At 52.6% G+C, this 57,671-nt stretch carries 51 protein-coding genes and 1 pseudogene (1 of these 52 only partly in view); 30 read left to right on the top strand and 22 right to left on the bottom strand.

The features are described from left to right. Nucleotides 1-53: 53 nt before the first annotated feature. Entirely contained in the window at nt 54-2,906 is a 2,853-nt protein-coding gene (gcvP, locus tag AAG834_RS01495; protein ID WP_342031038.1) for an aminomethyl-transferring glycine dehydrogenase, read from the top strand. A 103-nt stretch (nt 2,907-3,009) separates the two neighbouring features. On the opposite strand, the gene AAG834_RS01500 is transcribed toward gcvP, so the two are convergent. Beyond that, nucleotides 3,010-3,168, bottom strand: a complete 159-nt coding sequence (locus tag AAG834_RS01500; RefSeq protein WP_003744611.1) for a DUF1328 domain-containing protein — start codon at nt 3,166-3,168, stop codon at nt 3,010-3,012. A 676-nt stretch (nt 3,169-3,844) separates the two neighbouring features. On the opposite strand from AAG834_RS01500, the gene AAG834_RS01505 reads away from it, so the two are divergent. From AAG834_RS01505 to AAG834_RS01520, 4 genes are all read left to right on the top strand, one after another. Continuing rightward, a complete protein-coding gene (locus AAG834_RS01505; protein ID WP_342031039.1) occupies nt 3,845-4,699 on the top strand; it encodes a carbon-nitrogen hydrolase family protein in 855 nt (284 codons plus the stop codon). A gap of 242 nt (nt 4,700-4,941) precedes the next feature. After that, the gene (rbsK, locus tag AAG834_RS01510) at nt 4,942-5,844 is read left to right on the top strand and encodes a ribokinase (protein ID WP_342031040.1); all 903 of its coding nucleotides are present in this window, start codon (nt 4,942-4,944) and stop codon (nt 5,842-5,844) included. A 224-nt stretch (nt 5,845-6,068) separates the two neighbouring features. Next, nucleotides 6,069-6,629 carry an adenine phosphoribosyltransferase gene (locus AAG834_RS01515; RefSeq protein WP_039855310.1) on the top strand — a complete coding sequence of 187 codons (561 nt, stop codon included), beginning with the start codon at nt 6,069-6,071 and terminating at the stop codon, nt 6,627-6,629. Nucleotides 6,630-6,801: 172 nt separating this feature from the next. Further along, nucleotides 6,802-8,646, top strand: a complete 1,845-nt coding sequence (locus AAG834_RS01520; protein WP_342031041.1) for a lytic transglycosylase domain-containing protein — start codon at nt 6,802-6,804, stop codon at nt 8,644-8,646. 318 nt (nt 8,647-8,964) lie between these two features. On the opposite strand, the gene accD is transcribed toward AAG834_RS01520, so the two are convergent. From accD to pmbA, 7 genes are all read right to left on the bottom strand, one after another. Continuing rightward, nucleotides 8,965-9,840, bottom strand: coding sequence for an acetyl-CoA carboxylase, carboxyltransferase subunit beta (accD, locus tag AAG834_RS01525; protein ID WP_342031042.1), 876 nt, complete (start codon nt 9,838-9,840; stop codon nt 8,965-8,967). 59 nt (nt 9,841-9,899) lie between these two features. Then, nucleotides 9,900-10,685 (bottom strand): tryptophan synthase subunit alpha, encoded by a 786-nt coding sequence (gene trpA / locus AAG834_RS01530; RefSeq protein WP_070440935.1) that lies wholly within the window; start codon nt 10,683-10,685, stop codon nt 9,900-9,902. Between the two features lie 211 nt (nt 10,686-10,896). Then, nucleotides 10,897-11,367 (bottom strand): FxsA family protein, encoded by a 471-nt coding sequence (locus AAG834_RS01535; protein WP_342031043.1) that lies wholly within the window; start codon nt 11,365-11,367, stop codon nt 10,897-10,899. Nucleotides 11,368-11,608: 241 nt separating this feature from the next. Next, entirely contained in the window at nt 11,609-12,142 is a 534-nt protein-coding gene (locus AAG834_RS01540; RefSeq protein ID WP_342031044.1) for a glutathione peroxidase, read from the bottom strand. Nucleotides 12,143-12,216: 74 nt separating this feature from the next. Next, nucleotides 12,217-12,618: an ankyrin repeat domain-containing protein gene (locus AAG834_RS01545; protein WP_342031045.1), complete on the bottom strand. Its 402-nt coding sequence runs from the start codon at nt 12,616-12,618 to the stop codon at nt 12,217-12,219. A 142-nt stretch (nt 12,619-12,760) separates the two neighbouring features. Further along, on the bottom strand, nt 12,761-13,030 hold the full coding sequence (gene rpsO, locus AAG834_RS01550; protein WP_003679932.1) for a 30S ribosomal protein S15: 270 nt from the start codon (nt 13,028-13,030) through the stop codon (nt 12,761-12,763). A gap of 214 nt (nt 13,031-13,244) precedes the next feature. Then, on the bottom strand, nt 13,245-14,576 hold the full coding sequence (gene pmbA / locus AAG834_RS01555; RefSeq protein ID WP_342031046.1) for a metalloprotease PmbA: 1,332 nt from the start codon (nt 14,574-14,576) through the stop codon (nt 13,245-13,247). Between the two features lie 278 nt (nt 14,577-14,854). Here pmbA and yjgA point away from each other — a divergent pair, with 278 nt between their 5' ends. The 4 genes from yjgA (at nt 14,855) to AAG834_RS01580 (ending at nt 19,311) form a co-directional block, all read left to right on the top strand. Continuing rightward, nucleotides 14,855-15,385 carry a ribosome biogenesis factor YjgA gene (gene yjgA / locus AAG834_RS01565; RefSeq protein WP_342031047.1) on the top strand — a complete coding sequence of 177 codons (531 nt, stop codon included), beginning with the start codon at nt 14,855-14,857 and terminating at the stop codon, nt 15,383-15,385. A 161-nt stretch (nt 15,386-15,546) separates the two neighbouring features. Continuing rightward, the gene (locus tag AAG834_RS01570; protein WP_342031048.1) at nt 15,547-16,251 is read left to right on the top strand and encodes a hypothetical protein; all 705 of its coding nucleotides are present in this window, start codon (nt 15,547-15,549) and stop codon (nt 16,249-16,251) included. A 69-nt stretch (nt 16,252-16,320) separates the two neighbouring features. Then, nucleotides 16,321-18,021: a single-stranded-DNA-specific exonuclease RecJ gene (recJ, locus tag AAG834_RS01575; RefSeq protein WP_342031090.1), complete on the top strand. Its 1,701-nt coding sequence runs from the start codon at nt 16,321-16,323 to the stop codon at nt 18,019-18,021. A 408-nt stretch (nt 18,022-18,429) separates the two neighbouring features. Continuing rightward, complete coding sequence (locus AAG834_RS01580) at nt 18,430-19,311, top strand: carbohydrate kinase family protein (RefSeq protein ID WP_342031049.1); 882 nt, start codon at nt 18,430-18,432, stop codon at nt 19,309-19,311. Between the two features lie 132 nt (nt 19,312-19,443). On the opposite strand, the gene AAG834_RS01585 is transcribed toward AAG834_RS01580, so the two are convergent. The 4 genes from AAG834_RS01585 to yajC form a co-directional block, all read right to left on the bottom strand. After that, nucleotides 19,444-20,001: a nitroreductase family protein gene (locus tag AAG834_RS01585; RefSeq protein WP_342031050.1), complete on the bottom strand. Its 558-nt coding sequence runs from the start codon at nt 19,999-20,001 to the stop codon at nt 19,444-19,446. A gap of 432 nt (nt 20,002-20,433) precedes the next feature. Continuing rightward, nucleotides 20,434-21,369 carry a protein translocase subunit SecF gene (gene secF, locus AAG834_RS01590; RefSeq protein WP_342031051.1) on the bottom strand — a complete coding sequence of 312 codons (936 nt, stop codon included), beginning with the start codon at nt 21,367-21,369 and terminating at the stop codon, nt 20,434-20,436. A 3-nt stretch (nt 21,370-21,372) separates the two neighbouring features. Next, nucleotides 21,373-23,226: a protein translocase subunit SecD gene (gene secD, locus AAG834_RS01595; RefSeq protein ID WP_342031052.1), complete on the bottom strand. Its 1,854-nt coding sequence runs from the start codon at nt 23,224-23,226 to the stop codon at nt 21,373-21,375. Between the two features lie 75 nt (nt 23,227-23,301). After that, complete coding sequence (yajC, locus tag AAG834_RS01600; RefSeq protein WP_049228571.1) at nt 23,302-23,568, bottom strand: preprotein translocase subunit YajC; 267 nt, start codon at nt 23,566-23,568, stop codon at nt 23,302-23,304. A gap of 231 nt (nt 23,569-23,799) precedes the next feature. Between yajC and AAG834_RS01605 the strand changes: the two genes are divergently transcribed. Beyond that, the gene (locus AAG834_RS01605) at nt 23,800-24,900 is read left to right on the top strand and encodes a histone deacetylase family protein (protein WP_342031053.1); all 1,101 of its coding nucleotides are present in this window, start codon (nt 23,800-23,802) and stop codon (nt 24,898-24,900) included. A 149-nt stretch (nt 24,901-25,049) separates the two neighbouring features. On the opposite strand, the gene rpmG is transcribed toward AAG834_RS01605, so the two are convergent. The 3 genes from rpmG to AAG834_RS01620 all read right to left on the bottom strand — a co-directional run bounded on the left by rpmG (nt 25,050) and on the right by AAG834_RS01620 (nt 27,121). Continuing rightward, complete coding sequence (rpmG, locus tag AAG834_RS01610; RefSeq protein WP_003684373.1) at nt 25,050-25,205, bottom strand: 50S ribosomal protein L33; 156 nt, start codon at nt 25,203-25,205, stop codon at nt 25,050-25,052. 28 nt (nt 25,206-25,233) lie between these two features. Then, nucleotides 25,234-25,467: a 50S ribosomal protein L28 gene (rpmB, locus tag AAG834_RS01615; protein ID WP_002216391.1), complete on the bottom strand. Its 234-nt coding sequence runs from the start codon at nt 25,465-25,467 to the stop codon at nt 25,234-25,236. Between the two features lie 331 nt (nt 25,468-25,798). Continuing rightward, entirely contained in the window at nt 25,799-27,121 is a 1,323-nt protein-coding gene (locus AAG834_RS01620; RefSeq protein WP_342031054.1) for a M23 family metallopeptidase, read from the bottom strand. Nucleotides 27,122-27,475: 354 nt separating this feature from the next. On the opposite strand from AAG834_RS01620, the gene AAG834_RS01625 reads away from it, so the two are divergent. Both AAG834_RS01625 and ribF read left to right on the top strand, forming a co-directional pair. Beyond that, entirely contained in the window at nt 27,476-28,456 is a 981-nt protein-coding gene (locus AAG834_RS01625; protein WP_342031055.1) for a hypothetical protein, read from the top strand. A 91-nt stretch (nt 28,457-28,547) separates the two neighbouring features. Continuing rightward, a complete protein-coding gene (gene ribF / locus AAG834_RS01630) occupies nt 28,548-29,480 on the top strand; it encodes a bifunctional riboflavin kinase/FAD synthetase (protein ID WP_049230202.1) in 933 nt (310 codons plus the stop codon). 190 nt (nt 29,481-29,670) lie between these two features. On the opposite strand, the gene AAG834_RS01635 is transcribed toward ribF, so the two are convergent. Continuing rightward, nucleotides 29,671-29,955 carry a late embryogeneis abundant protein gene (locus AAG834_RS01635; protein ID WP_246830436.1) on the bottom strand — a complete coding sequence of 95 codons (285 nt, stop codon included), beginning with the start codon at nt 29,953-29,955 and terminating at the stop codon, nt 29,671-29,673. A 255-nt stretch (nt 29,956-30,210) separates the two neighbouring features. Between AAG834_RS01635 and AAG834_RS01640 the strand changes: the two genes are divergently transcribed. From AAG834_RS01640 to AAG834_RS01675, 8 genes and pseudogenes are all read left to right on the top strand, one after another. Continuing rightward, nucleotides 30,211-31,269, top strand: a complete 1,059-nt coding sequence (locus AAG834_RS01640; RefSeq protein ID WP_049230204.1) for an AI-2E family transporter — start codon at nt 30,211-30,213, stop codon at nt 31,267-31,269. 470 nt (nt 31,270-31,739) lie between these two features. Then, complete coding sequence (locus AAG834_RS01645) at nt 31,740-32,981, top strand: aromatic amino acid transporter (RefSeq protein WP_342031056.1); 1,242 nt, start codon at nt 31,740-31,742, stop codon at nt 32,979-32,981. Nucleotides 32,982-33,085: 104 nt separating this feature from the next. After that, the gene (locus tag AAG834_RS01650; protein WP_342031057.1) at nt 33,086-33,550 is read left to right on the top strand and encodes a DUF7832 domain-containing protein; all 465 of its coding nucleotides are present in this window, start codon (nt 33,086-33,088) and stop codon (nt 33,548-33,550) included. After that, entirely contained in the window at nt 33,547-34,125 is a 579-nt protein-coding gene (gene gmhB, locus AAG834_RS01655; RefSeq protein ID WP_107842800.1) for a D-glycero-beta-D-manno-heptose 1,7-bisphosphate 7-phosphatase, read from the top strand. Before AAG834_RS01650 ends, gmhB begins: the two co-directional genes overlap by 4 nt. 83 nt (nt 34,126-34,208) lie before the next feature. Continuing rightward, nucleotides 34,209-34,943, top strand: coding sequence for a lysophospholipid acyltransferase family protein (locus AAG834_RS01660; RefSeq protein WP_342031058.1), 735 nt, complete (start codon nt 34,209-34,211; stop codon nt 34,941-34,943). A gap of 33 nt (nt 34,944-34,976) precedes the next feature. Continuing rightward, the gene (locus AAG834_RS01665; protein WP_342031059.1) at nt 34,977-35,672 is read left to right on the top strand and encodes a M48 family metallopeptidase; all 696 of its coding nucleotides are present in this window, start codon (nt 34,977-34,979) and stop codon (nt 35,670-35,672) included. Between the two features lie 117 nt (nt 35,673-35,789). Next, nucleotides 35,790-35,903 (top strand): annotated as a pseudogene (locus AAG834_RS01670) (IS5/IS1182 family transposase); the annotation flags it as partial. A 285-nt stretch (nt 35,904-36,188) separates the two neighbouring features. After that, complete coding sequence (locus AAG834_RS01675; RefSeq protein ID WP_342031060.1) at nt 36,189-37,589, top strand: L-serine ammonia-lyase; 1,401 nt, start codon at nt 36,189-36,191, stop codon at nt 37,587-37,589. Between the two features lie 333 nt (nt 37,590-37,922). On the opposite strand, the gene AAG834_RS01680 is transcribed toward AAG834_RS01675, so the two are convergent. Next, the gene (locus AAG834_RS01680; RefSeq protein WP_003776540.1) at nt 37,923-38,354 is read right to left on the bottom strand and encodes an EamA family transporter; all 432 of its coding nucleotides are present in this window, start codon (nt 38,352-38,354) and stop codon (nt 37,923-37,925) included. A 195-nt stretch (nt 38,355-38,549) separates the two neighbouring features. Here AAG834_RS01680 and AAG834_RS01685 point away from each other — a divergent pair, with 195 nt between their 5' ends. From AAG834_RS01685 to AAG834_RS01700, 3 genes are all read left to right on the top strand, one after another. Beyond that, entirely contained in the window at nt 38,550-40,226 is a 1,677-nt protein-coding gene (locus AAG834_RS01685; RefSeq protein WP_342031061.1) for a formate--tetrahydrofolate ligase, read from the top strand. Between the two features lie 523 nt (nt 40,227-40,749). After that, nucleotides 40,750-41,307, top strand: coding sequence for an oligoribonuclease (gene orn / locus AAG834_RS01695; RefSeq protein ID WP_342031062.1), 558 nt, complete (start codon nt 40,750-40,752; stop codon nt 41,305-41,307). Between the two features lie 42 nt (nt 41,308-41,349). Then, nucleotides 41,350-42,450 (top strand): metallophosphoesterase, encoded by a 1,101-nt coding sequence (locus AAG834_RS01700; protein ID WP_342031063.1) that lies wholly within the window; start codon nt 41,350-41,352, stop codon nt 42,448-42,450. A 110-nt stretch (nt 42,451-42,560) separates the two neighbouring features. Here AAG834_RS01700 and AAG834_RS01705 read toward each other — a convergent pair whose 3' ends face one another. Both AAG834_RS01705 and aroG read right to left on the bottom strand, forming a co-directional pair. Then, nucleotides 42,561-42,776, bottom strand: a complete 216-nt coding sequence (locus tag AAG834_RS01705; RefSeq protein WP_003761681.1) for a glycine zipper 2TM domain-containing protein — start codon at nt 42,774-42,776, stop codon at nt 42,561-42,563. A gap of 233 nt (nt 42,777-43,009) precedes the next feature. Beyond that, the gene (aroG, locus tag AAG834_RS01710) at nt 43,010-44,059 is read right to left on the bottom strand and encodes a 3-deoxy-7-phosphoheptulonate synthase AroG (protein ID WP_342031064.1); all 1,050 of its coding nucleotides are present in this window, start codon (nt 44,057-44,059) and stop codon (nt 43,010-43,012) included. Nucleotides 44,060-44,597: 538 nt separating this feature from the next. On the opposite strand from aroG, the gene AAG834_RS01715 reads away from it, so the two are divergent. From AAG834_RS01715 to asd, 6 genes are all read left to right on the top strand, one after another. Beyond that, a complete protein-coding gene (locus AAG834_RS01715) occupies nt 44,598-45,662 on the top strand; it encodes a 2,3-butanediol dehydrogenase (protein ID WP_146736444.1) in 1,065 nt (354 codons plus the stop codon). A 491-nt stretch (nt 45,663-46,153) separates the two neighbouring features. Next, nucleotides 46,154-46,789 carry a spore coat protein U domain-containing protein gene (locus AAG834_RS01720; protein WP_049229376.1) on the top strand — a complete coding sequence of 212 codons (636 nt, stop codon included), beginning with the start codon at nt 46,154-46,156 and terminating at the stop codon, nt 46,787-46,789. Between the two features lie 41 nt (nt 46,790-46,830). Next, complete coding sequence (locus AAG834_RS01725) at nt 46,831-47,556, top strand: fimbrial biogenesis chaperone (RefSeq protein WP_342031065.1); 726 nt, start codon at nt 46,831-46,833, stop codon at nt 47,554-47,556. A gap of 37 nt (nt 47,557-47,593) precedes the next feature. After that, nucleotides 47,594-50,011, top strand: a complete 2,418-nt coding sequence (locus AAG834_RS01730) for a fimbria/pilus outer membrane usher protein (RefSeq protein ID WP_342031091.1) — start codon at nt 47,594-47,596, stop codon at nt 50,009-50,011. Further along, nucleotides 50,002-51,117 (top strand): Csu type fimbrial protein, encoded by a 1,116-nt coding sequence (locus tag AAG834_RS01735; protein ID WP_070602445.1) that lies wholly within the window; start codon nt 50,002-50,004, stop codon nt 51,115-51,117. The genes AAG834_RS01730 and AAG834_RS01735 overlap by 10 nt, the downstream gene beginning before the upstream one ends. 301 nt (nt 51,118-51,418) lie before the next feature. Continuing rightward, nucleotides 51,419-52,534, top strand: a complete 1,116-nt coding sequence (asd, locus tag AAG834_RS01740; protein WP_342031066.1) for an aspartate-semialdehyde dehydrogenase — start codon at nt 51,419-51,421, stop codon at nt 52,532-52,534. Nucleotides 52,535-52,767: 233 nt separating this feature from the next. Here the strand turns inward: asd and dapD are convergent, their stop codons facing one another. The 3 genes from dapD to AAG834_RS01760 form a co-directional block, all read right to left on the bottom strand. Further along, a complete protein-coding gene (gene dapD, locus AAG834_RS01745) occupies nt 52,768-53,589 on the bottom strand; it encodes a 2,3,4,5-tetrahydropyridine-2,6-dicarboxylate N-succinyltransferase (protein ID WP_342031092.1) in 822 nt (273 codons plus the stop codon). 345 nt (nt 53,590-53,934) lie between these two features. Next, the gene (locus tag AAG834_RS01755) at nt 53,935-55,266 is read right to left on the bottom strand and encodes an MFS transporter (protein WP_009311053.1); all 1,332 of its coding nucleotides are present in this window, start codon (nt 55,264-55,266) and stop codon (nt 53,935-53,937) included. Nucleotides 55,267-55,485: 219 nt separating this feature from the next. Next, on the bottom strand, nt 55,486-56,523 hold the full coding sequence (locus AAG834_RS01760; protein ID WP_342031067.1) for a LacI family DNA-binding transcriptional regulator: 1,038 nt from the start codon (nt 56,521-56,523) through the stop codon (nt 55,486-55,488). Between the two features lie 291 nt (nt 56,524-56,814). On the opposite strand from AAG834_RS01760, the gene pgi reads away from it, so the two are divergent. After that, nucleotides 56,815-57,671: the 5' portion of a glucose-6-phosphate isomerase gene (gene pgi / locus AAG834_RS01765; protein WP_342031068.1), read on the top strand. It continues 772 nt past the right edge of the window; the window shows 857 of its 1,629 coding nt (coding positions 1-857); it begins with the start codon at nt 56,815-56,817; its stop codon lies beyond the right edge, outside the window.

Consider the following 57,671-nt stretch of genomic DNA (forward strand, 5'->3'; position numbering starts at 1 on the left):
AACACAAAACACCTGCCTTCGCGGCAGATTCCTACAACAAAAAAGGAGTAGAAATGAAACTATCCGAACTGTTCAACCCCAACGAATTTGCCGCGCGTCATTTGAGTTTCGGCGACGAGGCCGCGCTTTTGGAAGCGCTCGGCGAGAAAAGCATGGACGAATTTGTCGGCAACACCGTGCCGCAAAGCATCCGTATGCCGTCCGAACTTGACCTGCCCGAAGCCCTGACCGAGGCGGATGCTTTGGCGAAGCTGAAAGCCATTGCGGCGAAAAACGTGATCAACAAATCCTATATCGGTTTGGGCTATTACCCGACCCGCGTGCCGAACGTGATTTTGCGCAACGTATTGGAAAATCCGGGCTGGTACACCGCCTACACGCCGTATCAGGCGGAAATCGCGCAGGGGCGTTTGGAAGCGTTGTTGAACTTCCAGCAGGTGTGCATCGATTTGACCGGCTTCCCTGTGGCAGGCGCGTCTTTGTTGGACGAGGCAACTGCCGCCGCTGAAGCGATGGCAATGGCGCACCGCGTGGGCAAGGTGAAATCCGAGCGTTTCTTTGTGGACGAGCGCGTTTATCCACAGACTTTGGACGTGATGAAAACCCGCGCCAAATATTTCGGCTTCGAGCTGGTGGTTGGCGATTTTGCCAAAGCGGATGAGGGCGAATACTTCGGCGCGCTGTTCCAATACGTCGGCAAAGACGGCGATGTGCAAGACTTGCAGGATGTTATAGGTCGTCTGAAAACCAAAGGCACGGTTGTTGCCGTTGCCGCCGACATTATGAGCTTGGTCTTGCTGAAATCGCCTGCCGAGTTGGGCGCGGACATCGCGTTGGGCAACACGCAACGCTTCGGTGTACCGATGGGCTTCGGCGGGCCACACGCCGCTTATTTCGCGTTTAAAGACGAGTTCAAACGCTCCGCCCCGGGCCGCATCATCGGCGTATCCAAAGACGCATCGGGCAAACCCGCGCTGCGCATGGCGTTGTCCACCCGCGAGCAACACATCCGCCGCGAAAAAGCCACGTCCAACATCTGCACCGCGCAAGCATTGCTGGCGAACTTGGCGGGCATGTACGCCGTTTATCACGGCCCCGAAGGCGTGAAACGCATCGCCAACCGCATTCACGCGCTGGCTTCCGCCTTTGCCGACGCGTTGGTTTCAGACGGCCTGAATGTGGTTCACAAAGTCTTCTTCGATACCGTTACCGTTGATTTCGGCAGCAAAGACAAAGCGGACAAAACGTTCCAAACCGCTTTGGAACTGGGCTACAACCTGCGCCGCGTCAGCGACACCCAAATCGCCGCCGCCTTCCACGAAACATCCGTGCGCGAAGACCTTGCCGTGTTGTACTACGCCTTCACCGGCAACAACACCTTCACGCTTTCAGACGACGTCAAAGGTCGTCTGAAAACCGAATTCCTGCGTCAAGACAATATCTTGCAGCATCCCGTGTTCAACCGTTACCACACCGAACACGAAATGCTGCGCTACCTGAAAAAACTCGAAGACCGCGATTTGGCGATGAACCGCAGCATGATTTCGCTGGGCAGTTGCACCATGAAGCTCAACGCCACCGCCGAAATGCTGCCGATTACTTGGGCGGAGTTCACCAACATCCACCCCTACGCCCCCGAAACCCAAACCGCAGGCTACCGCGAGCTCCTGACCGACATGGAAAACAGCCTGAAAGCCATCACCGGCTTTGACGCGATTTCCTTCCAGCCCAACTCCGGCGCGCAGGGCGAATACAGCGGTATGCTCGCCATCCGCCGCTATCAGGAAGCCCAAGGCGAAGCGCACCGCAACATCTGCCTGATTCCCAAATCCGCCCACGGCACCAACCCCGCCACCGCCGCCATGCTCGGTTTGAAAGTCGTCGTCGTCGATACCGACGAACACGGCAACGTCAACATCGACGATTTGAAAGCCAAAGCCGAGCAACACCGCGACACCTTGTCCGCCATCATGATTACCTATCCGTCCACCCACGGCGTGTACGAAGAAGGCATCCGCGACATCTGCCGCATCATCCATGAAAACGGCGGACAGGTTTACATGGACGGCGCCAACCTCAACGCCCAAATCGGCATCATGCAGCCCGCCGAAGTCGGCGCGGACGTGTTGCACATGAACCTGCACAAAACCTTCTGTATTCCTCACGGAGGCGGCGGTCCGGGCATGGGCCCCATCGGTCTGAAAGCCCACCTCGCCCCGTTTGCCCCAGGTCATGTGCTGACCGACACGCACAGCGCCAGTGCCGAGCAAACCGCCGTTGCCGCCGCAGCCTTCGGTTCCGCGTCCATCCTGCCGATTACTTGGATGTACCTGACCATGATGGGCAAACAAGGCATGGAGCAGGCAACGCGCTGGGCATTGCTCAACGCCAACTACGTCGCCAAACGCCTGAGCGAAGACTATCCCGTCCTTTACACAGGCAAAAACGGCCGCGTCGCGCACGAATGTATCGTCGATTTGCGTCCGCTCAAAGCCGAAAGCGGCATCACCGAAACCGACATCGCCAAACGCCTGATGGACTACGGCTTCCACGCCCCAACCGTCTCCTTCCCCGTTGCCGGCACGCTGATGATCGAACCGACCGAAAGCGAGAGCAAAGCCGAACTCGACCGCTTCATCGCCGCCCTGAAACAAATCAAACAGGAAGTGTTGAAAGTCGAACGCGGCGAATGGCCGAAAGACGACAACCCGCTGGTCAACGCCCCGCACACCGCCGCCGACGTAACCGGCGAATGGGCGCATCCGTACTCCCGCGAAGAAGCCGTTTTCCCGCTGCCTTTCGTGCGCGAAAACAAATTCTGGCCGAGCGTCAACCGCGTGGACGACGTGTACGGCGACCGGAATTTGGTCTGCACCTGCCCGCCGATGGAAGCGTATGAAGATTAGGGTTTGACATGAAGAAAGGTCGTCTGAAAATTTCAGACGACCTTTGTTTTAAAAAACGTTCATTCAGAAGGTAGCGTGGTTACGCCTTATCTGTTTGTCAGTTTTATTTTTTCTTGCCAAAAATCAGGGACAACACTGACAAAATCAGGAAACCGACAAACAGGATTTTAGCGATACCTGCCGCGCTGCCTGCAATACCACCAAAGCCCAGTACGGCTGCAATAATGGCGATGACAAAGAAAACAACTGCATAATGAAGCATGGTTTTTTCCTTTCTGTTTAGTGTGCAAACGGTTTGATGTGCAAACGGTTGAGGATAACCTGTCCGTTTTTTGTGGGATTTAACAGTTTTAATTACTTAATCAACTATCTTATTGATTAATTTCATACTCACGGATGTAACCGCTTGTAGTACAACCTTATCTGATAACTTCTTACTTAGCAAACCGTAGCAATACAAATTTTCAAGAAATCAGCCCAATTATGAAATAACCAAACAAAGAATCAACAGCTTATATACAGACGTTAAGTTTTGAAAACATTTATATTTTATCGATTTATTAGCATTTAAAAAATTCTTTTTTAAAATCAACAAAAAATAAAAAATAATATATTTATATAAAGTAATGCCAAACCTGCCGTTCAAATCATCACAAAAACGGCTCAGAAAATTAAAAGGTCGTCTGAAACACTGCTTTCCTTATTGATTGTTTTTTTGAAACGATTTCGTTATATAGTGGATTAACTTTAAACCAGTACGGCGTTACCTCGCCTTAGCTCAAAGAGAACGATTCTCTAAGGTGCTGAAGCACCAAGTGAATCGGTTCCGTACTATCTGTACTGTCTGCGGCTTCGTCGCCTTGTCCTGATTTAAATTTAATCCACTATAAAACCAACCATCTCTTACCCTTTTCAGACGACCCGACAGGAAACCCGCCATGCAAAACATCCGCGCCGCCGCCGTGCAAATGATTTCTTCCACCAATCCCGATGTCAACATCGAAACCATGAAACGCCTTGTGCACCAAGCAGCCGAGCAAGGGGCGGACTGGGTGTTGCTGCCCGAATACTGGCCGCTGATGGGGCGCAAGGATACCGACAAACTGGCTTTTGCCGAGCCTTTAGTCGGCGGTAATTTTAGCGAAACCCGCTGCGCTCGTTTTGGCGAAACTCGCTACGCTCGTTTTCAGACGACCTTGAGCGAAACGGCGGCGGAATGCGGCGTGGTGCTGTTTGGCGGCACGATTCCGCTGCAAAGCCCAGACGAAGGCAAGGTTATGAACACGATGTTGGTGTACGACCGCGACGGCACGCAAATCGGGCTGTACCACAAAATGCACCTGTTCGGTTTCTCAGGCCTGGGCGAACGCTATGCCGAAGCGGACACCATCAGCGCGGGCGGCGATGTGCCGAAATTGGCTGCCGACGGCGTGCCGCTTGCCGCAGGCGTGTGCTACGACTTGCGCTTTCCCGAGTTTTTCCGCGCCCAGCAGCCGTTTGACGTTTTGCTGCTGCCCGCAGCCTTCACTTACACGACAGGCAAAGCGCATTGGGAATTGCTGCTGCGCGCCCGCGCAGTGGAAAACCAATGCTACGTCATCGCTTCGGCGCAAGGCGGCGAGCACGAAAGCGGCAGGCGCACATTCGGCCATAGTATGATTATCGACCCGTGGGGCGAAATCTTGGGTGTATTGCCCGAAGGCGAAGGTATTGTCATTGCCGATTTGGACGGCACAAGGCTGCAAAGCGTGCGCACTAGACTGCCAGCGTTGCAACACAGATTATTAAAATAAAAACAATTCCTCCCCAAGCACCGTCATTTCCGCCTTAAATCCTATGATATGTTGATTTTATCGCAACAAAATTAATCCAAAGTAATATGAAATTGACAATTAATTTTGCATTTATAATATTAGCAGGTACAATTTCAGACTATCTTGTCCATTATTTCAAACTATGATTGATATTTGGGGACAGCAGACAAAATAAGACCGTTTCAAACGGTCTATTGCATTTCATAAAAGGGATATCAAGGATGCTCCAAGCTAAAATTGTCGTTATCGGCAGTATTAATATGGATTTAGTTACCCGCGCTTCAAAATTTCCCAGAGCGGGTGAAACATTACTGGGAAGCTCGTTTCACCGCTTCATGGGCGGCAAGGGCGCAAACCAAGCGATTGCAGCGGCACGTTTGGGGGCAGACGTCTGTATAGTCGGCGCGGTCGGCGATGACGATTTCGGCTATGAAATGACCACCAACCTCTGCCGCGAAGGCATCTTTACCGAACACATCCAAACCCTCACCGGCCTACCCAGCGGCATGGCAAACATTACCGTTGCCGACGATGAAAACGCCATCATCGTTATCGCTGGAGCCAATATGGGACTGACGGTTGCCGACATCGAAAACGCCGAGCAGCAAATCGCCTCCGCCGATGTGGTTTTGAGCCAGCTCGAAATTCCGATGGACTGCGTCATCGCCGCCGCAAAATTGGCGAAGAAATACGGCAAGCCCTTTATCCTCAACCCGGCTCCCGCCCAATTCCTGCCTTCGGAATTATGGGAATTGGTCACCCTTCTGACCCCCAACCGCTACGAACTTGCCGACTGCCTCGGTCTGTCTCAAGACTTGAATCCCGAAGAGCTGATTCTAAAAGCCCCCTGCCCCGTCCTGATGACCATGGGCGACAAAGGCGCAGTTTATAAAGACGGTAAAGACAGTTTGCGTTATGTTTCCAGCTTTAAAGTGGACGCCGCCGACACTACCGGCGCCAGCGACGCATTCAACGGCGCGTTGTCCGTCTTCTGGAATCAAGGCATCGAAACCGCCGTCCGCAAGGCATGTGCTGCCGCCGCGCTTTCCATTACCCAAGACGGCGCGCAAAACGGGATGCCTTTCAAAGAAGAATTGGAACAATTCCTCGCTGCGCACCAATAAATCCATATTCACGTTATCAAACAGTCAAAAGGTCGTCTGAAACCCATCTTCCGGCATTTCAGACGACCTTTATTAATCTTAAAGATGATTGAGCCGCATTACCGTGTCGCACGCCATGTCATGAACGCTTCGGGGAATGGTTAAACCACCCCGATGGATTTGGCAACCGGCCGTCTGACGGCTACAATATCGTGTTAAAAACTTTTCATTTGGGAACACGCAAAATGTTGGTTCATCCTGAGGCGATGGGCGTCGCCGAATTGGCGGACAAAATCCGCAAAATCGAAAACTGGCCGCAAAAAGGCATTTTATTTCACGACATTACACCGGTGCTTCAAAGCGCGGAATATTTCCGCCTTTTGGTGGACTTGCTGGTCTATCGCTATATGGGTCAGAAAATCGATGTCGTGGCAGGCTTGGACGCACGCGGCTTCATCATCGGCGCGGCGTTGGCGTATCAGTTGAACGTCGGCTTCGTCCCCATCCGCAAAAAAGGCAAGCTGCCTTTTGATACGATTTCGCAAAGCTACGCGCTGGAGTACGGCGAAGCAACGGTCGAAATCCACAAAGATGCGGTCAAACCCGGTGCGCGGGTGCTGCTGGTCGATGACTTGGTCGCAACCGGCGGCACCATGCTGGCTGGCGTGGAACTAATCCGCAAACTTGGCGGCGAAGTCGTTGAAGCAGCGGCGATTTTGGAATTTACGGACTTAATCGGCGGCAGCAAAATCCGCGAAAACGGCGTTCCCCTGTTTACCCTACTGCAAAACGAAGGCTGCATGTAAACTTTGTCCCATGCGCCAAAGGTCGTCTGAAACAGCCATCCTGCTTTTTCAGACGACCTTTTTGTTGTCCTTGATTACGCGGTTAATGTAAATATCGGTTTCAGATTCGGATAATGCCGCCAAATCGTTTAAAATGCGGTTCTAATTGATTCTAATAAAGATACGGCAAGTAATGAACGCACAACGCATATTTTCCCTCTCGCTCAGCCTGATTGCCGCAGCCGTCTTGTCGGCGTGCGTCTCTGAAAACGACACCTCATCCAAAGAGCCTGCCTCTTCCCTGACCGAACCCGCCTCCATCCCCGCCCGTCGCGCGGAAGGCGAATCCAAAGTATTGTCCGATTACGGTCAATATCAAGGCGCGCTGGACGCTGCCAAACGCGGCGACGATATGTGGGTGCAACAATTCTTGGCGCAGGCGGGCGACAGCGCGATGGCTGAAAACGTCCGCAACGAATGGCTCAAAAGCCTCGGCGCGCGCGGACAATGGGATACGTTCCGCCAAGAAAACAAAAAGCTGAATGCAGCGGGTCGGGTGCAGGAAGTGCAATGTTATGCCGAGCTGAGCAGCGGCAGCTACAACATGGCGGCAGAGCTTGTGCGCGTTACCAATAAACTGCCCGCGGGCTGTACCCGCTTGGTTGAAAGTGCGGCATCGGCAGGTCGTCTGAACAGCAACGACGCATGGCGCCGCGTACGCGGATTGTTGAGCAACAGCCAAACCAGCGACGCACGCAGCTTGGCAGCCGCATTGGGCAGCCCGTTTGAAGGCGGTACGCAAGGTTCGCGCGAATACAGCCTTTTGAACATCATCGGCAAAGACGCGCGCAAATCTTCTTCCGCAGCCTCCACGCTGTCCGGCATGGAATCCGGCTTAAGCCGCGAACAAAGCAGCTTCGCATGGGGCGTATTGGGACTCCACCAAGCGCAAAATCAAAACATGCAGACCGCGTTGAGCTACTACGGCCGCGTTTCCGACCGCAAACAACTGACCGACGAACAATTCGAATGGTACGCCCGCGCCTCCCTGCGTCTGCAACGCTGGAACGAATTGTCCGGCATCATCCAACAAATGCCCGACAACCTGCAAAAAGACCCGACTTGGCAATACTGGCTGGGTCGCAGCTACGCCGCACAAGGCAACCAAAGCCGCGCTAAAGACATGTACGAAAAAGCCGCCGCAAGCGGACGCAATTTCTACGCCGTCTTAGCAGGCGAAGAACTCGGCCGCCGCGTCAACACCAAAAACAACGTCTCCGATGCCGATAAAAAAGACGTCCGCCGCATGGCAGACGACGGCGCCATCAAACGCGCGCTGGTTCTGTTTAAAAACAGCCAAAGCAGCAACGATGCCAAAATGCGCCGTCAAGCGCAGGCTGAATGGCGTTTTGCCACCCGCGATTTCAACGAGGACAACCTCCTGACCGCCGCGCAAGTCGCCTTTGAGAACCAGTTCTACGACATGGCGATCAACAGCGCCGACCGTACAGAGCGCAAACTCAACTACAACCTGCGCTACCTCTCTCCGTTTAAAGAGACCACCGTCCGCTACGCCTCACAAGCAGGCATTGATCCCGCTTGGGTTTACGGCCTGATCCGCCAAGAAAGCCGCTTCGTCATGGGCGCACAATCCAGCGTCGGCGCGCAAGGCCTGATGCAGGTTATGCCCGCCACCGCCCGCGAAATCGCCGGCAAAATCGGTATGAGCAGCAGCGAACTCTACACCATGGACGGAAACATCCGTATGGGTACATGGTACATGGCAGATGCCAAACGCCGCCTGCAAAACAACGAAGTGATGGCAACCGCAGGCTACAACGCCGGCCCCGGCCGTGCCCGCAACTGGCAGGCTTCTACGCCTCTGGAAGGCGCGATTTACGCCGAAACCATCCCCTTCACCGAAACCCGCGACTACGTCAAAAAAGTCATGACCAACGCGACCTACTACGCATCCCTGTTCAACGAACCGCAAACTTCGTTAAAACAGCGTATGGGAACCGTTCCGGGTCGTTATTGATTGGCGCGGCTGTATCTGACCAGATTGTTTGATAGATACGGAAGCCAAACTTGAAAAAGGTCGTCTGAAAATGTGTTTTCAGACGACCTTTTTAGTATGGATGCTGGTGAAAACTGCAAATCGAAAGCTTAAATCTTCATCGCCCGCTCGCATTCTTGGCAATGGGTTGGTTGCATTGCCCTGCCCCAATCCTTCACTGTTACTTGCTGCCGTGTATCAAGCACTCAGCCACTTAGCGGGAACACATCACAAAAAGGTCGTCTGAAAACCGAAAAATCAATTTTCAGACGACCTTTTGTTATTTCAAACCTTCTCGGTTTAAGCAGCGTTGACTTTATCTTGGCGGCGCAGCAGGGTAATCAGGTCGCTGATGCGCTGTTTCATGTTGCGGCGGTCGACGATTTGGTCGATAGCGCCTTTTTCCAGCAGGAATTCTGCGCGTTGGAAGCCTTCGGGTAAGGTTTCGCGGACGGTTTGTTCAATAACGCGAGGGCCGGCAAAGCCGATAAGGGCGTTGGGTTCGGCAAGCACGACATCGCCGAGGAAGGCGAAACTGGCGGATACGCCGCCCATGGTCGGGTCGGTCAGGACGGAGATGAACGGCAGGTGTTTTTCAGTCAGAAGATGCAATGCCGCACTGGTTTTGGTCATTTGCATCAATGAGTTGACTCCTTCCTGCATACGCGCACCGCCCGATGCGGCAACGCAGATGAAAGAGCAGTTATCGGCTACGGCGCGGCGCACGCCTTGGACGAAACGTTCGCCAACGACAGAACCCATAGAGCCGCCGATAAAGCGGAATTCGAAGGCGGCAATCACGACGGGCAGGCCATTCATAAAGCCTTTCATCACGACCAACGCATCATCTTCGCCGGTGGCTTTGCGCGCGGCGGCCAAGCGTTCGGGGTATTTTTTGCTGTCTTTGAATTTCAGCGGGTCGGTCGGTTTGATATTGGCGGCGATTTCTTCGCGGCCTTCCTCGTCCAAAAGCAAATTGAGGCGTTCGCGCGCGGAAAGCGGGTTGTGGTGGTTACATTTCGGGCAAACTTGGTCGTTTTGCTGAAGTTCGGTCGAGTAGATGGTTGCCGAGCAGGAAGGGCATTTGTGCCACAGGCCTTCGGGAACGTTGGACGAGCCTTCGCTTTTGCTGCGGTTTTTGATTTTAGGCGGTAGGATTTTGTCTAACCAACTCATGGATGACTCCTTAGAATTCGGGATTCAGACGACCTTTGCGTGTGTTTTCGGAAAAGGCCTTAACGGATTGCGTCTTTTAATTCTTTTACCAACGCGCCGACGGCTTCTGCTTCGCGGCCTGCGTTATTTTCAATTTCTTTGACGATGCGGCTGCCGACGATGACGGCATCGGCAACGGCGCCGATTTTGCGCGCGCTTTCGGCATTGCTGATGCCGAAACCGACGCCGATCGGGATGTCGATATACTTGCGCAAAAGCTCTATTTTACGCGAAACTTCTTCGGTATCCAAACTTGCCGCGCCGGTAACGCCTTTGAGCGAAACGTAATAGACAAAGCCGCCTGCAACGCGGGCGATGGTTTGAATGCGCTCTTCGGTCGTGGTCGGGGCAATCAGGAAAATGCAGTCGATGCCGCGCGCTTTGAGTGCATCGTGCAGCGGGGTGATGGTTTCAACAGGAGAATCGACGGTCAGCACGCCGTCCACGCCGGCTTCAGCCGCTGCTTGGGCAAATGCCTGATAACCTATTTTGTGAATCGGATTCAGATAACCCATCAGGACGACGGGCGTATTGCCGTTTGTTTCGCGGAAGCGGCGCACGATATTCAATACGTCGTTGAGGGAAACTTTGTTTGCCAACGCGCGCTCGGCGGCGCGCTGGATGGTCGGGCCGTCCGCCATCGGGTCGGAAAAAGGAACGCCCAATTCGAGGATGTCGGCGCCGTTTTCAACCAAACTGTGCATCAGCGCAAGCGTGGTGTCGAGATTGGGATCGCCTACGGTGATATAGGGAATCAGGGCTTTTGCGCCGTCAAGCGCGGCAAAGGTTTGCTGGATTCTGCTCATCTTGATTTCTCGTTTCCATAACGGCTGTTTCAAGCCGGTTTTCATCGACAATAAGTTGGCAAGTATAGCATTGACTGTCTGTTTCGGGCGAAACTGCATGACATTTTCAGTCATTTTTTCATATAGATAAAAGGTCGTCTGAAAATCTTTTCAGACGACCTTTCCAAAACCGGGCAGTCAGACTGCTGCCGCCATGCCGATTTTCCACCCTTTAATCGCGTTTGTGTTCGATATATTCTTGGTGTTTGGCTTGAGGATCGGCGCGGGTTACCGTATATTCGCCTTCGATGATATCGCCGTCATCTTCACCACGGTGCGTAAAGGTTTGCTGACGGAATGACTGCGTATTCATTTGGGCCACAGGCCGACCTTTAATCGGCAAAAGCAGCAGCAAGGCGATAATGGTGGACACAAAACCCGGACTGAGCAGTAAAATCCCGGCGACGGTATAACGTATCGGCCACAACATCTGATACATGGAAATATTGTCCCCGCTGCGGATGGCCGCACCCGCCAGCAAAATGCCGGACAGCCCAGTATGGCGCAGCATCATCGTGCCGCCGATAAAGCTGGCAATCATCAGCAGGAAAGTGAATCCGCCACCCAACCAATCTGCCACCCAAACGATGGACATAATTTCCAAAAACAATAATATTAAGAAACCCACACCGAAATACTGCATTTCTGATCCTTTAAATTCCAAACCCGCTTCATGCCGCGCAAGCCGACACGTATTAGTCGCAATTTCAATATATCTTATTGAATCTTATTAGATATAACCAACCGACATTTTGTTCTTGCCAAACAATCGGCTTCCCTTAACATAAAGATAATGCGCCCTACTTTCAAGGCGGGCGAATGTGAAAAACCGTAAGGTTTCGGCACATTTTTTCAGACGAGGTCGTCTGAAACGGCATACACGCTCATAGCAACTTCTTGATATCGTTTTCGATTTCTTCCGGCGTCACGCTGGGCGCAAACCGTGCCGTCACTTCGCCTTGCCGATTAATCAGGAATTTGGTGAAGTTCCAGCGGATATCGCTTGCCTGATGCTTGCTGCCCCATGCCGCCAACCGCAACACCGCTTCTTTCAACATATGCCCGCCCCTATCCTGCGGCTGTTGCGCTTTTAAATACGCATAAAGCGGCGATGCGGATGCGCCGTTTACGTCGATTTTTTCAAAAATTTTGAACGCTGTACCAAATTTTGTCTGACAGACGGAAGCAATTTCCCGACTGCTCTCCGGCGTCTGTCCGCGAAATTGGTTGCAAGGGAAATCCAATATCTCCAAACCTTGCCCGCTGTAACGTTCATAAAGCTGCTGCAATGCCGTATATTGCGGCGTCAATCCGCAGCGCGTCGCGGTGTTAACAATCAGCAGCACCTTTCCTCGGTAAACACTCAGGGAAACCGGATTGCCCTGCGCATCGTTTAATGTGAAGTCGTAAATATTCATGTTATTTGTTCAAAAAAGTTAGAGAAAACAAATCGAGTCGGGCAAACACCGGCTGAAATTTTGATCCGTATGTTTCATTTTGAGTGATGATTTTTATAGTATTTCAACAATGCCATCATTTCTTTTGCTTTCTTTTTTCCATGCCGCTCGTCAGTGACAAAATCTTCTGCTTGATTGCCCAATTCATTTTTGATGTTCGGGTTGGCACCGTTTGCCAAAAGTATTTCAAGTATCGCCACATTGCCGTTGAAACAGGCGTTTTGGATGGGCGTAAAACCCATTTCGCCCTGTTTGTTGACATCCGCGCCATGTTGAATCAGCAATAGAACATCTTCGCGAGCTTGATTGATGACTGCCAAATTCAGCAAGGTTTCATCCATAGTACCCACATCATGCACGGAAGCAATACGGGGATGCGAGGAGAAAGCCAAGTTATTTTGATATTTGGCGAACAGGTTGGTCAGATTTTGATTCATTATTTATCCTGAAACGATGTTGTTTGAGACACGGATATGTTTTCAGACGACCCCGATAAACCTGCGCTATTGTTTTTATAATTTATCGTCAACCCATATGAAAAAACACCGCTTTCGCAAGCGGTGTCCGGTAAAGCAGCAATTATTTGCGCAGACCCAAGCGGGTGATCAGGGTGCGGTATGTATCAGGTTGAGTACGGCGCAAGTAAGACAACAGACGGCGACGTTGGCTGACCATTTTCAACAGGCCGCGACGGCTGTGGTGGTCTTTAGGGTTGGCTTTGAAGTGGGGAGTCAGGTCGTTGATACGGAAAGTCAACAGAGCGACTTGTACTTCAGAAGAACCGGTATCGCCTTCTTTACGTTGGAAATCTTTAACAATTTGTGCTTTTTGTTCTACGGTCAATGCCATGATGGATAACTCCGAAAAATAAAAGAACCGTCATTTGTTAAAACTCGGGTTCGGACAAGTTTGACGAGCAGGAAACCCGTTCAAACTCCTGAAGTCTTTTTGTAAAGACGGGCGGATTATGCCACAATTTGGACGGTTTTGCACGATTAAATCCCGCCTTCAGGCTTTGTTTTATCAAGACTGTGGTTTTCAGACGACCTTGCCGCCCTAGAAACTACTCCCCCGCCACGGTCATACTCTCAATCAGCACCGAACCGATTTTGTTGGAAGAGCGGCGCAGCGCGTCGTTGGCAGTGCCGACGATGCCAAGGTACATATCCTGCAAGCGGCCGGCGATGGTGATTTCTTGGACGGGGTGGCTGATGATGCCGTTTTCCACCCAAAAACCCGCCGCGCCGCGCGAATAGTCGCCCGTGATGGTGTTCACGCCCTGACCCATCAGTTCGGTAACCAACAATCCCGTGCCCATTTCTTTCAGCAGGTCGGACTGCGTTTCGTGCGTATGGTTCAAATAAAGGTTGTGTGCGCCGCCGGCGTTGCCCGTGGTCTGCATACCGAGTTTTCTTGCGCTGTAACTGCTGAGGAAATAACCTTCGACGATGCCGTCGCGGATAACGAAACGCGGCTGCGTGGCGACGCCTTCGGAGTCGAAATAAGTGCTGCCGAAGGCGCGGGGAATGTGCGGTTCTTCGCGCAGGCTGAGGAAGTCGGGCAGGACTTTTCTGCCTATGCTGTCAATCAGGAAACTGCTTTGGCGGTAGAGCGCGCCGCCGCTGAGTGCGCCGACGAGGTGTCCGATAAGGCCGCCTGCGACGGTGGTATCGAAGAGGACGGGATAGCTGCCTGTCGGGATGCTGCGGCTGTTCAGACGACGCAAGGTGCGCTCGGCGGCGGTTTTGCCGATTTGCTCGGGGCTGTCCATGTCTTGATGGCGGCAGGCTGCGTCGTACCAGTAGTCGCGCTGCATACCGTTTTCGTCGGCGGCGACGATGCTGCACGAAATGCTGTGGCGCGTGCCTTGTTGGTGGGCGGTGAAGCCGTGGGTGTTGCCGTAAACGTATTGGTAATGTCCGGTCTGAACGCCTGCGCCTTCGGAATTTTCGATGCGTTCATCCGCGCTCAGGGCGGCTTGTTCGCATTGTTTTGCCAACTCGATGGCGGCTTCCGTGCTTAAATCCCATTCGTGGTAACGGTCGAGTTCGCCGACGTGTTGCGCCATAAGCGAAGCATCTGCCAGACCTGCGCAATCGTCTTCGGCAGTGTAGCGGGCGATGTCGATGGCGGCTTTGACGGTGTCTTGCAGGGCTTTTTCGGAGAAGTCGGCGGTGCTGGCACGTCCTTTGCGTTTGCCGACGTACACGGTAATATCCAACGATTTGTCTTGCTGGAATTCGATTTGTTCGATTTCGCCCAGCCGTACGCTGACGCTTTGTCCGATGGATTCGCTAAAGTCGGCTTCGGCAGCCGCCGCGCCCATGTTTTTTGCCAAATCCAAGGCGTGTCCGCATAAGCCGGTCAGCTCGGAGGCGGTGTGGTTAAACAGCATAAAAGGTTTCCTGACAGAGGTTTGCGGCATTTTAACCGTTTTCAGACGACCTCGGCAAAAATACCGCCACAGAAGATATAGTGGATTAAATTTAAATCAGGACAAGGCGACGAAGCCGCAGACAGTACAAATAGTACGGCAAGGCGAGGCAACGCCGTACTGGTTTAAATTTAATCCACTATAAAAGATCGTCTGAAAACGCCGTTTCAACAGGGCGTTGACGTGAAACCTGCCCGAACGTGCTAAAATACCCGAAACAAAATTAAAGGTTTATCAAAATGTTTGAAAACGAAGACGAATGGGTCAGCAAAACCCAAATGAAAAAGCAAATGAACGATTTGCAGGCTTTGGGCATGGAGTTGACCAAACTCTCAACCGATACGCTGAAAAAAATCGGCTTGGACGAAGATTTGTACGAAGCCGTCGTTACCTACAAAAAAATCACGTCCAACGGCGCGCTCAAACGCCAAAGCCAATTCATCGGCAGGCTGATGCGCGACACCGACCCCGCGCCCATCGAAGCCTTCCTCGCCAAACTGCGCGGCGAAAATACCGCACACAACGCCTTCTTGCAACGCGTCGAACAAGCCCGCACGCGCCTCTTGGCAGACGACAACGCGCTTACCCAGTTTATGGCGGACTTCCCCCATGCCGATGCAGGCAAATTGCGCACCTTAATCCGCAACACGAAAAAAGAGCAGGAACAAAACAAACCGCCGAAAAACTTCCGCGCCCTCTTCCAAGAAATCAAATCCGTCATGGAAGGCGATCAGAGCGATTCGGAAGAAACGCAGGATTGGGCAGAATAAATATCGAGGTCGTCTGAAAACGGGTTGGGGGTTCTGTAAATCCCACCGCCCCGTTTTCAGACGACCTTTTCAAATTTCATATAATCTTATTAAAATATATCGTCATTTTTCAGACATCCCTTTAACAATAAAACAAACCAACCTTTTCAAGGACTACTCTTATGAAACTTCGCCTTACCCTCACTGCCCTCCTTGCCTTATCATTAAACGGCTGTATGACTCAAGAACTGTGGGAAGAGGATAAAAAAGTAGAAAAAATCACTTTTCATCCGATTACTTCCGACCAAGTACACTCTTTCGGCATCGTCAACAAAGACAATGACCAACTTGAAAAAGGCAGCATCATCATGATGGGCGAAAAATACTGGTTCGTCATTAATGCCAAAGATTCAAAAGACCTGACGCCTATCCTTAATGTCAAACTCGACAAAAAATTCCAAATTGCCGATGCCAAAAAATATAAAAAAGACCTCAAAGCCCTGCCTGTTGTGGTCAACAATGAAAAAGAAGCTGATTTCACCACCGATTTCTGCCTACGCTACGACACTCAAAAAGCTGACGAAATCGCCAAACTGAAAAACCTGTCATTTGAAACCGGCAAAGGTAAAAACAACACTGTCTACCACCGCTGTGTTCACGCCAAAGGCAAATACTACGCCACCCCGAAAAACCTGCCCGCCGACTACAAATTTGAACAAAGCATTCCTGTCTCCATCGGCTATACCACTTCTCGCGTATACACCAGTCCGGTGAAAGTAGTAGGTACTCTGTTGCTGACACCGCTGACGCTCACCGTTGACGCCCTTACCCCGGTACTGTTCATTCCTGCCATGATGACAGGTCCCAGCTTTACCCCAAGCTTTTAACAAACCCGTTACGCCCGTTTTCAGACGACCTTTCCGTCCTTGAATACATCAAACATATTTCCACACACCATGCCCGTCAAAATCCAAACCCGACCCGTCAACCAAAACATCCTCGATGACTTGCTCACCGCCGGCGCCGACCCTTTAATCGCCCGGCTGTGCGCCTCGCGCGACGTGCAGAGTCCCGCCGAATTGGACGACAAACTCGCCGGCCTTCTGCCTTATCAATTGCTGACGCATTGCGAAGCCGCCGCCCGCCGTTTGGCGGATACCATCGAGCGCAAGGAAAAAATCCTGATTGTCGCCGACTACGATGCAGACGGCGCGACCGCGTGTTCCGTCGGCATGAGCGGCTTGGCGGCGATGGGCGCGGCGGTGGATTTCCTCGTACCCAACCGCTTCGAACACGGCTACGGCTTGACGCCCGAACTTGCCGAAATCGCCGCCGCGCAAGGCGTGGATTTGCTGGTTACGGTCGATAACGGCATCGCCAGCATCGCGGGCGTGGCGCGGGCGCAGGAATTGGGTTTGGCCGTCATCGTAACCGACCACCACCTACCCGCCGAAACCGTACCCGACTGCATCATCGTCAATCCGAACCAAAAAGGCTGCGGCTTTCCCAGCAAAAGTCTGGCAGGCGTGGGCGTGATTTTTTATGTGTTGATGGCGTTGCGTGCCGAATTGCGCCACCGCGATTATTTTTCAGACGACCTCAGAGAACCGAATCTGGGCGAACTTTTGGATTTGGTCGCACTCGGCACCGTCGCCGACGTCGTTCCCCTCGACCACAACAACCGTATCCTCGTGTCGCAAGGTTTGAAACGGATGCGTTCCGGCAAAATGCGGCCCGGCATCCGCGCCTTGTTTGAAGTGGCGCGGCGCGACTGGCGCAAAGCGCAGCCTTTCGATATGGGTTTCGCACTGGGTCCGCGCATCAACGCCGCCGGACGGCTCGACGATATGTCGGTCGGCATCGCCTGCCTGTTGGCGCGCGACGACGCAGAAGCGCAGACATTGGCGGCGCAGTTGAACGACCTCAATATCGAACGCCGCGAAATTGAGCAATCCATGCTGCAAGACGCGCTGAACGCCTTTCCCGAAACACTCCCTTCAGGTCAGACGACCCTAGTCGCCTACCGCGACGACTTTCATCAAGGCGTGGTCGGCATCGTCGCCAGCCGCCTCAAAGACCGCTTCTACCGCCCGACCATCGTGTTCGCCCCCGCGGACAACGGCGAAGTGCGCGGTTCGGGGCGTTCCATTCCCAATCTGCACCTGCGCGACGCTTTGGATTTGGTGTCCAAACGCCACCCCGATTTGATTTTAAAATTCGGCGGACACGCGATGGCGGCGGGCTTGAGCATACTCGAACACAACATTCCCGCGTTTCAGACGGCCTTTGAAGAAGCCGTGCGCGAAATGGTGTGCGAAGACGATTTGTCGCAAACTTTCATCACCGACGGCAGCCTGAAAGCCTGCGACATCACGCTGGAACAGGCGCAAAACCTCGCCCGCCACGTTTGGGGACAAGGCTTCGCGCCGCCGAGCTTTACCGACGAGTTTCACGTCATCCGCCAGCAGCCTTTGGGCGCGGAGGGTAAACACAAAAAAGTCTGGCTGCAAAAAGATGGCTACGAATTTGAAGCCATGTTCTGGCGGTGCAGCGAAGACATCCCCGAATACATCCGCACGGTTTACCGCCCCGTGGCAAACGAGTGGCGCAATCAGATGGAATTGCAGCTTTACATCGACTATTGGGAAGCCGCTTAAGGTTTATACAAGCAAAGGTCGTCTGAAACCGAAAATCGGGTTTCAGACGACCTTTTATTTAGGGCAGATAATTGTGCATTAATTTGAAATATTATCCGTTTCCGATGATAGCTCACCCGCACAACTTGTATTTAAATTTCAAAAAAGCAGCTTTATCCGCATGATCAAAACCAGCCAACCGAAAGAAAACAAAATCAAAAATCACCCTTCTATTCAAACACTTTAGACGCAATTTGTGATGAATCAAACTTCCTGACAGATAAACCCGCGATTGCTTGTCAGTCGGTAGATTTTAAAACATAATGCTTACGCGCCTAAGTATTGGAGTTTTACTACAAATAAATGATGGGTAAACCGTACGCAGCGCAGCAGTTCCAGCCAATCAACTCAAAGCAAGGAAGGCCTAAAATGAAAGTAACCAGTTTCGGCGAAGTGTTGTGGGACGATTTTCCAAGCGGCAAAGTGTTGGGCGGTGCGCCGCTGAACGTTTTGGTCCGTTTGCAATCCTTCGGAGTCGATACCGCCATCATCAGCCGTCGCGGCGATGATGCCGACGGAGAAGAGCTGCTGCGACAAATCAAAGCGAAAAACGTCAATACCGACCTGCTGCAAGTGTGCAAAGAATGTGATACCAGCCTTGTCAAAGTCATCTTGGACAAATGCGGCAGCGCGTCATACGAAATCGTGTATCCCTGCGCTTGGGACCGCATCATCGTCGAAGATGCCGCCTTGCAGCGTGTCGCCGAATCCGATGCCTTCGTATTCGGCAGCCTTGCCACCCGCGACGAGATTTCCCGTGCGGCATTAGACAAACTGATGGAAAAAGCCAAATTCAAAATCTTCGACGTCAACCTGCGCAAACCCCACTACGATACCGACCGCCTGCTTGCCACCATGAAGCGTGCGGATATGCTCAAACTCAATGACGACGAATTGTACGAACTGTCCGCAGTTTACGGCTCGCCCTACCACAGCATCGAACAAAACATTACTTACCTCACCCAACTAACCGGCGCAAAAATCATCTGCGTGACTTTGGGCGGACACGGCGCGGTTTTATACAAAGATGGCGAACTCTACCGCCACTGCGGCTTCCGCATCAAAGTTGCCGATACAGTCGGCTCCGGCGACAGCTTCTTGGCAGGACTGACTTACAAACTGCTCAACAATGCCGAGCCGCAAGAAGCCATTACCTTCGCCTGCGCACTCGGCGCCCTAGTCGCCTCCAGACACGGCGCAACGCCCGACATTTCCTTACAGGAAATCGAAAGCTTAATGAATCCGGCTTGATGTTTGTCATCAACGGATCATTCACAACAAAAGGTCGTCTGAAAACGGATTTTCTGTTTTCAGACGACCTTTTATATAGCCAATTGACTTTTCAAAACAAATGCTTACGTTTAAGCCTATTTTTCGGACTGTTTACCAAACCGTCACGAACTGCCCCAAATCGGTATTTTTTGCACCACTACCCGCTTCGGTCGGCGAACCGACCATCATCAGCCCGATGATTTTATCTTTGTCTTCACAATCAAACGCTTCGCGCAAAAGCGGGCTGTTGACCCACATTCCGGTAATCCACACATTGTCAAAGCCTTGCGCGGACGCGGCAAGCTGCAACCCGTAAGCGGCGCAGCCCGCACTCAACATTTGCTCCCACTCTGGCTTAGGTTTCGCCACTTCTCGGTTGGGCGCAAAAGTCACGCCGATCACCATAGGCGCCATATTGCCGACTTTCTCGGCTTTTTTCATCGCATCATCGCCAAAGTTCAACTCGGTAACCGTTTGACGCAACAATTCGCGGAAACGTTGCAAGCCTGCCTCGCTTTGAATGACGGTAAAACGAAACGGACGCATATTGCCATGGTCGGGAACCTGCGTAGCCGCTTGCAGCATATATTCGAGCTGTTCCGCATTCGGCGCGGGGGCGGTAAGTTTTTTAGACGAGCGACGTGTGGTCAAAAGTTGTAAAGCATCCATATTTTATCTTTCAATTCATTTGAAACATCGGATTCATCTTGAACAGGATTCCTTATCAAACCATCCAATCGATACTGACTGTATGCGGAAAATACTGCGACAGATGGTGCAAACCGATTTACCAACGCTTAAACGCTTAGCAAGCGATTCTCTTCAGGCTGGCAAGAACAAGGTCTATCCGTTCAAAACGAACCCTCTATAGTGGATTAAATTTAAATCAGGACAAGGCGACGAAGCCGCAGACAGTACAGATAGTACGGCAAGGCAAGGCAAGGCAAGGCAAGGCAAGGCAACGCCGTACTGGTTTAAAGTTAATCCATTATATATAGCACAAAGCCGGTTTGAATGCCATGTTTGATGACGCAACAAAAAGGTCGTCTGAAAACTTTCCCAGTTTTCAGACGACCTCTTCAAATCGCGATCATGAAAAAATCAGACCACGACTTCTTCTTTCTTCTTCACTTCCTTCGCGATATTGTCGCGGCTTAAGCCGAACATCAGCAAGAGCGGACTGGCTACCAATACCGAAGAGTAAATACCGAACACGATGCCGATAGTCAATGCCATTGAGAAACCGTGCAACGCTGCGCCGCCGAACACCAGCATGGAAACGACCATTGCTTCGGTCGAGCCGTGGGTAATGATGGTACGGCTCATGGTGGCGGTAATCGCATTATCGATGACTTGCGGAACGGTGTGTCCGCGCATACTTGGTTTACGGAAGTTCTCACGGATACGGTCGAAGACGACGACGGATTCGTTCACGGAATAACCCAATACGGCAAGGATACCCGCCAGTACGGTCAGTGAAAATTCCCATTGGAAGAAGGCAAAGCAGCCTAAAATAATCACGATGTCGTGCATATTCGCAATGATGGCGGATACGGCAAAACGCCACTCAAAGCGCATCGACAGGTAAACGATGATACCCGCCACGACAAAGCCCAATGCCATCAGACCGTTGGTTACCAACTCTTCACCGACCTGCGGGCCGATAAATTCGACTTGGCGCAGGGTAACGTCAGGCTGCTCTTTTTTCAACAAGTCCATAACCTGATTGGAAAGCTGCGCTGAAGTTACGCCTTCTTTATTGGGCAGGCGAATCATAATGTGTTTGTTCGTACCCAACGCCTGAACTTGAACATCGCCCATTTTCAGGGTATCGAGTTTTTCACGGGTTTTATTGACGTCCACGCCCTGCTGATATTGCACTTCCATCACGGTACCGCCGGTAAATTCGACGGAGAAGTTCAAACCTTTGGTAATGAGGAAGAATACGGCGGCAATGAAGGTTACCAACGAAATAAAGGTCGTCAGTTTGCCGTAGTTCATAAACGGGATGTCGCGTTTGATTTTAAAGAGTTCCATGTCTTACTCCTTGCCTGCCACTGTTTCGGCTTTGGGTTTCCATACTGCGCCGATGGAAATATTCTGCAATTTGCGGCGGCGTCCGTACCATAAGTTAACCAAGGCGCGGAAGACGACGACGGATGAGTACATCGAAGTCAGGATACCCAGACAGTGTACGACGGCAAAACCGCGAACCGGACCGGAGCCGAATACCAACAGGGCGATACCGGCAATCAGCGAGGTCAGGTTGGAGTCGACAATGGTTGCCCATGCGTGTTGGAAACCGAGGTTGATTGCCTGTTGCGGCGGCACGCCTTCGCGCAACTCTTCGCGGATACGTTCGTTAATCAATACGTTGGAGTCAATCGCCATACCCAACGTCAACGCCAATGCGGCAATACCGGGCAGCGTCAACGTTGCCTGCATGGCAGACAATATACCGACTAAGAACAAAATATTGGTACTCAGGGCGATGGTCGAGAAAAAGCCCATCAAGCGGTAGTAAACCACCATAAACAACGCAACGGCAGCAAAGCCCCACAAGGTGGAATTGAAACCTTTTTCAATGTTTTCTTTACCCAAAGACGGGCCGATGGTGCGCTCTTCCACGATTTGCATCGGTGCAGCGAGAGAACCTGCACGCAGCAACAAAGAAGTATCATTGGCTTCCGCCTGCGTCATGCTGCCGGAAATTTCCACGCGTCCGCCGGTAATAGCTGAGCGGATAACCGGTGCGGTAACCACTTCGGATTTGCCTTGATCGATCAACACCATCGCCATGCGTTTGCCGACGTTGGCGGCGGTCAATTCACCAAAAATACTGCCGCCTGCGCTATCCAAGCTCAGACTGACTGCTGGAGCACCCATTTGGTCGAAACTTGGTTGTGCGTCGTTAATATTGTCACCGGTCAGTTCAACTTGTTTGTTGATCAGCAAGGTTTGTGGATGATCACCACTACTGGACAACAGCTCGAAACCGCTCGGAACATTGCCTTCCAAAGCCTCGCGCACTTTGACAGGGTCGTCTTCTACCATACGCACTTCCAAAGTCGCGGTACGGCCGATAATATCTTTTGCTTTAGCAGTATCTTGCACACCCGGCAGCTGCACGACGATGCGGTCGAGGCCGGATTGCTGGATGACAGGTTCAGCCACGCCCAGCTCGTTGACACGGTTATGCAAGGTGGTGATGTTTTGTTTCACCGCATCAGAGCGTACTTTATTAATCGCTTCTTCGGATAATGTCAGCGTGATGTTATTGCCATCAGCGTTCAAATTTGCCTCAGGGAAAAGCTGACGCAGCTTAGGCATGGCTTTTTGTACGTCGGCAGTGTCCTGCATCGGAACAATCAGACCGTTTTCAATCTGACGGACGGTACCGGTACGGATTTTTTCACGACGCATTTCACGGCGGATGTCGCCCGAATAACGTTCAAACGTTTTCTGCATCGCAGCTTTCATGTCCACCTGCATGGTGAAATGTACGCCGCCGCGCAAGTCCAAGCCCAAGAACATCGGGTTGGCGCCGATTTTGGCCATCCATTCGGGACTGTCCGCCAACAGGTTGAGCGCGGTGATATAGCCATCGCCCAAAGTGTTTTCGATAACGTCGCGGGCTTTAAGCTGGGTTTCGGTATCTTTGAAACGCACTTTCAGCGAGTTGTTTGCAACAAACATCCCGTCAGTCTGAATACCTGCCTGTTTCAGCGCGGCATCGACTTTGGACTGGGTCTGTTCGTTGATAACGATGGCTTGTCGGTTGGTTGATACCTGTACTGCGGGCGTCTCACCGAAAAGGTTGGGCAGCGAATACACTACGGCAACCAAAATCGAGCACGCAATCAGCAGGTATTTCCATAAAGGATAACGGTTCATGGTAAACCTTCGATTTATTATGAAGACAAACAGCCGCTCTCAGCTTTCCGAGGCGGCTCTTGGCAAAAATACGGATTACTCGGCTTTGGCGGCAATCGCGTTACGTTCCACTTCGACTTCGATTTTTGCACCTTGACCGATGTCCACAGTGAAAAACTGTTCGCCAACTTTGGTAACACGGCCTTTGAAGCCTGCTGCCAAAACAACCTTATCACCGACTTTCAGATCGGCAAGCATGGCTTGGTGTGCTTTGAATTTCTTTTGTTGGGGACGCATGATCAGGAAGTAGAACACCACCATAATCAGCACTAAAGGGGCAAATTGGGCCACAGTTTGATTCATAATTCGTCCGTTTTCTAAGAGATTAAAATTAAGTAAAACACCGCTTGCGGCAGAAAAAAGCATTGGTACGGCCGCAAAATTAAGCTATTCTAAAGGTCGTCTGAAAAATTTCCAAGCCTTTCCCTATTTATTAACCATATTTATCATGTCAGGTCGTCTGAAAATGAAGTTTCAAGGACATTTAAAACCTGACTTCTTCCCACCAACGACAGGCCCCGCGCCCTTTTCCTCATGAAAAAACTCATTCGACGACTGCGTACGCTCCTACGCCGCCTCTTGGGTAAAAATGCGCGTACGGTCTGGATTTCTCATCCCGTTTTTGCGCAACACCAACCCGGCGCGGGACACCCTGACTCACCCGAACGCACTGCCGTTATCGAGGCAGAACTCAAACGTCAGGATATTTGGCGGCATCTGCAAACTGCCGAAGCCGAAGAAATCAGCGATGCCCGCCTCGCCTTGGTTCATCCGCGCAAATACCTGCGCTCTCTCGAAGCCTGCCTGCCCCAGCCGGACAAAATCTACCGTCTCGACGGCGACACCGTCATGAGTCATGGTTCGCTCAAAGCTGCCCGTCACGCCGCAGGTGCTGTCGTTCAGGCGGTGGATATGGTGATGAATAAGAAAGCATGGCACGCCTTTTGCGCCGTCCGCCCACCCGGACATCACGCGCACAGCGATAAAGCCGGCGGTTTCTGCCTATTAAACAACGTCGCCGCAGGCGTCATGCACGCCATCGCCGAATATCGACTCCAACGCATCGCTATCATCGACTTTGACGTCCATTACGGCGACGGCACAGCGGAAATCTTCAAAGATGACCCGCGCGTCCTGTTTATGAACCTTTTTGAAACCGACCTCTTCCCATTTCCCGAAACCAACCATTCCGCCAACGGCGCCAATATGTTGCACCTGCCTTTCGCTTCCAACACCGGCAGCCGCGTCTTCCGCACTACCGTACGCGAAAAATGGTTGAACAAACTGACCTCATTCAAACCCGAACTGGTCTTCCTGTCCGCAGGTTTCGACGGACACAAACAAGACGAAACAGGTCGTCTGAACCTGCACGAAGCCGATTTCGCTTGGTTGACACACAAAATCATCCAAGCCGCTCCAAGCTGCCCCGGCAGAATCGTCTCCGTACTGGAAGGCGGCTACACGCTCGAACCTTTGGCAAAATCCGCCGCAGCCCATATCGGCGTCTTGGCAGGACTCCCCAAAGCAGGCTATGTCGCCGCTTATCAAAAGCATTTGAAACGCGGTGGACAGAAGAAAGAAAATACCGGCCCTGCAAGCCAAATAGGTCGTCTGAAAACAGAAACTAGATTCTAACTTGGTTTAAGGCATACTTTGGAAACATGAACAAATCGGCCTAAACCATCCGCTGGATCACCGATTTCGGCTTTTACTTGAATCAAATATAAGAAACCAAGAAAAAAACCTCTGTCAGACAGAGGTTTTTTAGTTTTTCAGAAACCGGATTATTTCAATTTGGTTTCTTTGTAGATAACGTGTTTACGGGCAACAGGGTCAAATTTTTTGATTTCCAATTTGCCGGGCATAGTGCGTTTGTTTTTGGTAGTGGTGTAGAAGTGACCAGTACCTGCACTTGACTCCAGTTTGATTTTATCGCGCATTGCAGTAATCCTTAATTAACAGTTTAAATTAAGCTTCGCCGCGAGCACGCAAATCAGCCAATACGACATCAATGCCTACTTTATCAATGGTACGCAATGCAGCGTTAGAAACGCGCAGGCGAACCCAGCGGTTTTCACTTTCTACCCAGAAACGACGTGATTGCAAGTTAGGCAAAAAACGACGTTTGGTTTTGTTGTTGGCGTGTGATACGTTGTTGCCAGACATCGGGCGCTTACCGGTCACTTTGCAAACTCGTGCCATGGTTAGTCTCCAAACTTCTAAAATAGTAAAACGTGATTTATACCATAAAAAGCAGCATTCATTCAAGCTGTTTGATGAAAAAACGATTGTTTTCGAGAATGAGCCTCTCCAATGTTGTTTTCAGGGAACGCTGTTTCTTAAAACGTAATGGGTGCGAATTATAGCGGATTTTTCCATCGAATACATTTATTTATCCACCCCCCAGCAATATCAAGCATGGGGCAAAAGCAAGTTGTAAAAATGTTGATGCAGATAGTCCGTATCAATTCCACCAAACATCAAAAAAGGTCGTCTGAAATTTTTCAGACGACCTTTTTTCAAGCAAATCCCATCAGTCCAACTGTGCAACGGATACCGGCAAACCGCGTATTGCGGCAAGCATGGTATTGGCAGTTTTCTGCTGTTGGCGGAACGCTGCCATATTGGTAGGCGTCAGTTTCGGAGTCGGCAATGCAACTGTCGTCGGATTGACCGGCTGACCGTTCACGCGTGCTTCGTAGTGAAGGTGTGGGCCGGTCGAGCGTCCGCTTGTACCGACGAAGCCGATCACTTCGCCTGCCCGGACATTACCTTCCGCCGGCGTAAATGCACTCATGTGGCCATAAAGTGTCTCGACGCCATTAGAGTGTCTAATCATGACGGTATTACCATAACCGCCTTTCCAGCCTTTGAAGGTAATCACACCGTCGGCAGAGGCTTTAATCGGTGTGCCTGTTGGTGCGGCATAGTCAATACCTGTATGCATACGGACGGTATGCAAAACGGGGTGAACTCGGTAGCCGAACGGCGAGGAAATACGGGTATAGACAACCGGCTCAATGTTGAATCCCTCTTTTTGCTGGAGGGATTTACCGTTTTGATCATAATAGCTGCCGCTCTCTTCGTCGCCTTTGCCTTGGCTGTAATAATAAGCTTGATAAGTTTTTCCGCCTTTGACAATCTCAGCCGCCAGAATATCGCCGGTACCCATTTGCTGGCCGCGGAAATACATATTGTTGTACAGAAGACGCACGACATCGCCTTCCTGCAATTCTTCCAAGCTCAGTACGTCAGAGAAAATTTCGCTGAGTGATTCGCGGATTTCGACAGGTATTTCGGCCTGTGCCATCGCGCCGCGTGCGGAAGTTCGCACAACAATAGAGCGCAAAGTCGGCATGATTTTCATGTCTACTTCAGAAGTAGACAACTGCCATTTGCCTTTGACTTTTTCCAGCGCGACAAGGTTTCGCTCCAACTCTTCATCGGTAAAGAATTGCACATCGGTTACCTGACCTGATGAATCGATACGGATGTTGACGGATTGGTTGGCGCGCAAATGCTGCATATTTTGATCTGCGCTGTTTTTCGCCATGATTTGTTTGATGTCGGTCTGCGCCACGCCCATACGCGCCAAAACGTCCGCAAGGGAGTCGCCCTGTTGGACAACTTCCTGCGCCCAATAGCTAGACTGGAAATTGTTGGTTTCAACATAAACGGCGGGCAATTCCTCAGAAATCCGCTCCAACGCAATGCCTTGAGGATTGGAAACCGGCTCAGTGACCGCATAGGCAGTCATTACTCCTGATACAGGCAGCAGGATGCCCAACAATGACCAACGTACGGGTTTGTTGTGCCAGAAACGGCGCATGAATGAAAATCGAGTTGTTTTAGTCACGCATTATCCTTCAATACGGTAATAATCACTCTACTACCGCATCTATTATGTCATTTGAAATTATTGAGTTTAATTGTTTATCTTATCAACCGCGTTTACGGTCTCTCCCAGACAATATGTATACCAAGTGAATAAAATAAACAATCAAATTTACTCAGAACCGAGCAAGATTATCGGGGCTATTCTTTTGATTTACACCCCTTTTTTCTGAAATTTACGCGGACTTAATTATAACATATGCACACTTCCAACTCAAAAACGCTATCCATCATCCTGCCTGATAATGACATTGGTTATTTTGAGTATGTTGTATTTTCTCGCGTAAAATAAGCTTTTTCCGTTCTGCCGACTGCCATGAATCTGACGCTTGCCCTCCCCTCTCTCAACCGTCAAAAAGATGAGACACTTCCTCCTCTCCCGCTTCCTGCGTTTAACCAAATCTTGCGATATGGGTTATTACATAAACAAGAAATGAAGCCGTCTGATTTTTATCGCCGATATTTATGGAAGGGAAGCTTGTTGGCGCAAGTCAAAGAGCTGATGGGGATTTCACCGCATCAGGCGGCTGCGTTTGCCAGCCCGATATGGCAGCAAATGGGATTGTACCAAGTCAGCGTAGTCAACGGCGAACATCTGCACATCACTCAAGAAGAAGCGGCTCAATTATGTTTGGAGCTGTCTGAGTTTTACAGCAAAGAAGGTTGGTATTTTCTGCCTGTCCGTCCCGATTTGTGGCTGATTACTTTGCCATCGGAAAGCGATTGGGGGATTGCGCCGGTATTGGATATCTACGGGCAAATCGGATCGGCTGACCAAGCGAATGGAAAAGATGCTTTGCAATGGCTGGGAATGCAGACTGAAATTCAAATGTGGCTGCACCAACACCCGCTCAACACAATCCGCACTCAAAACGATATCCCTACCATCAACGGTCTTTGGCTCTGGCAAGATTTGACGGGGCTGCGTTCTGCGGACTTAATCGCTTCCGACAGCATCTGGGCGCAATTTTCAGACGACCTCAGCTTGGATGCGCCTTATGATTTTCAGGCTTGGCTGGATGCGGTTGATGAATCGGGTATTCGCCCTGCCAACCCTGTTATCTTTCTAGACGACTTGGCGATTACGGAACAAACGGGCGATATTCAGACATACCAAGAGATTTTAGAAAGTTGGGAAACCCGCTGGTTTGCCCCGCTTTGGCAGGCAGTCTCTGAAGGTCGTCTGAAAAAACTATCTATCAGTACCGACGGAGAAAACGGTGGCACTTTACACATCACGCCGTTTTCAAAATGGAAATTCTGGCAATCAAAAAAAATATTTGCCGGCAGATGGTGATGCGTCTGCACCACCGTTTAGCCGCCCTGTTTATAGAAACACCAATAACGTTTACAATACGCGACTATTCCACTACTCGCACCAACCGCCCATGAAAATCCGACTCGGTCAGCACAATGCACCTGATTTTCCGCAAGGAGCGGCCGTCACCATCGGTAATTTCGACGGCGTACACCTCGGTCACAAACACATTCTGCAAAAACTCAAAAACGAAGCCGATTCGCGCAACCTTCCCGTTATCGTCGTCATTTTCGAGCCTCAACCCAAAGAATTTTTCTCCCGAAAAGCAGGCTTTACGCCCCCATGCCGCATCGCCCCCTTGCGCACCAAACTCGAGCTGCTGCGCGATACCGGCTGCATCGACGCCGTATGGGTGTTACGTTTCAGTCAAGACTTCGCCAACATGAGCGCACAGGATTTCATCGACAAACTGCTGCGCCAAACACTCAACACACGCTACCTGCTCATAGGCGATGATTTCCGCTTCGGCGCCGGACGCGAAGGCTGTTTCGACTTATTAAAGCAGCAAAGCGATATACAAACCGAGCGTACACCTTCCGTCATCGTCGAAGACATCCGCACCAGCAGCACAGCCGTGCGCAACGCCTTGACAGACGGCAACTTGGCGTACGCAAAAAAGCTTTTGGGTCACGATTATGTTTTGAGCGGCAAAGTCAAACACGGCAAAAAACTCGGCAGAACCATCAACGCTCCTACCGCCAACATCCAACTTCCGCCCCACCGCTATCCCCTGCGCGGCGTATTCGTCGTCGAAGCGGACGGCGCATTCGGCACACGGCGCGGCGTTGCCAGCTTCGGTCTCAACCCGACCGTCAGCAACAACAATTCGCAAAAACTCGAAGTCCATTTATTCGATTTCGACGGCAATCTCTACGGTCAACGTTTGAAAGTGCGCTTCCTACACAAGCTGCGTGACGAACAAAAATTCAGCGATATCAAAACATTAAAACGTCAAATCGAACAAGACATAGAAGACGCAAAGAAATGGCAGCAAACGTATTGAAAATATAGCCACAACCACCAGATACGAATTGAAAAAGGTCGTCTGAAAATCTTTTCAGACGACCTTTTTCCTAAGATGCAGACATCTGCCTGCGAGATTTCTAATGGCCTAAATTCAAAAAGGACGACAACCGTCAAAACGGTGCGCGGGGAACAGAATCCCTCTTTTAATTCAGTCCACTATATCCTACTTATTTAACAGCAGGAGCCTGTTCTTGAGCAGCGGCAGGTGCAGTTTCGGTAGTAGTTTTACCTTGACCGGTCAGCGGGCTGGCAGCTTCGGCTTCCGGTGCAGCAGTTTCAGCAGCTTTGTCGGTTTTCAGGTCGTTGGCTTGTTTTTTAGCTTTGTTGGCTTTTTTGTGAACGTGTTCTGCTTTAGCGGCTTTGCCGGAAGCAGGTTGGGCCATAGCCACAGGAGCAGCGATCAGGCCGGCAGAAACAAGAACGAGGGAGGTCAATTTAGACAATGTTTTCATGTGTAATATCCTTTCGGGAAATTTGTCTGATAAAATCATTCCGTCAAATGCCAAATGGCAATTTGCGTAAAGACAATCGCATAACTGCTTGGTGCGATTGAGTTTTTATTGTAACGGTTTGTTTGTAAACCGAAGTCAGCTCGAGCGAAATTGAAATAAAGTTTCAAAAGGAGGGTTAACCCCCTTGTCCTGCTTTATTAATCGTACCTCATAACTTGATTGTTTAAATTTATATATTTCATGGCATTACATCCGATGATTTTCGAACACTCCCGATTCCGCAATGCATCCTACATCCTGATGGGGCTTGCCCTGTTTGTGGTGCTGTATTTCCACTTTTTGCCCCTTTTACTCGCCGTCATCCTGACCTACGTCTTCATCACCAAGACCAACGGCCTGATTCTTTGGCTGCGCCGCCGTACGCTCGCGCGCAATACGTTTCTGCACAAATCGCTCAACGCGCACAATATCAACCTGATTTCGACCACGCTGACCATAGGCATCGTATTGACGGTTATCCTATTGATGTCGCTAGGGATTTACCACCTGATTCACGGCGGGCATATCACCGTGATGCTGACCAAGCTGGCGGCGATTTTGGAAGACACGAAAAACAGCAGCAGCCTGCCGCAGTCGGTTTTGAATATGCTGCCCAACAATACCGCCGAAATCAAAGCCTATGCGGTCAAATTGATTGAAGAATACAGCGCCGCGCTGACGCGCATCAGCAAAAACAGCTTCACCTCGTTCGTGTACATCCTTATCGGCATCATCATCGGCGCGATGCTCAGTTTCCACCGCCTCAACATGCGCAAAAACCGCCGCAAAATGCCACCCTTCAAGGCAGAACTGGTGCGGCGGATTGTGAACTTCGAAACCAGCTTCGAGCGCGTGTTTCTGGCGCAGGTCAAAATCTCGCTGATCGATACCGCACTGACGGGCGTGTACCTTTATCTAATCCTGCCGCTTTTCGGCGTGGAGTTGCCGTTTAAACTAACCGTGTTAGTCATCGCCTTCATCGTCGGGCTGATTCCCGTCGCGGGCAACCTGATTTCCAACACCATCATTATCATCTTGAGCCTCGGCGCGTCTTTATATGTGGCGGTCGCTTCGCTGGTGTTCCTAGTCGTCATCCACAAGCTCGAATATTTCCTGAACGCGAAAATCATCGGCTCGGAAATCGAATCAAGCGCGTGGGAATTGCTGGTGGCGATGGTCGTGTTCGAACGGATTTTCGGCGTCGGCGGCATCATCGTCGCACCGGTTTATTATGCGTATCTGAAGAATGAGTTGAAACAGCAGAAGCTGATTTAGATAGTGTTTGAAATATAGATGAAAGGTCGTCTGAAAAGCTCGAAATAGGTTTTCAGACGACCTTTTTTTAGTTACAGCAACCTTATTCCTTCCCCCGTCCGACGGGGGAAGGCTAGGATAGGAGTGGCTTGCGGACATACGGCAATAAAGGGCAAAGAGCCACCCTCTCCCCAACCCTCCCGCCAGACGGGAGAGGAGGCAGATTCTCGTAGGCAAAGCCCACGCTACGATTGTTATCCCACAAACCAACACAACAACTCCCGCTAAGGGTTTCCCCAACTTTGCATGCTTTCGACGGCGTAGCGTGGGCTTTGCCCACGAATCCTGTCGTATCGAGGCGATAATGGATTTAGAGTATCGGAATGCAACGAGGTCGCCTGAAAAGCTCGAAACAAAGTTTTCAGACGACCTCCTTACCAATCCTTACACTTTACGGCATAATGGCGGACTGTTTTTCCGAGGAGAATTTCATGTCCGTCAAAACCCCGTCGCTTTTCGGCGGCGCCATGATTATCGCCGGTACGGTTATCGGCGCAGGTATGCTTGCCAACCCGACCGCCACCTCCGGCGTTTGGTTTACAGTCTCGCTGATTGTGTTGCTCTATACTTGGTTTTCCATGCTCTCCAGCGGTCTGATGATCCTTGAAGTCAACACCCACTATCCGCACGGCGCCAGCTTCGACACCATGGTCAAAGACCTGCTCGGCCCGACTTGGAACGCCATCAACGGCATCGCTGTCGCCTTCGTTTTATACCTGCTCACCTACGCCTACATCTTCGTTGGCGGCGACTTGACCGCCAAAGGACTGGGCAGCACGTTCGGTGTAAAAATCCCTCTGACCTTCGGACAACTCGCCTTCTTCCTGATTTTCGCTACCTGCGTATGGGCATCCGCCCGCCTAGTGGACCGTTTCACCTCCATCCTCATCGGCGGCATGGTGCTGACTTTCATCTGGGCGACCGGCGGGCTGATTGCCGATGTCAAACTGCCCATCCTCTTCGACACCCAAGCCCCCGCAGGTACCAGCTACTGGATTTACGCCGCTACCGCCCTGCCCGTCTGCCTCACGTCCTTCGGCTTCCACGGCAACGTCTCCAGCCTGTTCAAATACTTTAAAGGCGATGCGCGCAAAGTCGCCAAATCCATTTGGGCAGGTACGTTGGTCGCGCTAGTGATTTACGTCCTGTGGCAAATCGCCATCCAAGGCAACTTGCCGCGCAGCGAGTTCGCCCCCGTGATTGCCACCGAAGGGAAAGTCTCCGTCCTCATCGAAGCCCTGTCCAAGTTCACCCAAACCGGCAGCATGGACAAAGTGTTGACCTTCTTCTCCTATATGGCGATTGCCACTTCCTTCCTCGGCGTAACGCTCGGCCTCTTTGACTACATCGCCGACATCTTCAAATGGAACGACAGCGTGTCCGGCCGCACCAAAACCGCCGCCCTCACCTTCCTGCCGCCCCTGATTTCCTGCCTGCTGTTCCCCACCGGCTTCGTTACCGCCATCGGCTACGTCGGTCTGGCGGCTACCATTTGGACCGGCATCATCCCCGCCATCCTGCTCTACCGTTCGCGCCAAAAATTCGGCACAGGCAAAAACTACAAGATTTACGGCGGATTCGGGCTGATGGTTTGGGTTTTCCTCTTCGGCGTCATCAACATCGCCGCGCAGGTATTGAGCCAACTCGAACTCGTCCCCGTGTTTAAAGGCTGACAAGCAAATCGACACCCCGAAGGTCGTCTGAAAACAGATTTCAGACGACCTCTCCCGTTTTCCGTTACAATAAACACCCTCCGAATCACAGCACACGACCGTCCATGTACGACAACATCCGCTTCCACCTAGACGAAGAATATCCCGAAGGCCTGCCGTCCGAAAATGCCGCCACGCATATCGGCATGTACTGGATATGGGCAGCACAGGCAGGGCTGGCGAATCCCGTTTGGCAAACCGCCCCCGAAAGTGCGGAAGATTTCGCCAACATGCTCAAAGGCAGAACCAGCGGCCGCCGCTTCCTGCTCAAACACATGGACGGCGCGCTCACGCCCGACGACTTCACCGAACAAGGGCAGAAATTCACCTCCTATTACTACGACAATGAAGAAGACGGCTACGGCGCATTTTTAGAAGACTACGTCCGCACCCTCGATACCCCGTCGCTCGGCGGCTTCTACCACGTCCCCAACACCCCCGAAATCTACAGACGCCTCAAACCCGTCTTCCAAGCAGCGTTTGAGCAATGGAAAAACAATTTGGCATCCCCTGCCGGAGAGCAACCGTGAAACTCATCATCCTCGACCGCGACGGCGTCATCAACCAAGACCGTGACGACTTCGTCAAATCCGTAGACGAATGGATACCCATCGAAGGCAGCATGGACGCCATCGCCTTCCTGACGCAGGCAGGCTACAACATCGCCGTCGCTACCAACCAATCCGGCATCGGACGCAAATATTTTACCGTCCAAGACCTGACCGAAATGCACGCGAAAATGCACCGCCTCGTCCGTCAGGCGGGCGGAGAAATCGACGGTATCTGGTTCTGCCCGCACACCGCCGCCGACAACTGCGACTGCCGCAAACCCAAGCCCGGCATGATTTACGACATCCTCGAACGCTTCAAAGCCAACCCCGCCGAAACCTGGCTGGTCGGCGACAGCCTGCGCGACCTCCAAGCCATGCACGAAGCGGGCGGCAAAACCGCGCTCGTCCTGACCGGAAAAGGCAAGAAAACCCTGTCGCAACAGGAAAAAGAATTGCCCGAAAACACCCAAATCTTCGACAACCTGCTCGCCTTCTCCCAATACATCATGCACGAAACCGCGCAAGACTGTGCAGACGGACAGGCAAACCCATAAATACACAAGGTCGTCTGAAATCATGTTTTGCCCCGTTTCCAGCCCGAACAAGATTTCAGACGACCCATCCGACAGGTAAAAACATGCTCCTCATCCGCAACCTGACCTACTGGTTCATCCTCAGCACCAGCCTGATTTTACTTTTCCCCTTCATGCTCCTCGCCCTGCCCGTCCAAGGCGGCGCGCACAAAATGGCGCAAATCTGGGTACGCATCCTCAATTGGTCGCTCAAACACATCATCGGACTCAAATACCATCTTATCGGTGCCGAAAACATCCCCGACCGCCCCTCCATCATCTGCGCCAAACACCAAAGCGGCTGGGAAACCCTCGCCCTGCAAGAAATCTTTCCGCCGCAGGTTTACGTCGCCAAACGCGAACTGTTCAAAATCCCCTTTTTCGGCTGGGGTCTGAAACTCGTCAAAACCATAGGCATAGACCGCAGCAACAGCCGCGAAGCCAACAGACAGCTGATGGAACAAGGCATGGCGCGCAAAAACGAAGGCTACTGGATCACCATCTTCCCCGAAGGCACACGCCTGCCGCCCGGCGAAAAAGGCCGCTACAAACTCGGTGGCGCGCGCATGGCGAAAATGTTTGAAATGGACATCGTCCCCGTCTCCCTCAACAGCGGCGAATTTTGGCCGAAAAACGCCTTCCTCAAACACCCCGGCACCATCACCGTCGTCATCCACCCCGTTATCCCCCACGGCAGCGGCACCGAAGCCGAATTGATGGCGGAATGCGAAAAACGGATTGAAACGCAACAACCCCTGATTGAAGGAAAAGGACCGTTTGCCGTCGCAAAGGTCGTCTGAAAACGCAGATTTGCCCCAGCATTAACCCAATCCATGCCCCAACACTACGCCCACACCCTTTCAGACGGTCAGTCCATCCGAATCCGGCTCAAACGCAGCGCCAAGAAAAACCTCATCCTGCGCCCCGTATCCCGCGATACCGTCAGCATCAACGTTCCCCCGTTTGTCAGCCATCGCTTTCTCGCCCAATGGCTGACCGACAACGAACCCCTGTTGCGCCGCACCCTCGCCAAAACCCCGACCGCCGCCGCATCCGCCGACATCCTCCCCGAATGGATTTGGTATCAAGGCGTTCAGACGACCCTGTCCGTCCACAGCGGCAGCCACATCCAAATCAGGTCGTCTGAAATCCTACTGCCCGAAAAAGAAACCGCCGCCCAACTGACCCACCTGCGCCGCTTCCTGCACGAACGCGCCGGCGAATACCTGCTGCCGCGCCTCGAACACCACGCCCGCGCCACCGCCCTCATTCCCGCCGCGACCGCCCTCTCCAACGCCAAAACCTTCTGGGGCGTCTGCCGCCACACCACCGGTATCCGCCTCAACTGGCGGCTCATCGGCGCACCCGATTACGTCGCAGACTACATCTGCATCCACGAACTCTGCCATCTGCCCCACCCCGACCACAGCCCGCAGTTTTGGGCAACCGTCAACCGCCTCACCCCGCACACCCAAGCCGCCAAAACATGGCTGAAAGCCCACGGCCGCGAATTGTTTGCATTAGGCTGAACCGTGCAACGCGCCGATACAACAAGGTCGTCTGAAATCCTGTTTTACCCCGTTTCAAGCACAAACAAGGTTTCAGACGACCTCATCAATTCTTTCTACGCTCGGCAAACCGCACAAATCCGTTATAGTGGATTAAATTTAAACTAGGACAAGGCGACGAAGCCGCAGACAGTACAAATAGTACGGCAAGGCGAGGCAACGCCGTACTGGTTTAAATTTAATCCACTATACAAACCACCCACCCCACTATCCGCCCACCCTGTAAAACAGGATAATGCCGTATACTTTTGCGACGGCGAGAGTGCGCGGCATTAGCCGAAGCAGAAACGTTCAGACGACCTTGTACGCAACGGCGGTCTTGTTCATCCGTCCGACAAAAAAGGCTAAAATACGCAAACTTTCAATCTTCTAAAAACACTCGACAAACCAACAACAGCGGACATACAGCCCAACCGGTTTTTGCGCCAATATCCGCATTCCGCCACACAAACAGCCAACATTGAGGGAAAACACATCATGATCAGCATTTTCGACATTTTCAAAATCGGCATCGGCCCCTCCAGCTCCCACACCGTCGGCCCCATGAAAGCCGCCGCCGCCTTTTCAGACGACCTCAAACAATCAGGGCTGGACGCGCAAACCGAGCGCATCGTCATCGACATTTACGGCTCGCTGGCGCTGACAGGACGCGGACACGGCACATTCGACGCCCTCCTGCTCGGCTTGGAAGGCAGCCTGCCGCACGACATCCCCCTTGCCGATATCCCCGACCGCCTCGAACGCATCCGCACGCAACACATCCTCCGCCTCAACGGACACGAAATCAGCTTCACCCCCGACCGCGACCTAAACATACGCGGCGACCAAGTATTGCCCAAACACCCGAACGGGCTGAATTTCACCGCCTACGGCAAAGACAGCGGCAAACTCAAAGAACAAATTTACTACTCCGTCGGCGGCGGCTTTATCGTTACCGATCAAGAGTTTGACCAACAAGCCGAACAAACGCGCCAAGTCCCCTACCCCTACACCAGCTGCGCCGAACTGCTCGCCCAATGCCGCATGAACCAGCTCGACATTTCCGAAGCCGTGTTGGCAAACGAAGCCGCGCTTGCCGGTTGCAGCGAAGCCGAAATCCGCCGCCGCGTTGCCGGCGTTGCCGACGTTATGGAAGGCTGCATCAAACGCGGGCTGGCAGCAGACGGCGAACTGCCCGGCGGCTTGAACGTCCGTCGCCGCGCTCCGCAACTCGCCGCCAAACTCAAAGCCCTGCGCGAAACCGAAATCGTCAACACCCAGCTTTGGCCCATGGTTTACGCCATGGCGGTCAATGAAGAAAACGCCGCCGGTGGACGCGTCGTGACCGCCCCGACCAACGGCGCCGCCGGCATCATCCCCGCCGTCCTGCACTACTTCCGCAAGTTCAACCCGCACGCCACACAAGAACGCGTCGAAAACTTCCTGCTCACCGCAGGCGCCATCGGCATCCTCTACAAAACCAACGCTTCCATTTCCGGCGCGGACGTCGGCTGCCAAGGCGAAGTCGGTGTCGCCTGCTCGATGGCGGCGGGCGCATACGCCGAAGTCATCGGCGGCACGCCCAAACAAGTGGAAAACGCCGCCGAAATGGCGATGGAACACCATTTGGGTCTGACCTGCGACCCCGTCGGCGGACTGGTGCAAATCCCCTGCATCGAACGCAACGGTATCGCCGCCGAAAAAGCCCTCAAACTCGGCACCCTCGCCCTGCTGGAAGACGGCACGGACAAAAAAGTCTCGCTCGACGAAGTCATCCAAACCATGCTGCAAACAGGGCGCGACATGAAGTCCACCTACAAAGAAACCTCGCTTGCCGGACTCGCCATTACCCTACAGAAAAAAGCCGTCCCCGTATCCGTCCGCGTTGTGGAATGTTGAAAACGGAGCGACAAAAAGGTCGTCTGAACATTTTGTTTTTCAGACGACCTTTTGTTTGACTCGATTCATTTTATAGTGGATTAACAAAAATCAGGACAAGGCGACGAAGCCGCAGACACTACAAATAGTACGGAACCGATTCACTTGGTGCTTCAGCACCTTAGAGAATCGTTCTCTTTGAGCTAAGGCTAGGTAACGCCGTACTGGTTTAAATTTAATCCACTATACACAAAACCATCGCTGCAAATGACGGCAAGCCTTCAGCCCTATTTGCAGCACAATATTTTCAGACGACCTCTTGGCGTAGAAGGTCGTCTGAAAAATCATTCAGCCCTACCGTTTCAAAGCCAGCGTCAACACCCCCGCCGTAACCAGTCCCAAGCCTACCCATTCCTGCGTGCTGGGGCGTTCGTCCAAGAAGACCACCGCCATCAGCGCGACCAAAACCAGGCTGAATTTATCGACGGGGGCGACTTGCGAGGCGTTGCCCAGTTGCAGGGCTTTGAAGTAGGCGAGCCAGGATGCGCCGGTGGCGAGTCCGGAGAGAATCAGGAATGTCCAGTTTCTTCCGGTGAACCCGTTCACGCCCTGCCATTTGCCGGTATAGGTCAGGAACAAGACCAGCGCGGCGAGGATGACCAGCGTACGGATGAAGGTGGCGAAATCCGAATCGATGCCCTGCAAACCCATTTTGGCGAAAATCGCCGTCAGCGAGGCGAAGCCTGCGGATGCCAATGCCCAGAAAAGCCATGCGTTGCTGCCCATGTTTGTCCGTTTCTCTTGTGGATTGTCAACAATATGAACCGTATTTTTGTTGAATTATCGAATTTTTCACTGCGATTCATTCTCAGATAACGCTATAATATGCCTAATATTCTTTTGAATCCATCAGCGTTTGTCTTTCCGATGGGCTTTCAGACGACCCTCCTCTTTTTCTTCTCCATTCAGTAAAGGAAAATCATGAGCTTCAAAACCGATGCCGAAATCGCCCAATCTTCCACCATGCGTCCGATTGGCGAAATTGCCGCCAAGCTGGGTTTGAACGTGGACAATATCGAACCCTACGGCCATTACAAAGCCAAAATCAATCCTGCCGAGGCGTTCAAACTGCCGCAAAAACAAGGCCGTCTGATTTTGGTTACCGCCATCAACCCGACTCCGGCGGGCGAAGGCAAAACCACCGTGACCATCGGTTTGGCGGACGCGTTGCGCCACATCGGCAAAGACGCCGTTATCGCCCTGCGCGAACCTTCTTTGGGGCCTGTGTTCGGCGTCAAGGGCGGCGCGGCGGGCGGCGGCTATGCCCAAGTTTTGCCGATGGAAGACATCAACCTGCACTTCACCGGCGACTTCCACGCCATCGGTGCGGCGAACAACCTGCTCGCCGCCATGCTCGACAACCACATCTACCAAGGCAACGAATTGAACATCGACCCCAAACGCGTCCTGTGGCGGCGCGTGGTCGATATGAACGACCGCCAGTTGCGCAACATCATCGACGGTATGGGCAAACCTGTTGACGGCGTGATGCGTCCTGACGGCTTTGACATTACCGTCGCCTCCGAAGTGATGGCGGTATTCTGTCTTGCCAAAGACATCAGCGATTTGAAAGAGCGTTTGGGCAACATCCTCGTCGCCTACGCCAAAGACGGCAGCCCTGTTTACGCCAAAGATTTGAAAGCCCACGGCGCGATGGCGGCATTGCTCAAAGACGCCATCAAGCCCAACTTGGTGCAAACCATCGAAGGCACGCCCGCCTTCGTACACGGCGGCCCCTTCGCCAACATCGCCCACGGCTGCAACTCCGTTACCGCCACCCGACTGGCGAAACACCTTGCCGATTACGCCGTAACCGAAGCAGGCTTCGGCGCGGATTTGGGCGCGGAAAAATTCTGCGACATCAAATGCCGCCTTGCCGGTTTGAAACCCGACGCAGCCGTCGTCGTCGCCACTGTCCGCGCCTTGAAATACAACGGCGGCGTAGAACGCGCCAACCTCGGCGAAGAAAACCTCGAAGCCTTGGCAAAAGGCCTGCCCAACCTGCTGAAACACATTTCCAACTTGAAAAACGTATTCGGCCTGCCCGTCGTCGTCGCCATCAACCGCTTCGTGTCCGACTCCGATGCCGAGTTGGCCATGATTGAAAAAGCCTGCGCCGAACACGGCGTCGAAGTTTCCCTGACCGAGGTGTGGGGCAAAGGCGGCGCGGGCGGCGCGGATTTAGCGCGCAAGGTCGTCAACGCCATCGACAACCAACCCAATAACTTCCGCTTCGCCTACGATGTCGAGTTGAGCATCAAAGACAAAATCCGCACCATCGCCCAAAAAGTGTACGGCGCGGAAGACGTCGATTTCAGCGCGGAAGCATCCGCCGAAATCGCCTCGCTGGAAAAACTGGGCTTGGACAAAATGCCCGTCTGCATGGCGAAAACCCAATATTCCCTGAGCGACAACGCCAAACTTTTGGGCTGCCCCGAAGGCTTCCGCATCACTGTGCGCGGCATCACCGTTTCCGCCGGCGCAGGCTTCATCGTCGCCCTGTGCGGCAACATGATGAAAATGCCCGGTCTGCCCAAAGTCCCCGCCGCCGAGAAAATCGACGTGGACGCAGACGGCGTGATCCACGGCTTGTTCTGATTTGAATCGAAAGTGAAATAAAACGGCAAAGAGGTCGTCTGAAAACGGTTTTCAGACGACCTTTTATTATTTGAAGCGGTTTAAACTTAACCGCGACAACCCGTAGCGTGGGCTTCGCCCGCGAATCTTCCTCTGATAAAAATAGTCGTCTGAAACGATAGAGCAAAACCGCCGCATTGGTTTTCAGACGACCTTATATTATTTGAAACGGTTTAAACTCAACCGCGACAACCCGTAGCGTGGGCTTTGCCCACGAATCCTCCCCTGATGAAAATAGTCGTCTGAAACGATAGAGCAAACCCACCGCATTGGTTTTCAGACGACTATTTATAGTGGATTAACTTTAAACCAGTACGGCGTTGCCTCGCCTTGTCGTACTATCTGTACTGTCTGCGGCTTCGTCGCCTTTTCCTGATTTAAATTTAATCCACTATATTTACGCGCTCGCTTTGCCTTATCCTGATTTAAAGTTAATCCACTATAATACTGCCCATTGTTTTAAACCGACGAAAGGTCGTCTGAAATGACTCAAAACGCAAGCAACCTCTGCTGGCTCGACATGGAAATGACCGGGCTTGACCCCGAACGCGAACGCATCATCGAAGTTGCCATGATTATCACCGACTCCGATTTGAACGTCTTGGCGCAGTCCGAAGTTTATGTCGTCCACCAAAGTGACGAACTGCTCGACGGCATGGACGCATGGAACACCGCCACCCACGGCCGCACGGGGCTGACGCAGCGCGTGCGCGAATCGCAACTCACTGAAGCCGAAGTGGAACAAAAACTGCTCGACTTTATCGCGCAATGGATTCCCGAAAAAGCCACGCCGATGTGCGGCAATTCCATCCATCAAGACCGCCGCTTCATGGTCAAATACATGCCGCGCCTCGAGGCATATTTCCACTACCGCAATCTGGACGTATCCACCCTGAAAGAACTCGCCAAGCGTTGGAATCCGCCCGTTGCCAAAGGCGTGGTGAAACGTGGTTCGCATCAGGCTTTGGACGATATTCTCGAAAGCATCGAGGAAATGCGTTACTACCGCGAAAACTTCTTGAAACTGCCCGAGGTCGTCTGAAAACTTGGGAATCCCAATTTTCAGACGGCCTCTCCGACCATCATGTCCTATCAATACCGCCAATCCCTGCCCGATACGCCGCTGGACATTGTCGGCGACGTTCACGGCGAATTTGCCGCCTTTCAATCGCTGCTGCACCGGCTCGGCTACCGCGACGACGGTTTCCATCCGCACGGGCGGCGGCTGGTGTTCGTCGGCGATTTGTGCGACCGCGGCCCCGACAGCCCCGCGATGCTGGCGTGGTTCAAACAGGCTTACGAACGCGGATGGGCATGGATGGTTTTGGGCAACCACGAATTGAACATCCTTGCCGACGACCCGAAAGACGGCTCCGGCTGGTTTTTCGATGTCCGCGCCGAAAAAGACGCCCATTACGCGCCGTGGCATTGCGTGGAAGAGAAAGAAAAAAACGAATTGCGCGCATGGCTTGCCGAACAGCCGCTGCTGCTGGAGCGCGAAGACCTGCGCATCGTCCACGCCGCCTGGCTGCCGCCGCAAATTGAACGCCTCGAAGAAGCAAAGGGCGAAAGCCTGACCGCGCAATACCGCCGCTTCGATGCCGAGTTGAAACACCGCCTTCAGACGGCCTCTTGGTATCCCGACTACCTCTACGAACAGGCGCATTACGCCCCGCAGGCGGAAAATCCCGACCATGCGCCGCCGCCCATGCCCGCCACGGCGCGATACGAACTCGAACGCAGCCGCCTGCATCCGATACGCGCCCTCACCAGCGGCGTGGAGCGTTTGGCGGACAAGCCGTTTTACGCCGGCGGACGCTGGCGCGGTACGACCCGTTGCGCGTGGTGGGACGACTACCGCGACGATAAGCCCGTCGTTATCGGCCATTATTGGCGCAGTTGGCAGCCGTCTCCCGCCACCGTTGCCGCCGAACGGCTGTTGCTGCCGCCGCAGCCGGATGTCTGGCACGGGGCGCGGCGCAACGTGTTCTGCGTCGATTTCTCGATAGGCGCAAGCTGGCGGGCAAGGAAATTCCCGCAGAAATACCGTCCCGAACAGTTCAGGCTGGCGGCATTGCGCTGGCCGGAGAAGGTGTTGGTGTTTGATAGCGGAGAATGCGCGGAGACGCGTTCGCCTGACAACAAACCGGCATACTCGCCCAACCCACAGAAAAGCAATCCATAATTTTGAACTCTCCCCAACCTTGCGCAAACATTTTTCTGATTCAATCACGCCCAATAAAAAAAGCCGGCCGAACCTATTTAAGGTCCGACCGGCTTTTATCGTTTTAAAAATTAACGATGTCTGTGGACTTGGCTGCCGATGACGCCGCCTAATGCAGCGCCGCCCAAAGTAGAGCCGGTATCGCCACCGATCAAGTTACCCGCTACACCGCCCAATACCGCGCCAGTAGCAGTATTGCGTTGTGTTTGGGTCATACCCGCACATGCACTCAGAGAAGTAGCAATGGCGATCAAGGTCAAAGTTTTAGTCAAGAAAGACTTGCTCATGGTGTGTTCTCCGTTGTGGGTTAACTCAGTGACGAAAGTATGTCACATCAAGTCATTAATATTTATTCCAATAAGTAAAGTCATTTTAAACTAGGATAACTTAACAGGCGGACAGTTAGAAAAAACCATAATCCGATAAATCAGACAAATTAAATAAAAGGTCGTCTGAAACTGTCTGTTTTTACCCACACACAGACTTTTCAGACGACCTCTTTTTCGCCACACAAACCGATTTAAGGCGCGACCCGTTTACGGTTTGCCGCAGCCAAAATCGCGAGCATTTCTTCGGTGGTATCCCAGCCGATGCAGGCATCGGTAATGCTTTGCCCGTAAACCTCGGGCTTGTCCTGTCTTCCTTCGACCAAATGGCTTTCCACCATCACGCCCATAATATTGTCTTCGCCGTTTTCCAGTTGCGCGGCAACATCTTGGGCAACTTCCATCTGCCGTCTGTAATCTTTACGGCTGTTTGCGTGGCTGCAATCGACCATCAGCTTGGGCGACAAACCGGCTTTTATCAATTGTTCCGCCGCCGATTTGACGTGTTCGCTACTGTAATTCGGCTCTTTCCCGCCACGCAGGATAACGTGGCAGTCGGGATTGCCGCCGGTATGCACAATGGCGGAATGCCCCGCTTTGGTTACAGACAGGAAATGATGCGGATGACTTGCCGCGCCAATCGCATCGATGGCGATTTTCAGATTACCGTCCGTACCGTTTTTGAAACCGACCGGACAAGACAGGCCGCTGGCGAGCTCACGGTGTACCTGACTTTCTGTCGTCCGCGCACCAATCGCGCCCCAAGAAATCAAGTCCGCGTAATATTGCGGCGTAATCATATCGAGGAACTCCGTCGAAGCGGGCATGCCCATATTGTTCAGCGTCAGCAGCAAGCTGCGCGCCTGACGCAGGCCATAGTTGATGTCGAACGTACCGTCCAAGTGCGGATCGTTAATCAGACCTTTCCAGCCCACCGTCGTGCGCGGTTTTTCAAAATACACGCGCATCACAATCAACAATTCTTTTTCATATTTCTTGCGCAACACCAGCAAACGTTCGGCGTATTCCAAGGCGGCTTTGGGGTCGTGGATGGAACACGGACCGATAATCACCAGCAGGCGGTTGTCCTTGCCGTGAACCAAATCGGCGATTTCATGACGTGTGCGGTGTACCAGTCCCGCCGCTTCATCAGAAATCGGCAGTTCGTACAAATGGGCAATCGGTGGCAGCAGCTCTTTGACTTCTCTAATCTTAATATCGTCGGTAGGGTATTGTTGGGTCATTGTTATTGCTTTCAAATTCAGATAAATCGAGGCATAGATTACCTTCTTTACCTGTTTTAAACAAGCCTTTCCGCCATCTTTAAGCAATTTTATTTCAAAAAATTAAATTCTGACTGTTTTTATATATTTAAATTTCTAATATTCAAAATTTTTCGCAATAAAATTTTGATTAATTCAATAAGCAATACCTGCGTTGTCAACAATTTCCATTTTCCCCCAATAATCCTCCCGCCTTCCGACAGCATCTTTTTGACGAATACCTCAAGCCCCTTCATCCAAAACTTGACCGCGGACAAGCCCTGCTTTGTTTTTACGCAATCCGACACATCATTCACATCTAAATGTAGTAAAATAACGAAATATCAAAGCCATATCGCGCAGCCTGTGTTGCCTATCCTTCGCAAACACCATCCTGCCGCATCATTTAAATAACAATATCCTCATCACACGCCCCACACATCCTTCCCGCTTTTACTGAAAAGCCGTCCGACCTTTCAGACGACCTTTCCTACCCACCACAAAAACAAGGAGCGTTACAATGAAAGCAGCACGTTTTTACGATAAAGGCGACATCCGCATCGAAGACATCCCAGAACCGACCGTCGCCCCCGGCACCGTCGGCATCAACGTCGCCTGGTGCGGCATCTGCGGCACCGACCTGCACGAATTTATGGAAGGTCCGATTTTCATCCCACCCTGCGGCCATCCGCACCCGATTTCCGGCGAGTCCGCACCCGTAACGATGGGACACGAGTTCTCCGGCGTGGTTTATGCCGTCGGCGAAGGCGTGGACGACATCAAAGTCGGACAACACGTCGTGGTCGAACCCTACATCATCCGCGATGACGTACCGACAGGCGAAGGCAGCAACTACCACCTCTCCAAAGACATGAACTTCATCGGCTTGGGCGGCTGCGGTGGCGGTCTTGCCGAAAAAATCGCCGTCAAACGCCGCTGGGTGCATCCGATTTCCGACAAAATCCCGTTAGACCAAGCCGCTTTGATTGAGCCTCTGTCCGTCGGTCATCACGCTTATGTCCGCAGCGGCGCGAAAGCAGGCGACGTCGCATTGGTCGGTGGCGCAGGTCCGATCGGTTTGCTGCTTGCCGCTGTATTGAAAGCCAAAGGCATCAAAGTCATCATCACCGAATTGAGCAAAGCGCGCAAAGATAAAGCCCGTGAATCCGGCGTTGCCGACTACATCCTCGACCCGTCCGAAGTCGATGTCGTCGAAGAAGTGAAAAAACTGACCAACGGTGAAGGCGTGGACGTCGCATTCGAATGCACCAGCGTCAACAAAGTGTTGGATACCATGGTCGAAGCCTGCCGCCCGACTGCGAAAGTCGTCATCGTATCCATTTGGAGCCACCCCGCCACCATCAACGTCCACAGCGTCGTGATGAAAGAGCTGGACGTGCGCGGCACCATCGCCTACTGCAACGACCACGCCGAAACCATCAAACTGGTGGAAGAAGGCAAAATCAACCTCGAACCTTTCATCACCCAGCGCATCAAGCTGGACGAGCTGATTTCCGAAGGCTTCGAGCGTCTGATTCACAACAACGAATCCGCCGTTAAAATCATCGTCAATCCCAACCTGTAAACGACTGGCGGATTGATAGCAACCAACACAAAGGTCGTCTGAAAACCTCAAATCGAGATTTTCAGACGACCTTTTTATATGCGAAGACAAGACAAGCCCATCATCGACAATACCTGTCAAACCATTTCATTGCCCATCACTAATTCCCAAACACAACTAAACCTACTGCGAAACATCTGCAAAGGTCGTCTGAAAGCCAACTTCAAGAAACCAAAGCTTCTTTTAAACGCTTTCAGACGACCCCTTATCCAAATTAAATACCGAATAAAATAAAATCTTTGCAAAAACACAACAAAATTAAATACAAAAATTTACAAAAAACACAGGAACTTATAAAATACCAAACAATAACAGTTGCAACAATAATTACAAATCATAATAATGTCATATATACCGTTCAGGCATAAAAGCCTACCGTATAACCGGCACACAGAAATATTACGGAGACTGTGTCAATACACATCTAAACTCACATACTAAGGATAAATCCGATGAAAACACGTTTTACTTTAACTTCTCTGGCTCTGGCTTCTCTCATGATGATGGGCAACACTGCAATGGCTGCACCGATCAACAGCGGCACTTCAGATTTCTTCAATGTCAAATTGACATTGACCGGCTCCTGCGAAACCTTCGTCGTGAATCATGGTCAGGCAACTCCAATTGCCTCTTCTGCCGATCCGATTGCAGGAGCGGATATTGATTTTGGGGAACACAAAGCTCAAAAAAACAGCGCTGAATTAACAGGCAACAACTCTGGCGGAACAACACAAGGCATCCAGGTCAATTGCAGTAAAAATACCGTATTCAAGGTGCATTTAGAACCTCAAAATCAACAAAGTGCAGACGGCAGTGGCAAGTTGAAAGGTTTGTTAGGCGCCTCCAATACAGATGAAATCGAGTATCAACTTTATAAACCAGAAATTACCGGAACCGGTCTCGATGAAACGATTGGTGGAATTTCAACTAAGAAATGGGGCAAAGAAGGAGATTCTCTCTCTCTGACTGGTAAAGGCTTGGATACACCCATCATGCTTCCTGTATTTGCGAAAATTCCCCAAGGTAAATTGTCTGACAAAACTCCCGACACCTACCGCGACCAAGTCAAAGTAACCCTGACCTACTAATCCGGTTTACTCCCTCAAAACAAAACAACTAAAAAATACTCATGCAAAAAGCAATCAGCACACTTGTCGGTATGCTGACGGCGGCAGTGGTTTTACAAAGCCATGCCGCCGGCTTGCAAGTCAGTCCGACATCGCTTTCCCTGCCCGCCAAACAGCGGGCGGGTATTTTTACTTTGGGAAATACGGGTAAAGAGCCGTTGACGGCGCAGGTACGTGTATTCCGCTGGACGCAGGACGCAAACGGCGGAGAGATTCTCGAACCCACCGATGCCGTCATTGCCAGCCCGCCTATGGTCAAACTGGAAGCGGGTGCGCAGCAGCAGTTCCGTGTGATGCGTGTCAAACCGTCCGACAAACAGGCTGAAGAAGCCTACCGCCTGATCGTGGACGAACTGCCCTCACCCAATGCGAAACCGCAAAAAGGCATTCAGTTGGTGATGCGCTATTCGCTGCCGCTGTTTGTCAACGTTCAAAACAATGCCGAACCGAAGCTGCAATGGCGTGCGGAAAAAGCGGAAAATGGTAAAACGGTTTTGGTTGCCGAAAACACGGGCAATGCCCATGCGCAATTGAGCAATATTACTTTTCAGACGACCTCTGCCAAAGACGCATTAACGCTGGCAAGCGGTCTGGCAGGCTACGTCCTGCCGGGCAACACTTGGAAACGCGAATTGGAAGTTTCCCCCACTTCTCTGAACCCAGGTCGTCTGAATGCCACGGTAAACGGTATGCCGATCCAAACGGAGGTACGGTTTGCCGCCCCATGACCTAAGGACACAGCTGACGCGGCTAAGTACCGCGCTGATGCTGTGTTTCTACGCCCTGCCCTCCCCTGCTCAAGACATCCTGACGCAGGCGGCGCCTGCTGCCTACGAGCAGGCATGGCTGACTGTTTACCCGCAGGTCAAAGTCAACGGCAGCATACGCGACGGTATCGAACCCTTCATGTCGCGTAACGGCGTGCTATACGCGCGCCCCGAATCTCTGCGCGCCTACGGCATTGCCCTGCCCGACGCAGAAGCTGCCGAGGCAGGCAAAAACGGCGTCGTGCCTGAAATACAGGACGGCGCTTCCACACCCGGCGCGGGCGTATGGTTCGAACTCTCCGCCATCCCCGGTTTGCAGGTGAAATACGATGCCGCCGCGCAAACCCTTGATCTCACCGCCCCCCTCGAATGGCAGCCCGACCTGAAAACCGCCCGAATCGGCGCACCGCAGGAAAACCGCTACGCCATCGCCAAACCCGGCTTTGCCGCCGTTCTGAACTACGACACCAATATCTCGCGTAACAATTCCGGCAGCGGCACGCAGGGCGTTTTCGGTGAAATGCGCCTGAGTACGCCTTGGGGCTACCTGAACCACACCCAATTTGCCAACCGAAGCCACAACAAAGAAAGCGGCTCCCGCAGCAACACCGCCCGTCTGGATACCTACTGGCGCACCGTCTGGCCCGAACAAGGCATATCGCTGACCGTGGGCGACACCCTGACCGGACAAATCGGCTCATGGGGCGGTACGCGCATCGGCGGCATCAAAATCTCCCGCACTTACAACACCCGCCCGTGGAAACAAACCACCCCGCTGCGTTCCTACCTCGGTAAAAGCACCCTACCCGGCACGGTCGATCTCTATATTGACGGTGTCAAACAAATGAGCCGCGACGTCGAAGCGGGCGAATACGAACTCATCCTACCGCCGTCCATCAGCGGCCGCAGCAACGCCCAAGTCGTCGCCACCGACGTACTGGGGCGCACCGTCGTCGTCGATATGCCGCTTTACGGCGGCAGCGGACTTTTAGCAAAAGGCTTGAACGAATGGTCGTTTGAAGCAGGCTACGTCCGCCGCGATTACGGCATCCGTTCCGCAAAATACCAATCCGACCCCGCCGCCTCCGGTACGTTGCGTTACGGCGTCAGCAATACCCTGACCGCCCAAATTCACGGCGAAGCCGCGCGTGGTTACCGTCAGGCGGGCATTGCCGCCGATACCGTATTGGGTTCGCTCGGACAACTCAATCTTACCTATGCTGAAAGCCGCTTCGCAGGCAAAACAGGACGACGCGGCAGCGCGTTTTTCAGTACCCAATGGGACAAACTCTCCCTCAGCGCAGGCGCAAGCCGCACCAACGGACAATTTGCCGAACTGGGCGACACCGCATACGGCGCAGACTTTTTCAAAGCCACACGCCATCCCGCCACCTCCGCATCCGCATCCGCAGGCTGGAGCAGCGACAAACTCGGCTCATTCAGCCTGTCCTACGTCCATTCCCATACCGAAGGCAGTCCCGCCGACGGCGTAGGCTCGTTCGGCTGGAGCCGCAGCTTCAAAAAAAGCGCTTCACTCTATGCCGGCGCCAATAAAAACTTCCGCAACAAACGCGAACTGAGTTTCCACGCAGGCCTCTCCGTCAGCCTTGACAACGGCTACTCAACCTCCGCGGGCATCAGCAGAAACAAACACAACACCAGCTACCAAGCAACCCTGAACAAAACCAGCAGCGGCATGGGCAGTACCAGCTGGGGCATAGGCTGGCAGCAAAACGACAACGCAAACGGCAGCCGCAGCAATACCTTCAACGGCAACATCCGCCATCAAAACACCTACGGCGACGGCTGGGCAAACGTTTACAGCCAAAGCGGCAACAGCAACTGGAACGCAGGCTGGAGGGGCGGTCTCGTCCTCATGGGCGGCAGCCTCTTCGCCACCCGCCAAGTCAACGACAGTTTCGCCGTCGTCAGCACCGGCGATATGGCGGACGTCCCCATCCGCGCAGGCGGCATGCCCGTAGGCAAAACCAACCGTAAAGGGCTGGCACTGATCCCCGGCCTCTCCGCCTACCAAAAAAACACCGTCAGCGTCGATATTGCCGAATTGCCGTTGGACGTCCAGCTTGAACACACCGTCGCCGAAATCGCCCCGCCCGAACGCTCGGGCATGCGCGTCGAATTCAAAATCCAGCGTACCCGCGCCGCCACCATGACGCTGAAAGACGCACAAAACCAATTACTCCCGAGCGGCGGCAGCATTACTGCCGAAGACGGCACCCCGGCAGCCGTAACCGGCTTCGACGGCAAAACATATATTGAAAACATGAAAGAAGGTAGAAACCGCTTCACAGTCATCCTCCCTGAAAACGGCGGAACTTGCACCTTCGAAGCGGAATACCCTGAAACACACAATCCGGATTCCATCCCGGAACTGGGAGACATCATATGCAGATAAATATAAAGAGAGGTCGTCTGAAAACCGCAAACCGTCTTTTCCGACAAATGACATTGCCTGCCGTATTCGGACTGCTGTCCCTGTCCGCAGGACAGACTTGGGCAAACAGTGGCGAAGCTGGAAGATTTGTACAATGCACCGCCACAGTGCAAGGCAATGGAACTTTCAACGGACAGCCTGCCTTGGTATTCGGAAGCCAAGGCAACGGCGTCAACCTTCTGAACAACAACCAGCCGGAAGATATTCAAGCCACCATTAACTACACATGCTCCAACACCATTACCCAACCCTTAAAAGTACGCCTGTGTTTCAATATTGACGGGGGTCAGGGCTCAACAAGCATATACACTCCACGGAAGATGTTTTATACCCAAAACCGTTCCCAAACGCTGCAACTGTTATTACTTAAATCCGATAATACTTACTGGGGAACGGATAACACGGCAAACTCTCCCAGCAGTGCCAGCACAGATATCATGCGCATCCCAGCCAAAGACACTGTCACAGGAAGCATGACTATTAAAGCAAGATTGGTTAGCGGACAAAGTAATATCATACCCACGACCACTGGGCACTCTTATCTCTCGAACTTTATCAATGGCTCTACCGCCTTAAGTTGGAGGGCTGCATATGATACTGCTCCCGACCCTGTCGATTGCGGGGGATTCCTAACCAACCAACGTTTCCCCTTTTACGTCCAAGCCCATGTTGCGCCCGTTTGCGAATTCATCTCCGCCGACGACATCGACTTCGGCACACACACCGCAGGCAGTACCAACCTGAAGCAGTCGGGCAACCTCACCGTCCGCTGCACCAACGGCACGCCCTACACCGTCGGTCTGATTCCTTCCAACAACAATCAGGAAGGCAGGGGCGAGATGAAATCCACCAATCCCGCCAACACCGACAAAGTCCCCTACCGCCTCCGAAAAGGTACCTATGCAACTGCTCCTTTTTGGGGCAATAAGCCATCTGCTCCGGGCAAGGCGCAAGAGTTTACCGGCGACGGCAGCAGCCAGACACACACCATCTCGGCAGAAGTCCAAAACACCGACTACACCCCGGGCGAATATAAGGATAAGGTAACCGTCGATATCCGATACTGATCCGAAAGGTCGTCTGAAAAACAGTGCGGCATTTCGGTTATCAAAATGCTGGCAAACGGTACGTCATCGCTCTCAGCGTTCCTGCGAAACCTTGGATGCTTCTTGAATGCGAGCCTGCAACTTTGCATCAGGTTTGCTTTCGGAACATTCCGGTTTGGCAGGAACGCTGATTTTTCAGACGACCTCCCCTCTTGCTCCCGAAACAACATAAAAAACTTTACATTTACCTCAAACAGGTTTAAAACTCTTCCTTTTCCCCTATTCAGAAATTTGTTAACAATTTCCCCCTAAGGAGCTCAACATGAAAGTAGGTTTCGTCGGCTGGCGCGGAATGGTCGGTTCGGTTTTGATGCAGCGTATGAAAGAAGAAAACGACTTCGCCCACATTCCCGAAGCGTTCTTCTTCACCACATCCAACGTCGGCGGTGCGGCACCTGATTTCGGTCAGACGGCAAAATCATTATTGGACGCGAACGACGTTGCCGAACTTGTCAAGATGGACATCATCGTCACCTGCCAAGGCGGCGATTACACCAAATCCGTGTTCCAGCCCCTGCGCGACAGCGGCTGGAACGGCTACTGGATTGACGCAGCGTCATCTCTGCGGATGAAAGACGACGCGATTATCGTCCTCGACCCCGTCAACCGCAACGTCATCGACGAGGGCCTCAAAAACGGCGTGAAAAACTACATCGGCGGCAACTGCACCGTCTCCCTGATGCTGATGGCGTTGGGCGGCCTGTTCCAAAACGACTTGGTCGAATGGGCGACCAGCATGACCTACCAAGCCGCATCCGGTGCAGGCGCGAAAAATATGCGCGAACTCATCAGCGGCATGGGCGCGATTCACGCCCAAGTAGCGGACGAGCTTGCCGATCCTTCCAGCGCGATTCTCGACATCGACCGCAAAGTGTCCGATTTCCTGCGCAGCGAAGACTATCCGAAAGCCAACTTCGGCGTACCGCTCGCCGGCAGCCTGATTCCGTGGATTGACGTGGATTTGGGCAACGGCCAGTCCAAAGAAGAATGGAAAGGCGGCGTGGAAACCAACAAAATCCTCGGCCGCAGCGACAATCCGACCGTGATTGACGGCTTGTGCGTCCGCATCGGCTCTATGCGCTGCCACAGCCAAGCCATCACCCTGAAGCTGAAAAAAGACCTGCCCGTTTCTGAAATCGAAGCGATTTTGGCAGGCGCGAACGATTGGGTGAAAGTCATCCCCAACGAAAAAGAAGCCAGCATCCACGAGCTGACGCCCGCCAAAGTCACCGGCACGCTGTCCGTCCCCGTCGGACGCATCCGCAAACTGGGCATGGGCGGCGAATACATCAGCGCCTTCACCGTCGGCGACCAGCTCTTATGGGGCGCAGCCGAACCCCTGCGCCGCGTATTGCGTATCGTGCTGGGCAGTTTGTAAGATTTACAGACCAAACAAAAAAGCAACGGTTTATCCGTTGCTTTTTTATGGTAAAGAAAACAGCATCCAACCAAGCAGGTTCTAAAACCGATTCACCATATGAAGAGGTCGTCTGAAAACCCGAAATCCGGTTTTCAGACGACCTCTTTCCATTCAAACAAGGGAAACCGTTTGCCTGAAGCCCATTTGTGTTTTGCGCTGTTTCAGACGACCTCCCCTTTTCTGTTCGCCGATTAAATACCGCGCAGCAATTCGTTGACGCTGGTTTTGGCGCGGGTTTGTGCGTCCACGCGTTTGACGATGACGGCGCAGTAGAGGCTGTGGCTGCCGTCTTTGGAAGGCATACTGCCAGACACGACAACCGAGCCTGCCGGTACGCGGCCTTGGTAGATTTCGCCGGTAGTGCGGTCGAAGATTTTAGTGGATTGTCCAATGAACACGCCCATGGAAATCACGCTGCCTTCTTCGACAATCACGCCTTCGACGATTTCGGAACGCGCGCCGATGAAGCAGTTGTCTTCAATGATGGTCGGGCTGGCTTGCAGGGGTTCGAGTACGCCGCCGATGCCGACGCCGCCGCTCAAGTGAACGTTTTTACCGATTTGCGCGCAAGAGCCGACGGTTGCCCAAGTATCGACCATCGCGCCTTCGTCAACGTATGCGCCGATGTTGACATAAGACGGCATCAAAACGACGTTTTTGGCAACAAAGCTGCCGCGGCGCGCAACGGCACCGGGTACGGCGCGGAAACCGGCAGCGCGGAATTCGTCTTCAGACCAGTCGGCAAACTTGGTCGGCACTTTGTCGAAGTATTTGTTCACGCCGTCGTTGAGGACTTCGTTGTCTTGGATGCGGAAGGAAAGCAGGACGGCTTTTTTCGCCCATTCGTTGACTTTCCATTCGCCCACACCCAAGCGTTCGGCGACGCGAAATTTGCCTGAATCGAGTTGGCGGATGGTTTCCAACACGGCTTCTTTGACTTCGGGGGTAACGGTGGTCGGGGTGATGTCCGCGCGGTTTTCAAAGGCGGTTTCGATGATGTTTTGCAAAGACATGGGGATTCCTTTTGAAGAGGGTAAAAGGTCGTCTGAAAAATTCGGATGACCTGCAAACAGGTGGTATTTTGCCATGTAAACGCTTTGCCGTCAGCTTTTGCGGGGATACGGCGATCTTCCGACCCAATCCGGGCTTCTATAGTGGATTAAATTTAAATTAGGACAAGGCGACGAAGCCGCAGACAGTACAGATAGTACAGCAAGGCGAGGCAACGCCGTACTGGTTTAAAGTTAATCCACTATACAAACCGCCCCCGTTTAAAACAAAGCGGCACAATCAAACAAAAAGGTCGTCTGAAAACCTTAATTCCGAGTTTTCAGACGACCTCTTGGCAAATGCCTGAATCAGCCTGCCGATTCTACGCCATAAGGTTTGTTTGACGTTTTGATGGTCAGGGTCAGTACGGCGGCGATGATAAGGAGGACACCGGCAAAAGTCATGGCATGTCCCGGGTCGGCGCCGAGCAAGTTCTCATAGATTTTACTGAAGGTAAGGGTTTGGATCAGCATCGGAATCACAATCATCATGTTGACGATGCCCATATACACGCCGTAGCGTTCTTTCGGGATGGAATGCACGACAATCATAAACGGCACGCCCATCATACTTGCCCAGCCGATACCGAAGCCGATCATCGGGGCGAGCATCATGTTTTTATCGGTAACATGCGGAATCGCCAAAAGGGCGAGTGCGGCAAGGGTAACGGCAAAGGCATGGACGTATTTGGCGGCGTATTTGCGCGCCATCCACATCAATCCGAAGGCAGAAATAAAGGTCACGACGTTGTAAAAGCCATTGACCACACCGGTCCATGCCACTGCGTCCTCATATGCGACTTTGTTGGCAGAGGTAGCATTCCATATAGATTTGGCGAGACTATGGGAGATGTATTGCCAGTAGATGAAGAGTGCGTACCATTGGAAGAGGTAAACCGAAGCGAGCTGCCACAAGGGTTTCGGCATGTCTTTAATAGCATGGTAAATTTCTTTAATGGCTTCAACAGGACCGCCGGATTGGGCTTTAATCGCCGCCAGCTCTTCAGGAGACGGCTCATGTTCGGGGGTGGACAATACGGTCACTAAAACAGAGCCGATGGAGCAAACGGCGCCAATATAGAACGAGCCGAATACCCAGTAGGGGATGCCCGCTTCGGAGGTTTGGTTCAACCAGTCGATTTTCTTGAAGGCATAGAGCGATATGTTGGCAAGGGTAATGCCCAAGCCGGTAAACACTGACTGCATCAAAAAGCCGGTGGATTGCTGGCGTTCGGGAACGGTATCGGCGATGAAGGCGCGGAAAGGCTCCATGGCGGTATTGTTGCTGATGTCTAAGAGCCACAGCAGCAATACGGCAACCCACAATGCGGTAACGTGCGGATAGAAGAACAAACACAAGCTGCAACCGATGGCGCCGAGCAGGAAATACGGACGGCGGCGGCCGAGTCCGGGAATCCATGTACGGTCGCTCATGGCACCGATAAGGGGCTGCACCAGCAAACCGGTAATCGGTCCTGCCATATTGAGGTAAGGCAGTTTTGCAGGGTCAGCTTGTAAGAAACTGAAAATCGGATTGATGGCGGTTTGCTGCAAACCGAAGCTGTATTGAATGCCGAAGAAGCCGAAGTTCATCAGCATAATCTGGCGAAGCGTCAGGGATACTTGTGGGGAAATCTTCATTTTGAAGCGACTCCTGGACTGTATAAGAAGAAAACATGGAACAACAAACTGCGGGAAACACTGCATAGTCGAAGCGGTTGAGCCGCTTTCTTTATTTTTGGGCGTATCGTATTGATACGTTGCAAATGGATAACGTGATGTGTTGTTTGTGTTTTCAGACGACCTTTTATTGTCGTATTGTGTCAGCCTCATAAAGCAGACGTCGTCTGAAAGGATGTTTTACTTCAATGCCGTGACCGACTGCCGCCAAATCGTTTCTCCGACAACCCGAACGGGCGGACGGGCGGTTTCTTTGGTCTCGATAATGTCGAACAGGATTTCCGCCGCCAGCGCGCCCATGCGCATATAGGGCAGCTCAGTGCTGGTCAGCGGCGGGAACAGGGTTTCGGCAATCGCGCTGTGGTTGTCGTAACCTGCCACCGACACCTGCTCTGGAACGCGCACGCCGCGCGTCCTCAAAATGCCGTAAACGCGGACCGCCATTTCGTCGTTACCGCAGCAAATGACCGTCGGCGGGTCGGCAAGCGACAATAGTTTCAACACTGCCGCAATCAAAGGTTCGCTGCCGTTGGCAAAGTCGGTGATACCGGTTTGCACCAAGTCGGGATCGAACACCATGTCTGCTTCGTCCAAAGCGCGTCGGTAGCCCGCCAAACGCAGCCGCGTCGCTTCTGCGCCCGCCTGCAAAGTAATGTAAGCGATACGGCGGTGTCCGCGCCGGATGATGTTGCGTACCAAATCGTATTGCCCGCGCTCGTCGTCCGGCAAAACCGACGGCGTACCCGCCGTGTCGAAGCAGTTGACCAAAACCATTGGGCAGCGGTTGGACATTTCGGGCAGGACGATTTCGCGGTGCGACTCGGTTACATACAAAATGCCTTCCGCGCGGTGCTCCATAAACGTCCTGACCAAAGGGTCGATTTGCTCGTAGCGGTTGTCCGTATCCGCAATCATCAGCGTTTTGCCCGCTTCGCGGATTTTCTGCTGGATGCCTTTGATTAAAAACATATCCGGCAGACCGTGTACCCCGCCGTATTCGCCCGTGCGCGAGATGGCGCCGGTAATCAGTCCGACCAAGTCCGAACGGTTCGACCGCATCACCCGCGCCGCCGAAGACGGGATATAACCCAAAGCCGCAATCGCGGTTTCGACTTTCGCACGCGTTGTATCGCTGACCGGCGCATCGCCGTTGATGACGCGGCTGACCGTTTTGGGTGAGACGCCCGCATAAGCAGCAACATCATAAATTGTAGCCATCTTACGACTCCCGCCTCAGCCCTGTTTCATTTGATTACGAAGCATAGCACACCTGACATCGGTGTCATACCGAAAATTTTAAAAAACCTTGATAAAAATCAAGCATATAAATTGCAAATTGCATACAATTCCTACGCCGTTTGACTACCCATATTCGCCAAACCCGCGCCCCTTTGTTAAACTACATATGACTACATAAATATTCACCGTATCGAACCAATCACTACAACGACAATCTATAACTAAATCACATCCCGCCGAATGAGCGAACCCAATCCCGAAGGAAACCCGATGACCGCATTTACCGAAGCATGGCAAGCCCTTGAACAACACCGGCTCGACACACAACACATCCACCTGCGCGACCGCTTCGCCGCCGAACCCGACCGCTTCGGCAATATGCACGAAACCCTAGACGGTCTCCTCTTCGATTACAGCAAAAACCGCCTCGGCGAAGACACTTTGCAACTCTTGTGCCGCCTTGCCGAAGCCTCGCCGCTAGCCGGACAAATGCACGCCATGCAAAACGGCGAAAAAATCAACCTCAGCGAACACCGCGCCGTCCTCCATACCGCCTTGCGCCTGCCGCCCGACGCAGCACCCGTTTACGTTGACGGCGAAAACATCCTCCCCAAAATCCACCGCGAACTCGACCGCGCCCTCGCCTACGCCGAAGCACTCAACAACGGCAGCCACAGAGGCATCACCGACAAACCCATTACCGACTTCGTCCACATCGGCATAGGAGGCTCCGACCTCGGTCCCAGAATGTGCGTAGAAGCCCTCAAAGCCTACCGCCAAAACATCCGCGTCCACTTCGTCAGCAATTCAGACGACGCCGACATCAGCCGCACACTCGCCCACCTAAAACCCGAGACCACCGTATTCAGCATCGCCAGCAAATCCTTCCGCACGCCCGAAACCCTGCTCAACGCCTACGCCGCCCGCGCATGGTATCGGGATGCAGGTTTGCCCGAATCCGGCATCTACCGCCACTTCTGCGCCATTTCCTCCGACGTTGCCGCCGCCCGAAACTTCGGCATCGCACCCGACAACGTCTTCGCCATGTTCGACTGGGTCGGCGGACGCTATTCCGTCTGGTCGACCATCGGTCTGCCCGTCATGGTCGCCGTCGGCATAGACCGCTT

Origin of the sequence: Neisseria sp. Marseille-Q2251, from assembly GCF_940793045.1 — a bacterium.
Lineage (GTDB): Bacteria > Pseudomonadota > Gammaproteobacteria > Burkholderiales > Neisseriaceae > Neisseria.

Excerpts from the sequence above, each read along its gene's own strand:
- AAG834_RS01730 (WP_342031091.1), top strand. The coding sequence starts at position 47,594 with ATGCTGTGTTTCTACGCCCTGCCCTCCCCTGCTCAAGACATCCTGACG.
- secF (WP_342031051.1), bottom strand. The coding sequence starts at position 21,369 with ATGGAACTCTTTAAAATCAAACGCGACATCCCGTTTATGAACTACGGC.
- yjgA (WP_342031047.1), top strand. The coding sequence starts at position 14,855 with ATGTTTGAAAACGAAGACGAATGGGTCAGCAAAACCCAAATGAAAAAG.
- AAG834_RS01675 (WP_342031060.1), top strand. The coding sequence starts at position 36,189 with ATGATCAGCATTTTCGACATTTTCAAAATCGGCATCGGCCCCTCCAGC.
- AAG834_RS01585 (WP_342031050.1), bottom strand. The coding sequence starts at position 20,001 with ATGGATGCTTTACAACTTTTGACCACACGTCGCTCGTCTAAAAAACTT.
- AAG834_RS01580 (WP_342031049.1), top strand. The coding sequence starts at position 18,430 with ATGAAAGTAACCAGTTTCGGCGAAGTGTTGTGGGACGATTTTCCAAGC.
- AAG834_RS01755 (WP_009311053.1), bottom strand. The coding sequence starts at position 55,266 with ATGAAGATTTCCCCACAAGTATCCCTGACGCTTCGCCAGATTATGCTG.
- AAG834_RS01535 (WP_342031043.1), bottom strand. The coding sequence starts at position 11,367 with ATGCAGTATTTCGGTGTGGGTTTCTTAATATTATTGTTTTTGGAAATT.
- AAG834_RS01645 (WP_342031056.1), top strand. The coding sequence starts at position 31,740 with ATGTCCGTCAAAACCCCGTCGCTTTTCGGCGGCGCCATGATTATCGCC.
- rbsK (WP_342031040.1), top strand. The coding sequence starts at position 4,942 with ATGCTCCAAGCTAAAATTGTCGTTATCGGCAGTATTAATATGGATTTA.
- AAG834_RS01720 (WP_049229376.1), top strand. The coding sequence starts at position 46,154 with ATGAAAACACGTTTTACTTTAACTTCTCTGGCTCTGGCTTCTCTCATG.
- AAG834_RS01700 (WP_342031063.1), top strand. The coding sequence starts at position 41,350 with ATGTCCTATCAATACCGCCAATCCCTGCCCGATACGCCGCTGGACATT.
- AAG834_RS01660 (WP_342031058.1), top strand. The coding sequence starts at position 34,209 with ATGCTCCTCATCCGCAACCTGACCTACTGGTTCATCCTCAGCACCAGC.
- rpmB (WP_002216391.1), bottom strand. The coding sequence starts at position 25,467 with ATGGCACGAGTTTGCAAAGTGACCGGTAAGCGCCCGATGTCTGGCAAC.
- pmbA (WP_342031046.1), bottom strand. The coding sequence starts at position 14,576 with ATGCTGTTTAACCACACCGCCTCCGAGCTGACCGGCTTATGCGGACAC.
- AAG834_RS01685 (WP_342031061.1), top strand. The coding sequence starts at position 38,550 with ATGAGCTTCAAAACCGATGCCGAAATCGCCCAATCTTCCACCATGCGT.
- rpmG (WP_003684373.1), bottom strand. The coding sequence starts at position 25,205 with ATGCGCGATAAAATCAAACTGGAGTCAAGTGCAGGTACTGGTCACTTC.
- orn (WP_342031062.1), top strand. The coding sequence starts at position 40,750 with ATGACTCAAAACGCAAGCAACCTCTGCTGGCTCGACATGGAAATGACC.
- AAG834_RS01725 (WP_342031065.1), top strand. The coding sequence starts at position 46,831 with ATGCAAAAAGCAATCAGCACACTTGTCGGTATGCTGACGGCGGCAGTG.
- rpsO (WP_003679932.1), bottom strand. The coding sequence starts at position 13,030 with ATGGCATTGACCGTAGAACAAAAAGCACAAATTGTTAAAGATTTCCAA.
- aroG (WP_342031064.1), bottom strand. The coding sequence starts at position 44,059 with ATGACCCAACAATACCCTACCGACGATATTAAGATTAGAGAAGTCAAA.
- AAG834_RS01705 (WP_003761681.1), bottom strand. The coding sequence starts at position 42,776 with ATGAGCAAGTCTTTCTTGACTAAAACTTTGACCTTGATCGCCATTGCT.
- asd (WP_342031066.1), top strand. The coding sequence starts at position 51,419 with ATGAAAGTAGGTTTCGTCGGCTGGCGCGGAATGGTCGGTTCGGTTTTG.
- AAG834_RS01505 (WP_342031039.1), top strand. The coding sequence starts at position 3,845 with ATGCAAAACATCCGCGCCGCCGCCGTGCAAATGATTTCTTCCACCAAT.
- AAG834_RS01520 (WP_342031041.1), top strand. The coding sequence starts at position 6,802 with ATGAACGCACAACGCATATTTTCCCTCTCGCTCAGCCTGATTGCCGCA.
- recJ (WP_342031090.1), top strand. The coding sequence starts at position 16,321 with ATGCCCGTCAAAATCCAAACCCGACCCGTCAACCAAAACATCCTCGAT.
- AAG834_RS01635 (WP_246830436.1), bottom strand. The coding sequence starts at position 29,955 with ATGAAAACATTGTCTAAATTGACCTCCCTCGTTCTTGTTTCTGCCGGC.
- AAG834_RS01500 (WP_003744611.1), bottom strand. The coding sequence starts at position 3,168 with ATGCTTCATTATGCAGTTGTTTTCTTTGTCATCGCCATTATTGCAGCC.
- AAG834_RS01665 (WP_342031059.1), top strand. The coding sequence starts at position 34,977 with ATGCCCCAACACTACGCCCACACCCTTTCAGACGGTCAGTCCATCCGA.
- ribF (WP_049230202.1), top strand. The coding sequence starts at position 28,548 with ATGAAAATCCGACTCGGTCAGCACAATGCACCTGATTTTCCGCAAGGA.
- AAG834_RS01545 (WP_342031045.1), bottom strand. The coding sequence starts at position 12,618 with ATGAATCAAAATCTGACCAACCTGTTCGCCAAATATCAAAATAACTTG.
- AAG834_RS01570 (WP_342031048.1), top strand. The coding sequence starts at position 15,547 with ATGAAACTTCGCCTTACCCTCACTGCCCTCCTTGCCTTATCATTAAAC.
- secD (WP_342031052.1), bottom strand. The coding sequence starts at position 23,226 with ATGAACCGTTATCCTTTATGGAAATACCTGCTGATTGCGTGCTCGATT.
- AAG834_RS01625 (WP_342031055.1), top strand. The coding sequence starts at position 27,476 with ATGAATCTGACGCTTGCCCTCCCCTCTCTCAACCGTCAAAAAGATGAG.
- AAG834_RS01760 (WP_342031067.1), bottom strand. The coding sequence starts at position 56,523 with ATGGCTACAATTTATGATGTTGCTGCTTATGCGGGCGTCTCACCCAAA.
- trpA (WP_070440935.1), bottom strand. The coding sequence starts at position 10,685 with ATGAGCAGAATCCAGCAAACCTTTGCCGCGCTTGACGGCGCAAAAGCC.
- AAG834_RS01540 (WP_342031044.1), bottom strand. The coding sequence starts at position 12,142 with ATGAATATTTACGACTTCACATTAAACGATGCGCAGGGCAATCCGGTT.
- AAG834_RS01605 (WP_342031053.1), top strand. The coding sequence starts at position 23,800 with ATGAAAAAACTCATTCGACGACTGCGTACGCTCCTACGCCGCCTCTTG.
- AAG834_RS01680 (WP_003776540.1), bottom strand. The coding sequence starts at position 38,354 with ATGGGCAGCAACGCATGGCTTTTCTGGGCATTGGCATCCGCAGGCTTC.
- AAG834_RS01650 (WP_342031057.1), top strand. The coding sequence starts at position 33,086 with ATGTACGACAACATCCGCTTCCACCTAGACGAAGAATATCCCGAAGGC.
- accD (WP_342031042.1), bottom strand. The coding sequence starts at position 9,840 with ATGAGTTGGTTAGACAAAATCCTACCGCCTAAAATCAAAAACCGCAGC.
- AAG834_RS01715 (WP_146736444.1), top strand. The coding sequence starts at position 44,598 with ATGAAAGCAGCACGTTTTTACGATAAAGGCGACATCCGCATCGAAGAC.
- AAG834_RS01640 (WP_049230204.1), top strand. The coding sequence starts at position 30,211 with ATGATTTTCGAACACTCCCGATTCCGCAATGCATCCTACATCCTGATG.
- AAG834_RS01735 (WP_070602445.1), top strand. The coding sequence starts at position 50,002 with ATGCAGATAAATATAAAGAGAGGTCGTCTGAAAACCGCAAACCGTCTT.
- gcvP (WP_342031038.1), top strand. The coding sequence starts at position 54 with ATGAAACTATCCGAACTGTTCAACCCCAACGAATTTGCCGCGCGTCAT.
- dapD (WP_342031092.1), bottom strand. The coding sequence starts at position 53,589 with ATGTCTTTGCAAAACATCATCGAAACCGCCTTTGAAAACCGCGCGGAC.
- yajC (WP_049228571.1), bottom strand. The coding sequence starts at position 23,568 with ATGAATCAAACTGTGGCCCAATTTGCCCCTTTAGTGCTGATTATGGTG.
- AAG834_RS01515 (WP_039855310.1), top strand. The coding sequence starts at position 6,069 with ATGTTGGTTCATCCTGAGGCGATGGGCGTCGCCGAATTGGCGGACAAA.